This is a genomic window from Pantoea sp. F_5 (assembly GCF_008631595.1).
Taxonomy (GTDB): Bacteria; Pseudomonadota; Gammaproteobacteria; order Enterobacterales; family Enterobacteriaceae; genus Pantoea; species Pantoea gossypiicola.
Genome location: NZ_VWUO01000003.1, coordinates 345,896 through 403,566 on the forward strand (window position 1 = coordinate 345,896; position 57,671 = coordinate 403,566).

The 57,671-nt window shown below is 55.8% G+C and carries 48 protein-coding genes and 4 tRNA genes (1 of these 52 cut by a window edge); 45 read left to right on the forward strand and 7 right to left on the reverse strand.

Going from position 1 to position 57,671, the window contains the following annotated elements:
• Positions 1–559: the 3' portion of a 2-hydroxy-3-oxopropionate reductase gene (gene garR, locus F3I44_RS06305; protein ID WP_150014656.1), read on the forward strand. The gene continues 326 nt to the left of window position 1, outside the view; only the last 559 of its 885 coding nucleotides appear in the window; its start codon lies off the left edge, out of view; its stop codon occupies positions 557–559.
• A 73-nt stretch (positions 560–632) separates the two neighbouring features.
• Complete coding sequence (locus tag F3I44_RS06310; protein ID WP_150014654.1) at positions 633–1,772, forward strand: glycerate kinase; 1,140 nt, start codon at positions 633–635, stop codon at positions 1,770–1,772.
• Positions 1,773–1,943: 171 nt separating this feature from the next.
• Here F3I44_RS06310 and barA read toward each other — a convergent pair whose 3' ends face one another.
• On the reverse strand, positions 1,944–4,679 hold the full coding sequence (gene barA, locus F3I44_RS06315) for a two-component sensor histidine kinase BarA (protein ID WP_150014652.1): 2,736 nt from the start codon (positions 4,677–4,679) through the stop codon (positions 1,944–1,946).
• A gap of 93 nt (positions 4,680–4,772) precedes the next feature.
• On the opposite strand from barA, the gene rlmD reads away from it, so the two are divergent.
• The 6 genes from rlmD to queE all read left to right on the forward strand — a co-directional run bounded on the left by rlmD (position 4,773) and on the right by queE (position 13,356).
• Positions 4,773–6,089, forward strand: a complete 1,317-nt coding sequence (gene rlmD, locus F3I44_RS06320) for a 23S rRNA (uracil(1939)-C(5))-methyltransferase RlmD (protein WP_150014650.1) — start codon at positions 4,773–4,775, stop codon at positions 6,087–6,089.
• Positions 6,090–6,118: 29 nt separating this feature from the next.
• Positions 6,119–8,350 carry a GTP diphosphokinase gene (gene relA, locus F3I44_RS06325; RefSeq protein ID WP_150014648.1) on the forward strand — a complete coding sequence of 744 codons (2,232 nt, stop codon included), beginning with the start codon at positions 6,119–6,121 and terminating at the stop codon, positions 8,348–8,350.
• Positions 8,351–8,506: 156 nt separating this feature from the next.
• Positions 8,507–9,295 carry a nucleoside triphosphate pyrophosphohydrolase gene (gene mazG / locus F3I44_RS06330; protein WP_150014646.1) on the forward strand — a complete coding sequence of 263 codons (789 nt, stop codon included), beginning with the start codon at positions 8,507–8,509 and terminating at the stop codon, positions 9,293–9,295.
• A gap of 230 nt (positions 9,296–9,525) precedes the next feature.
• Positions 9,526–11,163: a glutamine hydrolyzing CTP synthase gene (gene pyrG, locus F3I44_RS06335; protein ID WP_013358881.1), complete on the forward strand. Its 1,638-nt coding sequence runs from the start codon at positions 9,526–9,528 to the stop codon at positions 11,161–11,163.
• Between the two features lie 76 nt (positions 11,164–11,239).
• Positions 11,240–12,535, forward strand: a complete 1,296-nt coding sequence (eno, locus tag F3I44_RS06340) for a phosphopyruvate hydratase (protein WP_013358880.1) — start codon at positions 11,240–11,242, stop codon at positions 12,533–12,535.
• 149 nt (positions 12,536–12,684) lie between these two features.
• The gene (gene queE / locus F3I44_RS06345; RefSeq protein ID WP_150014644.1) at positions 12,685–13,356 is read left to right on the forward strand and encodes a 7-carboxy-7-deazaguanine synthase QueE; all 672 of its coding nucleotides are present in this window, start codon (positions 12,685–12,687) and stop codon (positions 13,354–13,356) included.
• Positions 13,357–13,449: 93 nt separating this feature from the next.
• Here the strand turns inward: queE and queD are convergent, their stop codons facing one another.
• Complete coding sequence (gene queD, locus F3I44_RS06350) at positions 13,450–13,809, reverse strand: 6-carboxytetrahydropterin synthase QueD (RefSeq protein WP_013358878.1); 360 nt, start codon at positions 13,807–13,809, stop codon at positions 13,450–13,452.
• Between the two features lie 298 nt (positions 13,810–14,107).
• On the opposite strand from queD, the gene cysJ reads away from it, so the two are divergent.
• The 3 genes from cysJ to F3I44_RS06365 are packed head-to-tail and all read left to right on the forward strand — an operon-like array spanning position 14,108 to position 18,371.
• Positions 14,108–15,919 carry an NADPH-dependent assimilatory sulfite reductase flavoprotein subunit gene (gene cysJ / locus F3I44_RS06355; RefSeq protein ID WP_150014642.1) on the forward strand — a complete coding sequence of 604 codons (1,812 nt, stop codon included), beginning with the start codon at positions 14,108–14,110 and terminating at the stop codon, positions 15,917–15,919.
• Positions 15,919–17,640 (forward strand): assimilatory sulfite reductase (NADPH) hemoprotein subunit, encoded by a 1,722-nt coding sequence (gene cysI, locus F3I44_RS06360; protein ID WP_150014640.1) that lies wholly within the window; start codon positions 15,919–15,921, stop codon positions 17,638–17,640. The genes cysJ and cysI overlap by 1 nt, the downstream gene beginning before the upstream one ends.
• A complete protein-coding gene (locus F3I44_RS06365) occupies positions 17,637–18,371 on the forward strand; it encodes a phosphoadenylyl-sulfate reductase (protein WP_150014638.1) in 735 nt (244 codons plus the stop codon). Before cysI ends, F3I44_RS06365 begins: the two co-directional genes overlap by 4 nt.
• A gap of 59 nt (positions 18,372–18,430) precedes the next feature.
• Here the strand turns inward: F3I44_RS06365 and F3I44_RS06370 are convergent, their stop codons facing one another.
• Both F3I44_RS06370 and F3I44_RS06375 read right to left on the reverse strand, forming a co-directional pair.
• Positions 18,431–18,715, reverse strand: a complete 285-nt coding sequence (locus F3I44_RS06370) for a YciI family protein (protein ID WP_150014636.1) — start codon at positions 18,713–18,715, stop codon at positions 18,431–18,433.
• 9 nt (positions 18,716–18,724) lie between these two features.
• Positions 18,725–19,738 carry an aminopeptidase gene (locus F3I44_RS06375; RefSeq protein ID WP_150014634.1) on the reverse strand — a complete coding sequence of 338 codons (1,014 nt, stop codon included), beginning with the start codon at positions 19,736–19,738 and terminating at the stop codon, positions 18,725–18,727.
• Positions 19,739–20,103: 365 nt separating this feature from the next.
• Here F3I44_RS06375 and cysG point away from each other — a divergent pair, with 365 nt between their 5' ends.
• From cysG to rpoS, 13 genes are all read left to right on the forward strand, one after another.
• Complete coding sequence (cysG, locus tag F3I44_RS06380) at positions 20,104–21,519, forward strand: siroheme synthase CysG (protein WP_150014632.1); 1,416 nt, start codon at positions 20,104–20,106, stop codon at positions 21,517–21,519.
• 9 nt (positions 21,520–21,528) lie between these two features.
• The gene (gene cysD / locus F3I44_RS06385) at positions 21,529–22,437 is read left to right on the forward strand and encodes a sulfate adenylyltransferase subunit CysD (protein ID WP_150014629.1); all 909 of its coding nucleotides are present in this window, start codon (positions 21,529–21,531) and stop codon (positions 22,435–22,437) included.
• A gap of 11 nt (positions 22,438–22,448) precedes the next feature.
• On the forward strand, positions 22,449–23,876 hold the full coding sequence (gene cysN, locus F3I44_RS06390) for a sulfate adenylyltransferase subunit CysN (RefSeq protein WP_150014627.1): 1,428 nt from the start codon (positions 22,449–22,451) through the stop codon (positions 23,874–23,876).
• Complete coding sequence (gene cysC, locus F3I44_RS06395; protein ID WP_150014626.1) at positions 23,876–24,481, forward strand: adenylyl-sulfate kinase; 606 nt, start codon at positions 23,876–23,878, stop codon at positions 24,479–24,481. Before cysN ends, cysC begins: the two co-directional genes overlap by 1 nt.
• Before the next feature lie 52 nt (positions 24,482–24,533).
• The gene (locus F3I44_RS06400; protein ID WP_150014624.1) at positions 24,534–24,854 is read left to right on the forward strand and encodes a DUF3561 family protein; all 321 of its coding nucleotides are present in this window, start codon (positions 24,534–24,536) and stop codon (positions 24,852–24,854) included.
• A gap of 169 nt (positions 24,855–25,023) precedes the next feature.
• A complete protein-coding gene (ftsB, locus tag F3I44_RS06405) occupies positions 25,024–25,341 on the forward strand; it encodes a cell division protein FtsB (protein ID WP_003849108.1) in 318 nt (105 codons plus the stop codon).
• 3 nt (positions 25,342–25,344) lie between these two features.
• Positions 25,345–26,061, forward strand: a complete 717-nt coding sequence (gene ispD, locus F3I44_RS06410; RefSeq protein ID WP_150014622.1) for a 2-C-methyl-D-erythritol 4-phosphate cytidylyltransferase — start codon at positions 25,345–25,347, stop codon at positions 26,059–26,061.
• Positions 26,061–26,543 (forward strand): 2-C-methyl-D-erythritol 2,4-cyclodiphosphate synthase, encoded by a 483-nt coding sequence (gene ispF / locus F3I44_RS06415; RefSeq protein ID WP_008927107.1) that lies wholly within the window; start codon positions 26,061–26,063, stop codon positions 26,541–26,543. Before ispD ends, ispF begins: the two co-directional genes overlap by 1 nt.
• The gene (gene truD / locus F3I44_RS06420; protein ID WP_150014620.1) at positions 26,540–27,580 is read left to right on the forward strand and encodes a tRNA pseudouridine(13) synthase TruD; all 1,041 of its coding nucleotides are present in this window, start codon (positions 26,540–26,542) and stop codon (positions 27,578–27,580) included. The genes ispF and truD overlap by 4 nt, the downstream gene beginning before the upstream one ends.
• A 191-nt stretch (positions 27,581–27,771) precedes the next feature.
• Positions 27,772–28,533, forward strand: a complete 762-nt coding sequence (gene surE, locus F3I44_RS06425; RefSeq protein ID WP_150014618.1) for a 5'/3'-nucleotidase SurE — start codon at positions 27,772–27,774, stop codon at positions 28,531–28,533.
• Positions 28,527–29,153 carry a protein-L-isoaspartate(D-aspartate) O-methyltransferase gene (locus F3I44_RS06430; protein WP_150014616.1) on the forward strand — a complete coding sequence of 209 codons (627 nt, stop codon included), beginning with the start codon at positions 28,527–28,529 and terminating at the stop codon, positions 29,151–29,153. The genes surE and F3I44_RS06430 overlap by 7 nt, the downstream gene beginning before the upstream one ends.
• A gap of 162 nt (positions 29,154–29,315) precedes the next feature.
• Positions 29,316–30,416 (forward strand): murein hydrolase activator NlpD, encoded by a 1,101-nt coding sequence (gene nlpD / locus F3I44_RS06435; RefSeq protein WP_150014614.1) that lies wholly within the window; start codon positions 29,316–29,318, stop codon positions 30,414–30,416.
• A gap of 57 nt (positions 30,417–30,473) precedes the next feature.
• The gene (gene rpoS / locus F3I44_RS06440; RefSeq protein WP_150014612.1) at positions 30,474–31,466 is read left to right on the forward strand and encodes an RNA polymerase sigma factor RpoS; all 993 of its coding nucleotides are present in this window, start codon (positions 30,474–30,476) and stop codon (positions 31,464–31,466) included.
• A gap of 132 nt (positions 31,467–31,598) precedes the next feature.
• Here the strand turns inward: rpoS and mutS are convergent, their stop codons facing one another.
• A complete protein-coding gene (gene mutS / locus F3I44_RS06445; RefSeq protein WP_150014610.1) occupies positions 31,599–34,160 on the reverse strand; it encodes a DNA mismatch repair protein MutS in 2,562 nt (853 codons plus the stop codon).
• Between the two features lie 310 nt (positions 34,161–34,470).
• Positions 34,471–35,118, reverse strand: coding sequence for a two-component system response regulator NarL (narL, locus tag F3I44_RS06450; protein ID WP_150019351.1), 648 nt, complete (start codon positions 35,116–35,118; stop codon positions 34,471–34,473).
• Positions 35,119–35,429: 311 nt separating this feature from the next.
• Between narL and F3I44_RS06455 the strand changes: the two genes are divergently transcribed.
• The 7 genes from F3I44_RS06455 to F3I44_RS06485 all read left to right on the forward strand — a co-directional run bounded on the left by F3I44_RS06455 (position 35,430) and on the right by F3I44_RS06485 (position 45,272).
• Positions 35,430–36,821, forward strand: coding sequence for a NarK family nitrate/nitrite MFS transporter (locus F3I44_RS06455; protein WP_150019352.1), 1,392 nt, complete (start codon positions 35,430–35,432; stop codon positions 36,819–36,821).
• 101 nt (positions 36,822–36,922) lie between these two features.
• The gene (locus tag F3I44_RS06460) at positions 36,923–40,684 is read left to right on the forward strand and encodes a nitrate reductase subunit alpha (protein ID WP_150019353.1); all 3,762 of its coding nucleotides are present in this window, start codon (positions 36,923–36,925) and stop codon (positions 40,682–40,684) included.
• Positions 40,681–42,225, forward strand: a complete 1,545-nt coding sequence (gene narH, locus F3I44_RS06465; RefSeq protein WP_150019354.1) for a nitrate reductase subunit beta — start codon at positions 40,681–40,683, stop codon at positions 42,223–42,225. Before F3I44_RS06460 ends, narH begins: the two co-directional genes overlap by 4 nt.
• A complete protein-coding gene (gene narJ / locus F3I44_RS06470; RefSeq protein ID WP_150019355.1) occupies positions 42,222–42,950 on the forward strand; it encodes a nitrate reductase molybdenum cofactor assembly chaperone in 729 nt (242 codons plus the stop codon). The genes narH and narJ overlap by 4 nt, the downstream gene beginning before the upstream one ends.
• Complete coding sequence (gene narI, locus F3I44_RS06475; RefSeq protein ID WP_098052529.1) at positions 42,947–43,624, forward strand: respiratory nitrate reductase subunit gamma; 678 nt, start codon at positions 42,947–42,949, stop codon at positions 43,622–43,624. The genes narJ and narI overlap by 4 nt, the downstream gene beginning before the upstream one ends.
• A 149-nt stretch (positions 43,625–43,773) precedes the next feature.
• Positions 43,774–44,856, forward strand: coding sequence for a lytic murein transglycosylase B (gene mltB / locus F3I44_RS06480; RefSeq protein ID WP_150019356.1), 1,083 nt, complete (start codon positions 43,774–43,776; stop codon positions 44,854–44,856).
• A gap of 80 nt (positions 44,857–44,936) precedes the next feature.
• The gene (locus F3I44_RS06485; RefSeq protein WP_150014596.1) at positions 44,937–45,272 is read left to right on the forward strand and encodes a zinc ribbon domain-containing protein YjdM; all 336 of its coding nucleotides are present in this window, start codon (positions 44,937–44,939) and stop codon (positions 45,270–45,272) included.
• Between the two features lie 33 nt (positions 45,273–45,305).
• Here F3I44_RS06485 and F3I44_RS06490 read toward each other — a convergent pair whose 3' ends face one another.
• Complete coding sequence (locus F3I44_RS06490) at positions 45,306–46,193, reverse strand: dihydrodipicolinate synthase family protein (protein WP_150019357.1); 888 nt, start codon at positions 46,191–46,193, stop codon at positions 45,306–45,308.
• Between the two features lie 165 nt (positions 46,194–46,358).
• On the opposite strand from F3I44_RS06490, the gene tam reads away from it, so the two are divergent.
• The 14 genes from tam to luxS all read left to right on the forward strand — a co-directional run bounded on the left by tam (position 46,359) and on the right by luxS (position 57,658).
• Positions 46,359–47,171 (forward strand): trans-aconitate 2-methyltransferase, encoded by an 813-nt coding sequence (gene tam, locus F3I44_RS06495; protein WP_150014688.1) that lies wholly within the window; start codon positions 46,359–46,361, stop codon positions 47,169–47,171.
• Between the two features lie 68 nt (positions 47,172–47,239).
• The gene (pncC, locus tag F3I44_RS06500; protein ID WP_150014592.1) at positions 47,240–47,734 is read left to right on the forward strand and encodes a nicotinamide-nucleotide amidase; all 495 of its coding nucleotides are present in this window, start codon (positions 47,240–47,242) and stop codon (positions 47,732–47,734) included.
• Positions 47,735–47,829: 95 nt separating this feature from the next.
• Complete coding sequence (recA, locus tag F3I44_RS06505) at positions 47,830–48,900, forward strand: recombinase RecA (protein ID WP_150014590.1); 1,071 nt, start codon at positions 47,830–47,832, stop codon at positions 48,898–48,900.
• Between the two features lie 121 nt (positions 48,901–49,021).
• On the forward strand, positions 49,022–49,540 hold the full coding sequence (locus tag F3I44_RS06510) for a regulatory protein RecX (RefSeq protein WP_150014588.1): 519 nt from the start codon (positions 49,022–49,024) through the stop codon (positions 49,538–49,540).
• A gap of 133 nt (positions 49,541–49,673) precedes the next feature.
• Positions 49,674–52,301 carry an alanine--tRNA ligase gene (alaS, locus tag F3I44_RS06515; RefSeq protein WP_150014586.1) on the forward strand — a complete coding sequence of 876 codons (2,628 nt, stop codon included), beginning with the start codon at positions 49,674–49,676 and terminating at the stop codon, positions 52,299–52,301.
• A 248-nt stretch (positions 52,302–52,549) separates the two neighbouring features.
• Positions 52,550–52,735 carry a carbon storage regulator CsrA gene (gene csrA, locus F3I44_RS06520; RefSeq protein WP_008927091.1) on the forward strand — a complete coding sequence of 62 codons (186 nt, stop codon included), beginning with the start codon at positions 52,550–52,552 and terminating at the stop codon, positions 52,733–52,735.
• Positions 52,736–53,017: 282 nt separating this feature from the next.
• A tRNA-Ser gene (locus F3I44_RS06525) sits at positions 53,018–53,110 on the forward strand.
• 8 nt (positions 53,111–53,118) lie between these two features.
• Positions 53,119–53,195: transfer RNA gene (locus F3I44_RS06530), tRNA-Arg, on the forward strand.
• A 211-nt stretch (positions 53,196–53,406) separates the two neighbouring features.
• Positions 53,407–53,483 (forward strand) — tRNA-Arg (locus F3I44_RS06535).
• A gap of 219 nt (positions 53,484–53,702) precedes the next feature.
• Positions 53,703–53,779, forward strand: a tRNA-Arg gene (locus F3I44_RS06540).
• Positions 53,780–54,359: 580 nt separating this feature from the next.
• A complete protein-coding gene (gene yqaB / locus F3I44_RS06545) occupies positions 54,360–54,926 on the forward strand; it encodes a fructose-1-phosphate/6-phosphogluconate phosphatase (protein ID WP_150014584.1) in 567 nt (188 codons plus the stop codon).
• The gene (locus tag F3I44_RS06550) at positions 54,923–55,351 is read left to right on the forward strand and encodes a YqaA family protein (protein WP_010248498.1); all 429 of its coding nucleotides are present in this window, start codon (positions 54,923–54,925) and stop codon (positions 55,349–55,351) included. The genes yqaB and F3I44_RS06550 overlap by 4 nt, the downstream gene beginning before the upstream one ends.
• 31 nt (positions 55,352–55,382) lie before the next feature.
• A complete protein-coding gene (gene gshA / locus F3I44_RS06555; protein WP_150019358.1) occupies positions 55,383–56,990 on the forward strand; it encodes a glutamate--cysteine ligase in 1,608 nt (535 codons plus the stop codon).
• A gap of 152 nt (positions 56,991–57,142) precedes the next feature.
• The gene (gene luxS / locus F3I44_RS06560) at positions 57,143–57,658 is read left to right on the forward strand and encodes an S-ribosylhomocysteine lyase (protein WP_003849049.1); all 516 of its coding nucleotides are present in this window, start codon (positions 57,143–57,145) and stop codon (positions 57,656–57,658) included.
• Positions 57,659–57,671 lie beyond the last annotated feature (13 nt).

The window sequence follows — 57,671 nt, forward strand, 5'->3', positions numbered from 1 at the left end:
AGAAAAGCAGATAAAAATGCTGGATGCGCCGGTCAGCGGCGGCGAACCAAAAGCGATTGAAGGCACGCTCTCTGTGATGGTCGGCGGTGATAAAGCCGTGTTCGATTCCTGCTATGACATCATGAAATCCATGGCCGGATCGGTCGTCCATACCGGCGACATCGGTGCAGGTAACGTCACCAAGCTGGCAAACCAGGTGATTGTGGCGCTGAACATTGCGGCAATGTCCGAGGCGCTGTCGCTGGCGACTAAAGCGGGGGTAAATCCGGATCTGGTTTATCAGGCGATTCGCGGTGGGCTGGCGGGCAGCACAGTACTGGATGCCAAAGCGCCGATGGTGATGGATCGCAACTTCAGGCCAGGCTTTCGTATCGACCTGCATATCAAAGATCTGGCGAACGCGCTGGACACGTCGCACAGCATCGGCGCGCATCTGCCGCTGACGGCGGCGGTGATGGAGATGATGCAGGCGCTGCGCAACGATGGACAGGGTAACGCCGACCACAGCGCGCTGGCCTGCTATTATGAGAAGTTAGCGAAGGTTGAAATCGTCCGCTAAAACCCGGTGCCGGTCTCTCCAAACCGGACTGGTCAGGAGCCGTTTTAATTACTCAACTGCGCTCGGATTGCCTATGAAAATCGTAATCGCACCGGATTCATATAAAGAGAGTTTATCCGCCCTGGATGTGGCATCGGCGATTGAAGCGGGTTTCCGTGATATTTTTCCCGATGCGCATTACGTGAAAATACCGGTTGCCGACGGTGGCGAAGGCACGGTAGAAGCGATGGTGGCGGCGACGAAGGGAAAAATCGTCAGGCTGAAGGTGACCGGGCCGCTGGGCACGCAGGTCGACGCCTTTTATGGCTTGTCCGGCGATGAGTCCACTGCTTATATCGAAATGGCAGCGGCTAGCGGACTGGAGCGGGTGCCCGCTTCACAGCGTGACCCGTTGATCACGACCTCATTCGGCACCGGCGAGTTGATCAGACATGCGCTGGATAAGGGCGTCGGTCACATCATCATTGGTATTGGCGGTAGCGCCACCAACGACGGCGGTGCCGGGATGATGCAGGCGCTCGGTGCCCGATTGCTCGACACCCAGGGCAACGAGATTGGTCACGGTGGTGGCGCGCTCTCTCAGCTCGCCAGCATTGATATTGACGCCCTGGATGCCCGCATCCATCAGTGCCGCATTGAAGTGGCCTGTGACGTCACTAATCCGCTGACCGGCAAAGAGGGCGCATCGGCCATTTTCGGTCCGCAGAAAGGGGCGACCCCGGCGCTGGTGCAGCAGCTCGATCAGGCGCTGGCCCATTACGCCGCGATTATCCACCGCGATCTCGACATCGATGTGCTGCATATTCCCGGCGGCGGTGCAGCGGGCGGCATGGGCGCGGCGCTGCACGCCTTCTGTCAGGCGGAGCTGCGGCGCGGCATTGAGATTGTTACTGAGGCGCTGGGGCTGGCTGAAGAAGTCAAAGATGCGGACCTGGTGATTACCGGTGAAGGGCGTATCGACAGCCAGAGTATTAATGGCAAGGTGCCGATTGGGGTCGCCAGCGTGGCAAAGCGTTTTAACAAGCCGGTGATTGGCATCGCCGGAAGCCTGACGGCAGATGTCGGCGTGGTGCATCAGCATGGGATTGATGCGGTATTCAGCGTGCTTTACAGCGTCTGTACGCTGGATGAGGCACTCGCGAATGCCGGAAAGAATGTTGAGATGACGGCGCGTAATGTGGCCGCGACGCTAAAACTGGCCGGATTTCACTGACTGTTATGATATCCGGCCAGGCAATGCGAGCCTGATAGTCCTGACGGTGATGCTGGCGGTAAACATAGTTTTACGGCATCAGCCCTTTACCCCGGGGACAGGTGCGTCAGCGGAAGCTAAAGCTCCTGCCGGTTAGGGTTTGCGCGTATAGCTGGCGTGGCAACAGGCCGGTCAGACCTCCCCGAACCCCAACAGTCGCCGGGCTTCTCTGGCAACGTTCTCCATCTCATCCTGCAGCTCCAGTAGTTCCGGCTCCAGCGCGGCGATATCGCTGGCCTCCAGCAATCCTCGTTCCAGCTGATGACAAAGTTGCTTCATGCGCGGCACGCCGCTGTAGCTGGCACTGCCGTGCAGCTTGTGAATAATTTCACGCAGGGCGTTGACCTCATTGGTCGTCATAAACTGCGCCATCTTCGCATGCACTTCCGGTAAAAACTCCAGCAGCATTCGCAGCAGATCGCGCGCCAGCTCGGGTTTGTTTGCCGCCTGTCGCAGCGCCAGCTGCCAGTCCAGCGTCGGTAATATTGGCTGCAGTTCAGGCAGGGAGACCACCGGCGGCGGCGTATAGCGCGCCAGCAGCTGTCTCAGCTTGCTCTCATCAATCGGCTTGGCAAGATAGTCATTCATACCCGCCTTGATCAGCTGTTCACGCTCGCCATCAATGGCATGTGCGGTCACCGCCACAATCGGTGTATTTGCGTGATGCGGCAGCCCCCGGATAATTTCACTGGCGCGAATGCCATCAATCTCAGGCATCTGAATATCCATCAGAATCACATCCAGCGACTGCTGACGCGCTTCACGGATGGCGTGTTCTGCGCTGCTGCATAGCAGGATGTTCTGCACCTGCTCCTCCAGCAGCGCGCCAATCAGCTTGAGGTTGGCCGGGTTATCATCCACTGCCATCACCGTCAGCGGCAGTCGCGGTGACAGCGGCAGTTCGCTGACCTGGCGGGTATGGAGATCCAGTAACATCGGCAGAAGCCGCGTCAGAGAGATCGGCTTAGCGATGCAGCCGTCAATGCCGCGTACCTTTAGTTCATCAGCCAGCAACATCATCGGGCTGGGAAGGGCCATCAGCACGTTGTCTGCCCGATCAAGCAGCCCATTGATCAGGCGCTCATTAAGCAGTTCAGGCTGGCTGAAACCGACCGGCATCGCCATCAGCAGCAGCGGATAGTGAGACGCTTTTAGTCCCTCCAGCGTTTCGCTGTAGTCGATCTGCAATGGGGTAGCGCTCAGCATCTCCAGCGCGGCGCTGGCAACGTTAGCATCCGCTTCCACATAGGCAATGCGCGCATGGGACAGCGCATCCAGCACGCGAGGCATACCGGGCGCATTAGGATTGAGATCCAGCTGTACGCGAATCACAAAGGTCGACCCCTGATCCGGCTGGCTGCTGAAGGTGATTTCACCTCCCATCTCTCGCACCAGCTTCTGAGTGATGACCAGACCCAGCCCGGTGCCGCCATGGCGGCGCGTAATGCTGGCGTCAGCCTGACGAAACGCCTGGAACAGCTGTGTCTGCTGCTGCTCAGAGATGCCGATGCCGGTGTCCTCAACCTGAATCTCCAGCTCGACGCGTGACTGGGTAATCACCCGCTGTCCGACGCGCAGGCCGATGTAACCCTGCTCGGTAAACTTAATGGCGTTACCAATCAGGTTGATCAGAATCTGTTGCAGGCGCAGCGCATCGCCAATCACGTTATCCGGCACGCTGCTGTCACACACCACCGTCAGCTCCAGCCCCTTTTCATGTGCCGACGGTGCCAGCAGCACCAGGGTCTCATCCAGCGTGGCGCGCAGCGGGAAGGGGATCGCCTCCAGCATCAGCTTGCCCGCTTCCAGCTTCGAAAAATCGAGCACGTCGTTGATAATACTAAGCAGGTTATTGGCTGAGCGTTCAATGGTTTGCATATAGTCGCGTTGGGTGGTGCGCAGCTGGGTTTTCAGCATCTGTCGGGTAAAGCCCAGTACGCCATTGAGCGGCGTTCGCAGCTCATGCGACATATTGGCCAGAAACTCAGATTTAATACGCGCCGCCTCCTGCGCGCGTTTCTTCGCCAGATCCAGTTCAACATTCTGAATTTCCAGCTGCTCCAGCGTCTCTCTTAAATCCCAGGTTGCCTGGTCGATATTGTGCTGCATCTCTTCGTGATAGGCGGTCAGCGACATCGCCATCGCGTTAATGCCGTTTTTCAGAATGTTGAGTTCACCCAGCATGTAGCCCTCAACGCGGCTGTCGAGCTGGCCGCGACGGATACGGTCAACGGTGGTAACCATATTGCGGATCGGGCCGGTGACATCGCGCATCAGACGATAAGCAAACAGCATGGCAAGACAAAGGCAGAAGAGCAGCATCAGCGTGGCAACAAACACCTCTTTGTACTGCTGCAGGCGCACCGACTGCATATCAAGTTCAATCGCAACATAGCCCAGCGGATTGCCCGCTGGCTTGGCATCTTCATCCGGTAATTCATCCACATCGTAACGCTCGGAGGTAATCGGCGTACGCAGAATTAATAGGCTGCCGTGGCGCTCCATTGAGACATCGTCAGGCAGGGCGCGGATATCATCCTGTTGCAGCAGGCTGAGATTTTGCTTGTGGTTAGAGGTGACATAGAGCTGATTGTGATTGTCAAACACCGAGATGGCCCGGACGATGCTGGAATGGCGGCGATGCAGCAGGCTGACCAGTTCACGCATGGCATCCCGGTTGTGCCACGTCATGCTGTATTCGCTGGAGATCGCCAGGGGTTCGATGATGTTAGCCCCGGCATCGATCACCTGGCGCTGTAGCTCATTGTAGCGATGCACCACAAAAAATGAGCTGAGCAGCAGGCCAACCATCAGCGTGGGTGCCAGAATTAAAATCATCATTCGCGCCCGCAGGCTGTATTTGGTCATAATAGTCGCCTGGCTACTCCGGCATTAACGTCCCTGTGCATGCTGTCGACAAAACGATGCAGGCCGTTTTCGATAAAGAGAATGAATAACACTATGGCGCAATTCTACGTTGCAAAACAGCGCGTGACGACGCAACAACGGATCACGGTCACCATTGAGGAGCTCGATCCGTTCGGTCAGGGGGTGGCGCGCCACAAGGGCAAAACCCTTTTTGTCACAGGTGCTCTGCCGGGTGAACAGGCGGAGGTCGTGCTGACAGAGGATAAACGTCAATTTGCCCGTGCGAAAGTGACACGACTGATTAGCCGCAGCCCGGAGCGCGTCACGCCGCGCTGTCCGCATTACGATCGCTGCGGCGGCTGCCAGCAGCAGCATGCCGATGTGGCGCTGCAACAGCAGAGCAAATCCCAGGCGCTGAGCCGGATGCTGAGCCAGGCCGCAGTACAGAACGTGGCCATAGATGAGGTGATCGCCGGTCAGTCCTGGGGCTACCGCCGTCGTGCCCGTCTGGGTCTGCAATGGCAAAATAAAGCGCAACGCTTACAGATGGGTTTCCGCCAGGAAGCCAGCAACGATCTGGTCGATATTCAGCACTGCCCCGTTTTAGTGCCCGAACTTGAAGCGTTACTGGTTCCGCTGCACCAATGCCTCAATGCGTTGCGCGCCGTCAGGCGTCTCGGACATGTGGAACTGGTGCTGGCGGATAACGGCCCGCTGATGATCCTGCGCCATCTTGATGCGCTGCATCCGGACGATCGTGAAAAACTGGAACAGTTTTCGCATAAGCATCAGCTGATGCTGTTCCTGGATGCGGGTGAAGAAGCATTGACCGCGTTAAGCGAGTGGATGCCGTTTTATCAATCTCACCAGCTTAAGCTAACCTTCAGTCCACAGGATTTTATTCAGGTTAACGATGGTGTTAATCAGCAGATGGTTGCGAAGGCGATCGCCTGGCTCGATCTGCAACCGGAAGACCGGGTTCTGGATCTGTTTTGCGGCATGGGAAACTTCACACTTCCTATAGGAATCTTCGTACAAAATGTGGTTGGTGTGGAGGGGATTGCAGCATTAGTGCGGCAGGCAGCGTATAATGCTGATTTGAATAATCTTAAAAATGTCAGTTTCTTTCAGCATAATCTGGAAGAAGAGGTGTCGCGCCAGCCGTGGGCGGCACAGGGATTTAACAAGGTATTACTCGATCCGGCACGCGCCGGGGCTGCGGGCGTCATGGCGCATGTGATTAAACTTGCACCAGAACGCGTGGTCTATGTTTCGTGTAATCCCACAACACTCGCCCGCGACAGCCAGACATTGCTGTCGGCAGGCTACCAATTGGAAAGGGTCGCGATGCTGGATATGTTCCCACATACCCGTCATCTCGAATCCATGGTGCTGTTCAGAAAAACATAAGCGATGAATGTCGTTGTGCAGGAGAGGTTATGGTTGCGGTCAGAAGTGCGCATTTAAATACTGAGGGGGATTTCGCCCTCGACCAGTGGATCGCCAGTCTCGGTATTGCCAACCCGCAATCCTGTCAACGCGTTGCTGAGACCTGGCGCTACTGCGAAGCGCAGACGCAGGGCCATCCCGATCAGTCGCTGCTCCTGTGGCGCGGTATCGAGATGGTGGAAATCCTCTCGATGCTCAGCATGGATATTGAAAGCCTCTGTGCGGCGCTGATTTTCCCGCTGGCTAACGATGAAGTGGTGAGTGAAGAGGAGCTGGAAACCGCCGTCGGTAAAGGCATCGTTTCGCTGGTACACGGCGTGCGCGATATGGACGCCATCCGGCAGCTGAAAGCGATCCACAACGACTCTATGGCCTCTGAACAGGTCGATAACGTCCGCCGCATGCTGCTGGCGATGGTGGAAGATTTCCGCTGCGTGGTGCTCAAGCTGGCCGAACGCATCATGAACCTGCGCGAAATGAAAGATGCGCCGGAAGATGAGCGGGTGCTGGCCGCCAAAGAGAGCACCAACATCTATGCGCCCCTGGCCAACCGTCTCGGTATCGGTCAGCTCAAATGGGAGCTGGAAGATTACTGCTTCCGCTATCTGCATCCCGACGAATACAAGCATATCGCCCGGTTACTGCATGAGCGGCGTATCGACCGCGAGCAGTATATCGACAACTTCGTCAGCAACCTGCGCAAAGAGATGGCTAAAGAGGGCGTGCGCGCCGAGGTCTACGGTCGTCCGAAACATATCTACAGCATCTGGCGTAAGATGCAGAAAAAGTCGCTGGCCTTTGATGAACTGTTTGACGTGCGGGCGGTGCGCATCGTGGCCGATCGCCTGCAGGATTGCTACGGCGCGCTGGGCACGGTGCATACGCTCTATCGCCATCTGCCCAGCGAGTTTGATGACTACGTCGCTAACCCGAAACCCAACGGCTATCAGTCGATTCATACCGTGGTGTTAGGCCCGCAGGGCAAAACGGTGGAAATCCAGATCCGTACCCGCCAGATGCATGAAGATGCCGAGCTGGGCGTGGCGGCGCACTGGAAATATAAAGAGGGACCAACCTCCAGCAGCGCGCGCGGCGCAGCGGGTCATGAAGAGCGTATCGCCTGGCTGCGTAAGCTGATTAGCTGGCAGGAAGAGATGGCCGACTCCGGCGAGCTGCTGGAAGAGGTCCGCAGTCAGGTGTTCGATGACCGGGTCTACGTCTTTACGCCGAAAGGTGACGTGGTGGATCTGCCGGCCGGTTCGACGCCGCTCGACTTCGCCTACCATATCCACAGTGATATCGGTCACCGCTGCATCGGTGCAAAAATCGGTGGCCGCATCGTGCCGTTCACCTATCAGCTGCAGATGGGCGATCAGGTTGAAGTGATCACCCAGAAACAGCCGAACCCGAGCCGCGACTGGCTCAACCCTAATCTGGGCTATATCACCACCAGCCGTGGACGCTCGAAGATCCACAACTGGTTCCGCAAGCAGGATCGCGACAAGAACATTATCGCCGGACGGCAGATTCTGGATAACGAACTGAATCAGCTCGATATCAGCCTGCGCGAAGCGGAAAAACTGCTGCTGCCGCGCTACAACGTGACCTCACTGGAAGAGCTGCTGGCGGCGATTGGCGGCGGTGATATTCGTCTTAACCAGATGGTGAACTTCCTGCAGGCGAAGCTCAACAAGCCGAGTGCGGAAGAGGAAGATCGCGAAGCGCTGCGCCAGCTGACCCAGAAATCCTACTCGCAGCCCGCGCGCAAAGAGAGTGGACGCGTGGTCGTCGAGGGCGTGGGCAATCTGATGCACCACATTGCCCGCTGCTGTCAGCCGATTCCGGGCGATGACATTGTGGGCTTCATTACCCAGGGGCGCGGCATCTCAATTCACCGCGCCGACTGCGACCAGCTCTCTGAACTGATTTCACATGCGCCGGAACGTATCGTCGATGCCGTGTGGGGCGAGAGCTACTCCAGTGGATACTCACTGGTGGTGCGCGTCACCGCCAACGATCGCAGCGGTTTGCTGCGTGACATCACCACCATTCTCGCCAACGAAAAAGTGAATGTACTGGGTGTCTCAAGCCGCAGCGACACGAAAAAGCAGCTGGCGACTATCGACATGGATATTGAGATCTACAACCATCAGGTACTGGGACGTGTTCTGGCGCGCCTGAACCAGGTCTCTGATATCATTGACGCCCGCCGCCTGCACTGATTGTCAGTCAGGCCCAGCGGCAACCGGCAGCGTGCGGTTGCGCGGGCGCAATCTGCACCCCAGGGCGCTGACGGACGTGCGTTACTGCATCCGTCAGCGCCTGCCATGCGCCTCTCTGTTTCCTGTCATCTGACCATCAATCAAGGATCCACCCGAATGAACGCTATTGAGCGCCTGCTTGGCATCATGAAAACCCTGCGCGATCCCCAGCATGGCTGCCCGTGGGATCGTGAACAGACCTTCACCTCTATCGCGCCCTATACGCTGGAAGAGACCTATGAAGTGCTGGACGCCATTCAGCGCGAAGATTTTGACGATCTGCGCGGTGAACTGGGCGATCTGCTGTTTCAGGTGGTGTTTTATGCGCAGATGGCCAGCGAACAGGAGCGCTTTAATTTTGAGGATATCTGTCACGCCATCAGTGACAAGCTGGAGCGCCGTCATCCGCACATTTTTGGCGATGCCAGGGCAGAAACCAGCAGCGACGTGCTGAAAAACTGGGAAGCGATTAAAACCGCCGAGCGGGCTGATAAAGCGCAGCATTCGGCGCTGGACGATATCCCTAAAGCATTGCCCGCACTGATGCGCGCCCATAAGATTCAGAAACGCTGTCACAATGTGGGATTTGACTGGACCACGCTGGGGCCGGTAGTGGCAAAAGTGCATGAAGAGATTGATGAAGTGATGCACGAAGCGCAGCAAAGCGTGGTGGACAGCGAAAAGCTGGAAGAGGAAATTGGTGACCTGCTGTTCGCCACCGTTAACCTGTCGCGTCATCTTGGCAGCAAAGCGGAAACGGCGCTGCAAAAGGCGAATGATAAGTTCGAGCGCCGGTTTCGCGAAGTCGAAGCGATCATCGCAGCACAGGGATTAAGCATGCCGGGTGCCACGCTGGAGCAGATGGAAGCGGCCTGGCAGCAGGTAAAACAGGGCGAAAAAAGCTGATTATTCCAGCGCTGTGCATAAAATCGCCACATGTGCTTACTCGTTTCAGCGCGGCAATAACTTTGTGACGCACATCAACATTTCATGGGCAGCTATCGGCTATGTTATGACGCAGCAATGCGTTGGAGGATGGCTGTGATTCATCAATTGTGGCTGATAGCGGTTTCCAGTATACTGTTTTCCCGTCCTGGTTATTCCACCGTCTTTAAACCTAAACTCTCAGGTTCAGCATGACAACGAATTATATTTTTGTGACCGGCGGGGTCGTTTCCTCTCTGGGTAAAGGCATTGCCGCCGCCTCCCTCGCAGCCATTCTCGAAGCTCGTGGTCTGAACGTGACCATCATGAAGCTGGACCCGTATATCAACGTAGATCCAGGCACCATGAGCCCGACCCAGCACGGCGAAGTTTTCGTCACTGATGACGGCGCTGAAACCGATCTGGATCTGGGTCACTACGAGCGTTTCATCCGCACCAAAATGTCGCGTCGTAACAACTTCACCACAGGCCGTATCTACTCAGAAGTCCTGCGCAAAGAGCGCCGTGGCGACTATCTGGGCGCAACCATTCAGGTTATCCCGCACATCACCAACGCCATCAAAGAGCGCATTATTGAAGGCGGTGAAGGTCATGATGTGGTGCTGGTCGAAATCGGCGGCACGGTAGGGGATATCGAATCGCTGCCGTTCCTGGAAGCGATTCGCCAGATGGCCGTGGATGTGGGTCGCGAACACACCATGTATATGCACCTGACGCTGGTCCCGTACATGGCGGCGGCGGGTGAAGTGAAAACCAAGCCGACTCAGCACTCCGTAAAAGAGCTGCTGTCGATTGGTATCCAGCCAGATGTGCTGATTTGCCGTTCTGACCGTGCCGTACCGGCCAACGAACGTGCCAAAATCGCCCTGTTCTGTAACGTCCCTGAAAAAGCGGTTATCTCGCTGAAAGACGTTGACTCCATCTATAAGATTCCTGGCATGCTCAAGTCGCAGGGCCTGGATGACTATATCTGCAAGCGCTTCAACCTGAATGCACCGGAAGCCAACCTGGCCGAGTGGGAGCAGGTAATCTACGAAGAAGCCAATCCGGGTGGTGAAGTCACCATCGGTATGGTGGGCAAGTATGTTGAGCTGCCGGATGCCTACAAGTCCGTCATCGAAGCGCTGAAACATGGCGGCCTGAAAAATCGCGTCACCGTGAACATCAAACTGATCGATTCGCAGGATGTAGAATCCCGCGGAGTCGAATTACTGAAAGATCTGGATGCGATTCTGATCCCGGGCGGCTTCGGCTACCGTGGTGTGGAAGGCAAGCTGATGACCGCGCAGTACGCACGTGAAAACAACGTGCCGTACCTCGGCATCTGCCTGGGCATGCAGGTTGCGCTGATGGAGTTTGCGCGCAATGTCGCCGGGATGCCGGGCGCCAACTCCACCGAATTTGTGCCAGACTGTAAATACCCGGTGGTGGCGTTAATCACCGAATGGCGCGACGAAGAAGGCAACGTCGAAGTCCGCAGCGAGCAGAGCGATCTGGGCGGCACCATGCGTCTGGGCAGCCAGCAGTGTCAGTTAACGCCGGGCAGCCAGGTTCGCCAGCTCTACGGCTCTGACACCATCGTTGAGCGCCATCGCCACCGCTATGAAGTGAACAATATGCTGTTAAAGCAGATTGAAGCAGCCGGTCTGCGCGTAGCAGGTCGCTCTGGTGATGATCAACTGGTTGAGATTATCGAGATCCCGAACCATCCGTGGTTTGTGGCCTGCCAGTTCCACCCTGAGTTTACCTCGACCCCACGCGACGGCCATCCGTTGTTTGCCGGCTTTGTTAAAGCCGCGCATGAGCATCAGAAGCGTTTAGCGAAGTAAGTTTCACAGACAACGCGCGAACTTTTCGCGCGTTGTCTGTCTTAGGATTGACTAACTTGTACTGAGGAAAATCGTAATGTCCAAAATCGTAAAAGTCATCGGTCGCGAAATTATCGACTCACGTGGTAACCCGACTGTTGAAGCTGAAGTGCATCTGGAAGGCGGTTTTGTAGGCCTGGCCGCTGCGCCATCAGGTGCCTCTACCGGTTCACGCGAAGCGCTGGAACTGCGTGACGGTGACAAATCACGTTTCCTGGGCAAAGGCGTAACCAAAGCCGTTGCTGCAGTAAATGGTCCGATTGCTGAAGCGGTAAAAGGCAAAGACGCGAAAGATCAGGCGAACATCGATAAGATCATGATCGACCTGGACGGTACTGAGAACAAATCTAACTTCGGTGCTAACGCCATTCTGGCTGTGTCACTGGCAGCAGCTAAAGCAGCTGCAGCTTCTAAAGGTCAGGCGCTGTATGAGCACATCGCTGAGCTGAACGGCACCCCAGGCAAATACTCTATGCCACTGCCTATGATGAACATCATCAACGGTGGCGAACATGCCGACAATAACGTCGACATCCAGGAATTCATGATCCAGCCGGTTGGCGCTTCTAACGTTAAAGAAGCTATCCGTATGGGTTCTGAAGTATTCCACAACCTGGCAAAAGTGCTGAAAAGCAAAGGCATGAGCACGGCAGTCGGTGACGAAGGCGGCTACGCGCCTAACCTGGGTTCCAACGCCGAAGCGCTGGCGGTTATCGCTGAAGCGGTAAAAGCAGCAGGCTACGAGCTGGGCAAAGACATCACCCTGGCGATGGACTGTGCGGCATCTGAGTTCTACAAAGATGGCAAATATGTTCTGGCCGGTGAAGGCGGTAAAGCGTTCACTTCTGAAGAGTTCACCCACTTCCTGGAAGATCTGACTAAACAGTATCCGATCGTCTCTATCGAAGATGGCCTGGACGAATCTGACTGGGACGGCTTTGCTTACCAGACCAAAGTGCTGGGCGATAAAATCCAGCTGGTGGGCGACGACCTGTTCGTAACCAACACCAAAATCCTGAAAGAAGGTATCGATAAAGGTATCGCTAACTCCATTCTGATCAAATTCAACCAGATCGGTTCTCTGACCGAAACCCTGGCTGCGATCAAAATGGCGAAAGATGCGGGCTACACTGCCGTGATCTCTCACCGTTCAGGCGAAACTGAAGATGCCACCATCGCTGACCTGGCGGTAGGTACTGCAGCGGGCCAGATCAAAACGGGTTCAATGAGCCGTTCTGACCGTGTTGCTAAGTACAACCAGCTGATCCGTATCGAAGAAGCGCTGGGTTCTAAAGCGCCATTCAACGGTCTGAAAGAAGTTAAAGGTCAGTAATGACCCTGTGCTGATGGCGCGTTAAGCGGCATCGCATACGCTGAAAGCCCCGCCTTGTGCGGGGCTTTTGCTTTTTCGTGTCGCGCAGCTGTTGTTGTGCGGTACACGCTGGCATAATCAGCGCCCCGATTTATCCAGGCGAGTAAAAAATGTTCTACCCGATTAACGAAATGTTCCAGACGCTGCAGGGCGAAGGTTATTACACCGGCGTGCCTGCCATTTTCATCCGCCTGCAGGGCTGCCCGGTGGGCTGTAGCTGGTGCGATACCAAACACACCTGGGAAAAGCGGGCAGATCGCGAAACGTCGCTGGGCGATATTTTGATCAAAACGGTGGAGAGCGACGCCTGGGGCGATGCCGATGCAGCGACCCTGCTTCGTACCATCGAACAGCAGTGCTGGACGGCGCGTCATGTGGTGATCACCGGTGGCGAACCGGCGATTTACGACCTGCGTCCGTTAACCACGATTCTGGAACAGCACGGTTTCCAGTGTCAGATTGAGACCAGCGGCACTCACGAGATCCACTGCTCCGAACAGACCTGGGTCACTGTTTCGCCGAAGGTCAACATGCGCGGCGGCTACGATGTGCTGCCCCAGGCGCTGAGCCGGGCCGATGAAATTAAACATCCGGTGGCGCGTCAGCGTGATGTGGACGCACTGGATGGGCTGCTGGCGGGGATTAATGACACCAAAAGCCGAATCATCGCTCTGCAGCCTATCAGCCGCAAAGACGATGCTACCCGACTCTGCATTGAGACCTGCATTGCCCGCAACTGGCGTCTGTCGATGCAGACCCATAAATATCTCAATATCGCCTGATAAAGAGTGTGCTGAGCGGTTAACCACAGGGAAGGGGCTTGATGCGGGATGGAAGCGAAACAGCGTCGGATCGAAAGGCTCGATCCGACAGGCTTAGCCGCGGTAAACGCAGCCTGCGGTGCAGGTTTCTTTGATCATGACCGCGCTTAACAGCGGCAGTTGCGGCTTCATCTGATCCCAGATCCATTTTGCCAGCACTTCGCTGGTGGGATTTTCCAGGCCAGGAATATCATTCAGATAGTAGTGGTCCAGCCGATTGTACAGAGGCTTAAACGCCGCTTTCAGTTCAGCAAAATCCATAACCCAGCCGGTATGCGCATCCACTTCGCCGGTAATCTCCAGACGAACCAGGAACGAATGACCGTGCAGACGGCCACATTTGTGTCCGGCCGGCACATTCGGAAGATGGTGCGCGGCTTCGAACTGGAACTCTTTAAACAAGGTGGTAGACATAGTGGTTCTCAGACATTAAAAAACCGCTGAATTCTACCTGATTACCGCTTTTTTCGCACCCGCGCCGCACAAAGCGATACTTTCACATCCGATTGCCGGATCGTGTCCAGCTAATTAACTGATAAATCACCCGTTTACTTACCAGTTTTAACGATTACCTCTACCAGAAAAACCACTTAGTCATTTTGGTTATTTGATATGTCGAAGGCGTATTTAATCGTTAATATACAGCCCGGTAACCTACGCACTCTTCCGCCACTTTACGGTCCGGACTTCTGATACTGGAATTTTTAACGCGATGACGACTCAGGCACCTGGTTCACTGCTTCCGCTCTCCCCGGAACAACTCGCCCGCTTACAGGCGGCGACGACAGATTATTCCCCGACTCAACTGGCGTGGCTGTCAGGCTATTTCTGGGGCCGGGTAGAGCAGACGCCGGGTAGCGCCGTCGCCAGCAGCGCACCGTCCGCGCCCGCCGCTGAAACGCCGGTTATTACCTTGCTTTCCGCTTCCCAGACCGGCAACGCCCGTCGTCTGGCTGAGCAGCTGCGGGATGACCTGCTGGCTGCGAAGCTGAACGTAAACCTGGTGAATGCTGGTGATTACAAGTTTAAGCAGATTGGCCAGGAAAAAATGCTGGTGGTCGTCACCTCTACTCAGGGCGAAGGTGAGCCGCCGGAAGAGGCGGTTGCGCTGCATAAATTCCTGATGTCGAAGAAGGCACCGAAAATGGAGGGTGCGGCCTTTGCGGTGTTTGGCCTGGGCGACACCTCTTATGAATTCTTCAGTCAGGCGGGCAAAGATTTTGACAGCCGTCTGGCAGAGCTGGGTGGCGAGCGTCTGCTGGATCGCGTTGATGCGGATGTCGAGTATGCAGAGCAGGCCTCCGCCTGGCGTACCGCGCTGACCGACATTCTGAAACAGCGCGTGCCGACCGAATCCCCGGCGCAGGCTGCGGCGACAGCGGCAGGCAGCGTTAATGAAGTGACCACCATTCCCTACAGCAAAGAGTCTCCACTCAGCGCCAGTCTGGCGGTGAATCAGAAAATTACCGGACGTGACTCAGATAAAGATGTGCGCCATATCGAAATTGATCTGGGCGACTCCGGTCTGCGCTACCAGCCTGGCGATGCGCTGGGCGTCTGGTATGAAAATGACGCGGCGCTGGTCAGTGAACTGCTGGAGCTGGTCTGGCTGAAAGGCGATGAGCCGGTAGAGATTCAGGGCAAAACCCTGCCGCTGGCGGAGGCGCTGCAAAAGCATTTCGAGCTGACGGTGAATACCGCGCAGATCGTCGCGCAGTATGCCCAGCTGTCACGTAATGCGGAGCTGCTGGCGCTGGTGGATGATAAAGCCCGGCTGCAGCACTATGCGCAGCACTATCCGATTGTGGATATGGTGCGTCTGGCTCCGGCTGAACTCACGGCAGAACAGCTGACCGGCCTGCTGCGACCGCTGACGCCGCGACTCTACTCTATCGCCTCTTCGCAGGCCGAAACCGATACCGAAGTGCACATCACTGTGGGTGCAGTGCGCTTCGATATTGAAGGTCGCCAGCGCGGCGGCGGTGCATCGACCTGGCTGGCCGATCGCCTCGAAGAAGAGGGCGAAGTCCGCGTCTTCATCGAGCACAACGATAATTTCCGCCTGCCGACTAATCCGGATGCGCCGGTGATCATGATTGGCCCGGGCACCGGCATCGCGCCGTTCCGCGCCTTTATGCAGCAGCGCGACAACGACGGTGCCAGCGGCAAAAACTGGCTATTCTTTGGTAATCCGCACTTCACCGACGATTTCCTCTATCAGGTGGAGTGGCAGAAATATGTGAAGGATGGCCTGCTGACGAATATCGACCTTGCCTGGTCACGCGATCAGGCAGAGAAGATTTACGTACAGGATAAGATCCGCGCGAAAGGGGCCGAAGTCTGGCGCTGGATTGAAGAGGGCGCGCATCTTTATGTCTGTGGCGACGCAAATCGTATGGCAAAAGACGTCGAGCAGGCATTGCTGGATGTGGTGGTCGAACACGGCGGAATGGATCGTGAAACGGCCGACGAATTTTTAAGTGAGCTGCGCATTGAGCGCCGTTATCAGCGAGACGTTTACTAATGAGCGATAAACACCCTGGACCGCTGGTTGTAGAAGGCAAATTAACCGACGCTGAGCGCCTGAAGAAGCAGAGTAACTATCTGCGCGGCACTATCAAAGAAGATCTGGAAGAGGGTCTGACTGGCGGCTTTACTGGCGACAACTTCCTGCTGATCCGTTTTCACGGCATGTACCAGCAGGACGATCGCGACATTCGTGCCGAACGTGCGGAGCAGAAGCTGGAACCGCGGCACGCCATGATGCTGCGCTGCCGACTGCCGGGCGGCATCATTACGCCGACGCAGTGGCTGGCCATCGACAAATTTGCTACCGATAAAACCCTTTATGGCAGCATCCGTCTGACCAACCGTCAGACCTTCCAGTTTCATGGCATTCTGAAGAAGAACGTCAAGCCGACGCATCAGATGCTGCATGAAGTGGGACTGGATGCGCTGGCGACCGCCAACGACGTCAACCGTAACGTGCTCTGTACGTCGAACCCGGTTGAGTCGGAACTGCATCAGGAAGCGTATGAGTGGGCGAAGAAGCTCTCCGAGCATCTGTTGCCGCGCACCCGTGCCTATGCAGAAATCTGGTGGGATAAAGAAAAAGTCGCGACAACAGATGAAGAGCCGATCCTCGGTGAAACCTATCTGCCGCGTAAATTCAAAACTACCGTGGTGATCCCGCCGCATAACGATGTGGATCTGCACGCCAACGATCTGAACTTTGTCGCCGTCGCCGAGAACGGCAAGCTGGTGGGCTTCAACCTGCTGGTGGGTGGTGGCCTGTCGATCGAGCACGGCAACAAAGCGACTTACGCACGCACCGCCAGCGAGTTTGGCTACTTCCCGGTAGATAAGATCCTCGACGTGGCTGAAGCGGTCGTCACCACCCAGCGTGACTGGGGTAACCGAACCGACCGTAAAAATGCCAAAACCAAGTACACCCTGGAACGCGTTGGCGTCGAAACCTTTAAAGCGGAAGTGGAAAAACGAGCCGGTGTGACCTTTGAGCCGATCCGCCCGTATGAATTTACCACCCGTGGCGATCGCATTGGCTGGATTAAAGGCATCGACAATAAATGGCACCTGACGCTGTTTATCGAGAATGGTCGCCTGCTTGACTATCCGGGCCGTCCGCTGAAGAGCGGCATTGCCGAAATTGCGAAAATCCATCAGGGTGACTTCCGCCTGACGGCCAACCAGAACCTGATTGTGGCGGGCGTGCCGGAAAGCGAAAAAGCGCAGATTGAAGCGATCGCCCGCGAACATGGTCTGATGGATCATGTGACGCCACAGCGCGAAAACTCCATGGCCTGCGTTGCGTTCCCGACCTGTCCGCTGGCGATGGCAGAAGCCGAACGCTTCCTGCCCGCGTTTGTGACCAAAGTCGAGGGCATCATGCATGCTCACGGCGTCGGTGATGAGCACATAGTGTTACGCGTTACCGGTTGTCCGAACGGTTGTGGTCGTGCCATGCTGGCAGAGCTGGGTCTGGTGGGTAAAGCGCCAGGCCGCTATAACCTGCATCTGGGCGGAAACCGCACCGGAACGCGTATTCCCCGCATGTACCGTGAGAACATTAACGAAAGCGAAATTCTCGCCACCATTGATGAGCTGGTGGGACGCTGGGCCACCGAGCGCCAGGCGGCAGAAGGCTTTGGTGACTTCACCATCCGCGCGGGCATTGTCGCGCCGGTGCTGGACCCGGCACGTGACTTCTGGGAGGAGGCAAAATGAGTCATCCTGACCTCGCAGCACTGAATGAGATGTCCAAAGTCCAGCGCGCTATGGCGCTGGCGGCGACCAATGCGCAGCTGGAGAAGGCGTCAGCAGAAGAGCGGGTCAGCTGGGCGCTGGAGAATTTACCGGGAGCCTATGTGCTCTCCTCCAGCTTCGGTATTCAGGCCGCGGTGTCGCTGCACCTGGTGACGCGTCAGCAGCCCGATATTCCGGTGATCCTGACCGACACCGGCTATCTCTTCCCGGAGACCTATCGTTTTATTGATGAGCTGGCGGACCAGCTCAATCTCAACCTCAAAGTGTTCCGCGCCGAAACCTCACCGGCCTGGCAGGAAGCGCGCTACGGCAAGCTGTGGGAGCAGGGCGTCGAGGGGATTGAGAAATATAACGAGATCAATAAAGTCGAGCCGATGAACCGGGCTATCGAAACCCTGGGTGCCCAGACCTGGTTTGCCGGCCTGCGCCGCGATCAGTCCGGCAGCCGGGCGAATCTGCCGGTGCTGGGCGTGCAGCGTGGCGTCTTTAAGCTGCTGCCGATTATTGACTGGGATAACCGCCAGATTCATCAGTACCTGGAACAGCACAAGCTGAAGTACCATCCGCTGTGGGATGAAGGCTATCTTTCAGTAGGTGATACCCATACCACCCGCAAATGGGAGCCGGGTATGGCAGAAGAAGAGACGCGCTTTTTCGGTCTCAAGCGCGAGTGTGGTCTGCACGAAGGCTGATGCCGTGCTTCTCTCCCCCGCGAGGGGGAGAGAATGTCTTCGCGCAGTCAGTCAGGCAGCTAAACGCCTTTTAATCCGGCAAACGCCTCCGCTTCGCGCGTCACATTCACCTTCGTCACCTCATACTCTGCCACGGCGACAAACGGATCTTCCGCTAATATCGCATCCAGCTTTTCACGTTCCATCTCCCTGACCAGCAACATGCCGCCCGTACGTGGATCTTTACGTCCCGCGGCAATAAAAAAGCCCGCATCAAAATAGCGATCCAGCCAGTCGATATGGCCTGCCAGCAGCACTTCAACCTCTTCTACCGGACGAACATAATTCAGAAAAATGACGTACATGTCAGATCCTCATACTTTAGGATTGGTCAGTTCGCTGATTAGCGGCAGCAGCACGCGAACGCTGTCGCGGGTTCGCAGCGCTATCTGGCCCGGCAGCCAGCGGTCGAGATAGTTCAGATTATCCAGGTCAGTCTGATGACGGGTCATGCCATCTGGAAAGTGGTGGCTGCGATGACGCTGTAATGCGCCATCTTTATTTCCCAGCGTCCAGTTGCTGGCGGTGACATCCAGCAGCGGAAAGCCTGCCCTGTCGAAGGCATTCAGACCGTTGAAGTCTTTACGATTCAGCTGGTGGCTGACAGCGGGAATGCCCAGCTGACGGGCCAGTAGCAGAGCGCGGTCGCTGGTCTGCTTGCGCACCGCACGGGGCGTGTTCATGCCGCTGTTGAAATAGAGATGATCGCCGGTGATCAGGCTGTTCAGATCGATAACCAGCAGCGTGTTCTTCTTCTCGCGCGTGCTCATCCGCTCAACATAATCATCCATGCCATGCAGGTCCGCTTCTCCGGCGCTCAGCGCCACAAAGCGAATGCCATAGTGCAGCGGTTTGTGACTCAGCTGCTGTGCCAGCTCCAGCATCACGCCAAGACCCGACGCATTATCGTCGACGCCCTGCAGACGTAAGCCGCCCAGATTATGATGGACCTGGCTACTGTTCTGTGGCGTCCAGGTATCCAGATGCGCCACGATCAGGATCTCCTGCGGCACGCTGCCTGCACGAGCGGCAATTACCGAGGTGGCCGTGAGCTTATGCCAGCGCTGCGTGCCGTCATCTTCCTGCCACTTATAGCCGGTGTTGAACTGGCGGGTATCGGTTTTATACCCCAGCGCGGTAAATTGCTGTTGCAGATAGTCAGCGGCCATCAGCTCAGCCGGACTACCACTCATGCGGCCAGGAAAATAAGTGGCGATGTGCCGGACCTGCTGTTCGGCAAACTGACCCGCTGGCGCGGCCAGGGCCAGCGGGGAAATGAGTGCGCTCAACAAAACTGTCGCAACCCTCAGGCGGAGGGAACAAAACATAGTGCATCCTTTTTTTCATTATCCGGGAGCCAACAGGCATGCGGGCCGGGCCTGCTCATGCCGCGCGCATTATACCCCTTTTGTTCTGCGAGCTGGGTAGCGGAATCGGGCGCTGCTCTGAGCGAAAGCACCCACGCACATTTATCGCTGGCACTTATCTGCTTTTACAGTGGCGTAAGTAAATGTGAATGTGTGAGCCTGTTCACGAAAAAGCCATTACATTTCATCTGCTAAGATCAAATTGTTCTGTGCTTTGCGGTGTCGTTATTCCATTCGGTAACTACTCATTCCAATTCGTAATTTCATCTGGATAAACTCAGCGACGTATAGTCGCGTTAATACAAAGTTAAATCATCAGGGTTAACGTGGACTATTTGCCTCTTTTTGCCGATCTCTCTGGCCGCCCGGTTCTGGTTGTCGGCGGTGGAGATATTGCGGCGCGAAAAATTGAACTGCTGCGTCGCGCGCACGCACGCGTTCAGATCGCCTCGCGTGAACTCTGCCCGGAACTGCAGGCACTGCTGGATAAGCAGGAGCTGGAGTGGGTGGCGACCGCGTTTGACCCGGCCCAGCTGGATGGTGTTTTCCTGGTGATTGCTGCCACGGACGATAATCATCTCAACGCCCAGGTTTTTGAAGCTGCTAACGCGCGGCATAAGCTGGTTAACGTGGTCGACGACCAGCCAAAATGTACCTTTATCTTCCCGTCGATTGTTGACCGTTCACCACTGGTGGTGGCGATCTCCTCCAGCGGCACCGCACCGGTGCTGGCACGCATGCTGCGCGAAAAAATCGAAACGTTGCTGCCCGCCAGTCTTGGTCAGATGGCGGAGGTCGCCGGACTCTGGCGCGATAAAGTTAAACAGCGCTTCAGCCGCATGTCCGATCGTCGTCGTTTCTGGGAGCGGGCCTTCGACGGTCTGTTCGCCAGTCAGATGTCAGCCGGTAACGTCGAAGAGGCGAAGCGCACGCTGGATCGTGAACTGCTGGAAGAGCCAACCCGTCAGGGCGAGATCTTTCTGGTAGGTGCCGGGCCGGGCGACAGCGGCCTGCTGACGCTACGTGGCCTGCAGGTCATGCAGTTAGCCGATGTAGTGCTCTACGACCATCTGGTCAGCGAAGAGGTGCTGGACCTGGTGCGTCGCGACGCCGACCGCATCTGCGTCGGTAAACGCGCCAGCGCGCATACGTTACCCCAGGAAGAGATTAATCAGTTGCTGGTTTCACTGGCCCTGAAAGGTAAGCGCGTTGTCCGCCTCAAGGGTGGCGATCCCTTTATCTTTGGCCGCGGCGGCGAAGAGCTGCAGGCGGCACAGCAGGCGGGCGTGCCGTTCCAGGTAGTGCCGGGCGTCACCGCGGCTGCCGGTGCGACGGCCTATGCCGGTATTCCGCTGACCCACCGCGATTACGCGCAGAGCGTGATGTTTATTACCGGTCACTGCCGTCCCGATGGCGATGATATCGACTGGCCATCGCTGGCGCGTGCGCGTCAGACGCTGGCGATCTACATGGGCACGGTTAAAGCGGCTGCTATCAGCGCGGCGCTGATTCAGCACGGTCGCGCACCATCAACGCCCGTGGCGGTGATCAGTCGCGGCACCCGTCAGGATCAACAGGTGCTCACCGGCACCTTAGAACAACTTGAGGCGCTGGCCGCCTCGGCACCTACTCCGGCGCTGCTGGTGATCGGAGAGGTGGTTAATCTGCACGGGCAACTCGCCTGGTTTAAACATTCAGCACAGCAGGGGACTCGCGAGTCCGCCGTTGTCAATCTGGCTTGAGGGAAAATCATGGACCAAAAACGACTCACTCATCTGCGTCAGCTGGAGGCGGAGAGTATCCACATCATTCGCGAAGTGGCGGCGGAGTTCAGCAACCCGGTGATGATGTATTCCATCGGCAAAGACTCCTCGGTGATGCTGCATCTGGCGCGTAAAGCCTTTTATCCGGGCACGCTGCCGTTCCCGCTGCTGCATGTGGATACCGGCTGGAAATTCCGTGAAATGTACGAATTTCGCGACCGCACCGTGAAAGCGATGGGCGCAGAGTTGCTGGTTCACCGCAACCCGGAAGGCGTGGCGATGGGGATTAACCCGTTTGTCCACGGCAGTGCCAAACACACTGACATCATGAAGACGGAAGGGCTGAAGCAGGCGCTGAACAAATATGGTTTTGACGCGGCCTTTGGCGGCGCACGTCGCGATGAAGAGAAGTCACGCGCCAAAGAGCGTATCTACTCCTTCCGTGACCGCTTCCACCGCTGGGACCCGAAAAACCAGCGTCCTGAGCTGTGGCACAATTACAACGGCCAGATTAATAAGGGCGAGAGCATCCGCGTCTTCCCGCTATCGAACTGGACCGAACTGGATATCTGGCAGTACATCTTCCTGGAAAACATTGAGATCGTGCCGCTCTATCTCGCCGCACCGCGTCCGGTGCTGGAGCGTGATGGCATGCTGATGATGATCGATGACGATCGCATCAACCTGCAGCCGGGTGAAGAGATCACCCAGCGGATGGTCCGTTTCCGTACGCTCGGCTGCTGGCCGCTGACCGGGGCGGTAGAGTCCGAAGCGCAGACGCTGCCAGCGATCATCGAAGAGATGCTGGTCTCCACTACCAGCGAGCGTCAGGGCCGCATGATCGATCGCGATCAGTCCGGTTCGATGGAACTGAAAAAACGCCAGGGTTATTTCTAAGGAGACGCCAGATGAATACCGTAATTGCACAACAGATTGCCGACCAGGGCGGCGTTGAAGCCTGGCTGACCGCTCAACAGCATAAGAGCCTGCTGCGTTTTCTGACCTGCGGCAGCGTCGACGACGGAAAAAGTACCCTGATTGGGCGTCTGCTGCACGACACCCGTCAGATCTATGAAGATCAGCTTTCCTCACTGCACAATGACAGCAAACGTCACGGTACCCAGGGCGAGAAGCTTGATCTGGCGCTGCTGGTGGATGGCCTGCAGGCTGAGCGTGAGCAGGGCATTACCATCGATGTTGCCTACCGCTACTTCTCGACCGAAAAGCGTAAGTTTATTATCGCCGATACGCCGGGACATGAGCAGTACACCCGCAACATGGCAACCGGCGCGTCAACCTGCGATCTGGCGATCCTGCTGATCGATGCACGTAAAGGCGTACTGGATCAGACCCGCCGTCACAGCTTTATCTCGACGCTGCTGGGCATCAAACACCTGGTAGTGGCGATCAACAAGATGGACCTGGTGGCGTACGATCAGGCACGCTTTGAGCAGATTAAACAGGATTACCTCGACTTTGCTGCCCAGTTGCCGGAAGACCTTGATATCCGCTTTGTGCCAATGTCAGCGCTGGAAGGAGATAACGTCGCCTCTGCCAGTCAGACTATGCCGTGGTACAGCGGCCCGACGCTGCTGGATGTGCTGGAAACCGTGGAGCTGAAGCGCGTAGTTGATCATCAGCCGATGCGTTTCCCGGTGCAGTATGTGAACCGTCCGAATCTGGATTTCCGTGGCTATGCCGGTACGCTGGCGTCGGGCAGCGTGCAGGTAGGCCTGCGCGTAAAAGTGCTGCCGTCTGGCGTGGAGTCGACCATTGCCCGCATTGTGACTTTTGATGGCGATCTGCAGGAAGCGGGTGCAGGCGAAGCGATTACGCTGGTGCTGCAGGATGAAATTGATATCAGCCGTGGCGATCTGCTGGTGGATGCCAGCGACGCGCTGGCTGCGGTGCAGTCTGCCAGCGTTGATGTGGTCTGGATGGCGGAACAGCCACTGCAGGCCGGTCAGAGCTATGACCTGAAAATCGCCGGTAAGAAAACGCGTGGTCGCGTTGAGAAGGTGCTGCATCAGGTTGAGATCAACTCGCTGGAGACGCGTCAGGTCGATTCGCTGCCGCTGAACGGTATTGGTCGCATTGAGATCACCTTTGATGAACCGATGGTGCTCGACAGCTATCAGCAGAATCCGGTGACCGGCGGCATGATCTTTATCGATCGCCTGAGCAACGTCACTGTAGGTGCCGGCATGATCCATCAGCCAAATCATGATGTGCCGGTTAACAGCGGTGAGTTCAGCGCGTTTGAGCTGGAACTGAATGCGCTGGTGCGCCGTCACTTCCCGCACTGGAATGCGCGCGACCTGCTGGGCGGTCAATAATGGCGCAGCACGATGATAACGTGGTGTGGCATGACCATCCGGTAACTCGTGCTTCTCGCGAGCAGCAGCACGGCCATCAGGGCGTGGTGCTGTGGTTCACCGGGCTGTCGGGCTCGGGGAAATCGACTGTTGCCGGTGCGCTGGAGCAGGCGCTGCACCGCATCGGTGTCAGCACCTATCTGCTGGATGGGGATAATGTGCGTCACGGCCTGTGCCGTGACCTCGGTTTCAGCGATGACGACCGTAAAGAGAATATCCGTCGGGTCGGCGAAGTGGCGAAACTGATGGTGGATGCCGGATTAGTGGTACTCACCGCCTTTATTTCACCGCATCGCGCCGAGCGGCAGATGGTGCGCGATCTGCTGGAACCGGGACAGTTTATCGAGGTGTTTGTCGATACGCCGTTAGCGGTGTGTGAGGCGCGCGATCCGAAAGGGTTATATCGCAAAGCCCGTGCCGGAGAACTGCGAAACTTCACCGGTATCGACAGCGTTTATGAAGCTCCGGAGAGCCCGGAAATTCAGCTGGATGGCGAACAATTGGTTACAAAACTGGCCGCCCAATTGTTAGACCTGCTGCGTGACCGCGATATCATCAGATCCTGAAGAGACAGCGGCGGATCGTCTGATCTGCCGCCCTCGCGCCAACAGGATGCCTATGCAGAACATTACCCCCATGCTCGCCCGTAAAGATGACTCAGCCCCGGATGAGCCACGCTCATTGTTGCCGGGCGGCGTTATCGGTTTTCTTGCTTACTGGTGTGCGCTGGCGATCCCGTTCCTGCTGTTCGGCTCTAACACGCTGTTTTTCTTTCTCTATACCTGGCCATTTTTTCTGGCGCTGTTGCCTGTCGCCGTGGTTACGGGGATTGCACTGAATACGCTGCTGAGCGGACAGTGGCTCTGGGCCGCGCTCGCCACGGTGATTATGGTGGTCACGCTTTTCTGGTTAATGTTCTCCTTTCTCTCCGGCTGGTAAGCCATCACTGCGCCCGTGCTGATGTGCAAACGCATCGGCAGGTTACAAATCTTTTCCCGCCAGATTCGGTACTGATTACCTGGACGCACAGCAAAGCGCGCCATTTTCGCGGCTGGTGTGGAGTCCTGTGCAAAGTTATGGGATGATTGTGCCGTTTTTAGGGGGCGGGATGGGAAAACTGACGTTACTGTTATTGGTGCTGCTCGGCTGGCTGCAATATTCATTGTGGCTGGGGAAAAATGGCATCCATGACTATACGCGCGTCAATGATGATGTCGCGGTACAACAGGCAAACAATGCCAAACTTAAATCGCGAAACGATCAGCTTTTTGCCGAAATTGACGATCTCAATGGCGGCTCGGAAGCGATCGAGGAGCGTGCGCGCAATGAACTGGGCATGATTAAACCCGGTGAGACCTTCTATCGTCTGGTGCCTGACCAGAACAAACGCAACGCGCAACAATCAGCGCAAAACCTACAACGATAAAACATGAACACTCTGGCCTCCCTTGCGGATGTGATTGCCGTGGTGCCCGCTGCCGGGATCGGCAGCCGCATGCAGGCAACCTGTCCAAAGCAGTATCTGACGATTGGTCAGCACACCCTTCTGGAACACAGCATTGCACGTCTGTTTTCCCATCCCGCTATCAGACAGGTGATTGTTGCCCTCAGCCCCGATGATGAGCACTTTGCTTCCCTGCCGCTGGCACGCGATCCGCGCGTAGTCAGGGTCACAGGCGGAGAGACCCGTGCCGAATCGGTGCTGGCCGGACTCCAGGCCGCACAGGGTTCCGCCTGGGTGCTGGTCCATGACGCTGCGCGTCCCTGTCTGCATCCCGACGATCTCCAGCAACTGCTCAACGTGCGCGAACAGAGCCACGTGGGTGGAATTCTGGCCGCGCCCGTGCGCGACACGATGAAGCGGGGCGAGCCGGGCAAAGCGGCAGTGGCCCATACTGTAGAACGTGACGATCTCTGGCACGCCTTAACGCCGCAATTTTTCCCGCATGCGCTGCTCACCGCCTGCCTGACGCGGGCGCTGACCGAGGGCGCAACCATAACGGATGAGGCCTCGGCGCTGGAGTATTGCGGCTACCATCCGCTGTTAGTCAGCGGACGCAGTGATAACATTAAAGTCACCCGGCCAGAAGATCTGGCGCTGGCGGCTTTTTATCTGAGTCAGATTCAATTAAAGGAGAGCGCATGATGCGTATCGGTCACGGTTTTGACGTTCACGCCTTTGGCGGAGAAGGTCCGTTAGTGATTGGCGGTGTGCGAATCCCGTTTGAACACGGTTTTATCGCCCATTCGGATGGCGATGTGGCGCTGCATGCGCTGACTGACGCGCTGCTGGGCGCAGTGGCGATGGGCGATATCGGCAAACTGTTTCCCGACACCGATCCGGCCTTTAAAGGGGCGGACAGCCGCGGCCTGCTGCGCGAGGCCTGGCGTCGTATCGAAGCCAAAGGTTATCGTATAGGTAATGTCGACGTCACGATTATTGCTCAGGCACCGAAAATGCTGCCGCACGTGCCACAGATGCGTATTAACATCGCAGAAGATTTAGGCTGCCATATGGATGCGGTCAACGTCAAAGCGACCACCACCGAGAAGCTCGGCTTTACCGGGCGCGGCGAAGGCATCGCCTGTGAAGCGGTCGCGTTAGTCCTGAAAGCTGACAGCCAATGACGCTGAGTTACCTGCACGGCACGCCCACAGCCGTCGGCGTGATCAAAGCCAATCCGGAAGATTTCGTGGTGGTGGAAGACCTCGGGTATAGCGCGGATGGGGAAGGTGAGCATCTGCTGGTGCGTATCCGTAAAGTCGGCGCGAATACCCGCTTTGTGGCGGAGGCGCTGGCTAAGTATCTTGGTATTCATCAGCGCGACATGAGCTATGCCGGGATGAAAGATCGCCATGCGGTCACGGAGCAGACCCTCTGTTTTCGTCTGCCAGGCAATGCGATGCCCGATCTGCGCGGTTTTTCGCTTGAGGGCGTCGACATTCTGCAGGTGGTGCGCCACAAGCGTAAGCTGCGCATCGGCGCACTGGCGGGGAATGCGTTCCGGCTGGTTATCCGCCAGATCAGCGATCGTGATGCGGTTGAAAAGCGTCTGGCGCAGATTCGCGATGCGGGCGCGCCCAACTATTTTGGTGAACAGCGTTTTGGTCGCGGCGGCAATAACCTGGTGATGGCGGAGAAGTGGGCGCGCAATGAGATTATTATTCGCGACCGCAACAAGCGCAGCCTGATGCTCTCTGCCGCACGCAGTGCGCTGTTTAATCAGGTGACCAGTACGCGTCTGCAACAGCAGGGCAGCCTGACGCAGGTTCTCAATGGTGATGCTTTACAGCTGACTGGCCGTGGCAGCTGGTTTGTCGCCCAGCCTGATGAACTCGCCGAGTCACAGCGCCGGGTTGAACAGCATGAGCTGCGCATTACCGCGCCGCTGCCGGGACGCGGCGAGCCTGGTCCGCAGGCTGACGCGCTGGCCTTTGAACAGCAGGCGCTGGCGGATGCGTCGCTGCTGCTGGGGTTGATCGAACGTGAGAAGATCGATGCTGCCCGCCGCGCCATGCTGGTGGTGCCGCGCGATATGCAGTGGAGCTGGTGGGATGATGTCACGCTGGAACTGGCATTCTGGCTGCCTGCGGGTAGCTTTGCCACCAGCGTCGTCCGCGAGCTGCTGACTCAAACGGATTCGCCCGATCAGCCTGATGAGTAATCTTCGCTGCAACATGACCCGACTTGTGGGTAATGTTGCGGCAAACCCCCACCGTCGTGTGATTTACGCCTACCACTTCCTTGCGTGCCTCGCTAGAATGCAAAAATCGCTGTCCATTCATCACCTGTTGCCATGCCGTTCAAACAGGTTCAGTCACGGCGACCAGTCGAATAAAAAAAGGTCAGAACGAAATGCGGATATTGCTCAGCAACGATGACGGCATTCATGCGCCAGGCATTCAGACTCTGGCAAACGCTCTGCGGCAGATTGCTGACGTGCAGGTTGTGGCTCCCGATCGTAACCGAAGCGGTGCCTCCAACTCCTTAACGCTGGAAACGCCTCTGCGTACTTTCACCCATGAAAACGGCGATATCGCGGTTCAGATGGGCACCCCGACCGACTGCGTCTATCTTGGGGTGAATGCGCTGATGCAGCCGCGTCCTGATATTGTGGTGTCAGGCATCAATGCCGGTCCCAATCTGGGCGATGATGTCATCTACTCCGGCACGGTGGCGGCGGCGATGGAAGGGCGACATCTGGGTTTACCGGCGATAGCGGTTTCACTTAACGGCCATCAGCACTACGCCACCGCGGCAGCGGTGACCTGCGCTATCCTCAGGGCGCTGACGCATGAACCGCTGCGTACCGGCCGTATTCTTAACATCAATGTCCCCGATCTGCCGCTGGCCGAACTTAAAGGCATCCGCGTGACGCGTTGTGGTAGTCGCCATCCGGCGGATCAGGTGATTGCGCAGCAGGATCCGCGGGGCAATACCCTCTACTGGATTGGCCCGCCGGGCGAAAAACTGGATGCGGGCCCGGATACGGACTTTGCCGCCGTGGATCAGGGTTACGTTTCTGTGACCGCACTGCATGTCGATTTAACGGCGCACAGCGCGCAGAACGTGCTCAGTGACTGGCTGGCGAAAGCTGAGGTGAACCTGGCATGGTGAATCGGCGTATTGAGACATTGCTGTCACAACTGCGTCAGCAGGGCATTGATGATGAGAACCTGCTGACAGCCATCAGCGAGGTGCCACGCGAACGGTTTATCGACGAGGCGTTTGAGCATAAAGCCTGGGACAATGTGGCCTTGCCTATCGGCTCCGGTCAGACGATCTCACAGCCTTATATGGTCGCGCGGATGACCGCGTTACTCGGCCTGAATCCGCATTCGCGTGTACTGGAGATTGGTACGGGTTCCGGGTATCAGACAGCGATTCTTGCCCATCTGGTAGACCATGTTTATTCAGTGGAACGCATCAAAGGGCTGCAATGGCAGGCCAAACGTCGTCTGAAACAGCTGGATCTGCATAATGTCTCCACCCGCCATGGCGATGGCTGGCAGGGCTGGCCTTCTCGCGGTCCGTTCGATGCCATTATTGTTACCGCCGCTCCACCGGAAATTCCGATTGCGCTGATAGCACAACTGGCAGAAGGCGGCATTATGGTGCTGCCGGTTGGTGAAGATCAGCAGGTACTGAAGCGCCTGCGTCGCCAGGGCGCAGAAGTTACGGAAGAGATTATTGAACCGGTGCGTTTTGTTCCGCTGGTGCAGGGCGATCTCGCCTGATGCTCTTCGTATTTCTTCACAACTGTTTCATGGCACCACCTGGTTGATATTGTTACTATCCAGTTTATTCAACGAAAACACAGATTTTATCGCGCTGCGCAGAGCATTCTGCTGGCCGGTACAGTGAAACAGATAGATCAGCGTTGCCATCACGGGGGATTAATGAGCACGGGAAGCACACTTTTTCAGTTACGCCGTCTGGCGGCACTTTCACTGGTAGGATTCTGGCTGGCAGGCTGCAGCTCCGGCGACAACTCACAGGCACCCATCAGTCGCGTTGGCGATGATGGCGGCATGATGAACAGCCAGGCTGGGGCAGGCCCGGTTTCGGGTGGTGTGCCTGCCGCGCCGTCTCAGGGACAAATGTTAAGCAGAAATTCAGCATCTGTCCCCAGCAATGGCGGAATGATTAGTACCAACAGTAATGTTGAGACGCAAAACGGCCGGATAGTGTACAATCGCAGTTACCAGAATATTCCTAAGGGTAGCTACTCCGGTGAAACGTATACCGTTAAGCGCGGAGACACCTTATTTTACATTGCCTGGATTACCGGCAATGATTTCCGTGATTTAGCCCAGCGCAACAACGTTGCCGCGCCATACAACCTGAATGTGGGCCAGACTTTACAGATTGGTAACGGGGCGGGGCAGCCGATTACCGGTGGCAATCCCATTACCGTTGCTGATGCAACGCAGGGCGGCGTTCCGGCGGCACCACAAATTAAATCGCCTGCTGTTGCACAGCAACCTGTTATTACGTATTCTGATGATTCAGGTAATTCGGGCGGCAGCAAATTGTTGCCTTCGAAAGGAGCAAATGTTGCAACGACAACAGCTCCAGTCGTGACCGCCCCCCCAACGGTGAGCAGTACCACCAACAGTTCAACGCCGGTCGGAAGCTGGCGCTGGCCGACCGATGGGAAGATTATCGATAACTTCTCTGCCGCCGAAGGTGGCAATAAAGGGATCGATATCGCCGGAACGCGCGGACAATCTGTGGTTGCCACTGCTTCAGGACGCGTGGTTTACGCAGGTAACGCACTCCGGGGGTACGGTAATTTAATCATCATTAAACACAACGATGATTACCTGAGCGCCTACGCCCACAACGATACAATGCTGGTTCGGGAACAACAGGAAGTTAAGGCGGGGCAGAAGATCGCTACCATGGGTAGCACCGGAACCAGTTCAGTCAGATTACACTTTGAAATTCGTTACAAGGGGAAATCCGTAAACCCGTTGCGTTATTTACCGCAGCGATAATCCGGCAGAACAACATTGTTTTATGTTCTGCCCTGGAATCACGGGTAGGAGCCGCTTATGAGCCAGAATACGCTGAAAGTAAACGAGTTACATGAGAACGCGGAATTCGATGAGAACGGAGCTGAAATTTTTGACGAGAAGGCACTCGTTGAAAACGAAGCCAGTGATAGCGACGTAGCGGAAGAAGAGTTGCTATCACAGGGTGCGACGCAGCGTGTATTAGATGCGACGCAGCTCTATCTTGGGGAGATTGGCTATTCTCCGTTGTTAACGGCAGAGGAAGAAGTTTTCTTTGCTCGCCGTGCATTGCGGGGTGATATCCCTTCCCGTCGCCGCATGATCGAAAGTAACTTACGCCTGGTAGTGAAAATCGCCCGTCGTTACAGCAATCGCGGTCTGGCACTGCTGGACCTGATTGAAGAAGGTAACCTCGGCCTGATTCGTGCCGTTGAGAAATTTGACCCCGAGCGCGGGTTCCGTTTTTCAACCTACGCTACCTGGTGGATTCGTCAGACCATTGAACGGGCGATCATGAATCAAACCCGTACCATTCGTCTGCCGATTCACATTGTGAAAGAACTGAATGTTTATCTGCGAACTGCGCGTGAACTTTCCCACAAGCTCGACCATGAGCCGAGTGCGGAAGAGATCGCCGATCAGCTTGATAAACCTGTTGAGGACGTAAGCCGTATGTTACGTCTCAACGAACGCATTACCTCAGTTGATACGCCATTGGGCGGTGATTCTGAAAAAGCGCTGCTGGATATTCTGGCCGATGAGAAAGACAACGGCCCTGAAGACACCACGCAGGACGATGATATGAAACAAAGCATCGTCAAATGGCTGTTCGAACTGAACGCCAAGCAGCGTGAAGTGCTGGCACGTCGTTTCGGCCTGTTAGGCTATGAAGCGGCAACGCTTGAGGATGTGGGTCGTGAAATCGGCTTAACTCGTGAGCGTGTACGTCAGATTCAGGTTGAAGGTTTGCGCCGTCTGCGAGAAATCCTGCAGGGTCAGGGCCTCAGCATTGAAGCACTGTTTCGTGAATAATCGTCTGTAAGGTAGTCTGAGTGCGAATGCAAAAAGCGGTGGTGAAAACCACCGTTTTTTTATGCCTGTAGAAAAGTGATTTACAGAAGAATGCCAGCGCCGCACCATGCGTTCACACGATGCGGCGTGCTATCACACCAGTGATTTAAGCCGATAAATCCAGTCGAGCGCCTGACGCGGTGTCAGCGTATCCGGATCCAGCGCCTCAAGCGCTTCTACCGCTGGCGAGGTCTCTTCAACCAGCAGTGGCAGCTGAGAACCATCTACCGTTGATGATGCCGAGTGATTTGAAACGGTTTCCAGCTCTTTCAGCTTGTTGCGCGCCCGTCTGATGACCTCTTTAGGCACGCCCGCCAGCGCGGCTACGGCCAGCCCATAACTTTTGCTCGCTGCACCTTCCTGAACGCTGTGCATAAAGGCAATGGTGTCACCATGCTCAACTGCATCCAGATGGACGTTGACCACGCCTTCCATTTTTTCCGGCAATGTTGTCAGCTCGAAGTAGTGGGTGGCAAACAGCGTCATCGCTTTGATGCGGTTTGCCAGGTTTTCGGCGCATGCCCAGGCCAGCGATAAACCGTCGTAGGTCGAGGTACCGCGTCCAATCTCATCCATCAACACCAGACTGTTTTCAGTGGCGTTATGCAGGATGTTTGCGGTCTCGGTCATCTCAACCATAAAGGTTGAGCGCCCGGAGGCGAGATCGTCAGCGGCACCGACGCGGGTAAAGATACGATCCAACGGGCCAATCAGCGTCTCGTCGGCAGGAACAAAACTGCCAATCCATGCCATCAGCGCAATCAGCGCCGCCTGCCGCATATAGGTACTTTTACCGCCCATATTGGGACCGGTAATGATCAGCATTCTGCGCTGAGGTGCCAGTGATAGCGGGTTAGCAATGAATGGCTCCTTCAGAACCTGTTCAACCACCGGATGGCGACCGCCGCTGATTTTGATTCCGGCTTTATCCTGCAACACAGGACGGCAATAGTTCAGGGTCCAGGCGCGTTCTGCCAGGTTGCTTAACACATCCAGCTCAGCCAGCGCAGCGGCACTGAGTTGCAGCGCCTCAAGGTGCGGCAGCAGCTGATCGAACAGCGCCTCATACAGGCTCTTCTCCAGCGACAGCGCTTTGCCCTTGGAGGTAAGGACTTTGTCTTCGTACTCTTTCAGTTCCGGGATGATGTAGCGCTCAGCATTTTTCAGCGTCTGACGGCGGACATAGTGCATCGGGACCTGATGGCTCTGGCCACGGCTCACCTGAATGTAATAGCCATGCACACCGTTAAAGCCGACCTTCAGCGTATCGAGTCCCAGCTTCTCCCGTTCACGGATCTCCAGCCGGTCAAGGTAGTCGGTTGCGCCGTCGGCCAGCGCGCGCCACTCATCCAGCTCGGCGTTGTAACCGGGCGCAATCACGCCGCCGTCGCGGATTAGCACTGGCGGGGAGTCGATGATCGCCTGCTCCAGCAGCTCACGCAGCGCGGTGAACTCGCCCATTTGGGTGCGCAGCTTCTGTAGCTGTGGTGCTTCAACACCGGCCAGCAACTGATTGAGTTCCGGCAGTTGCTGAAATGCGTGGCGCATGCGGGCCAGATCGCGCGGACGCGCGGTGCGCAGTGCCAGACGCGCCAGGATTCGCTCCAGATCGCCGACCTGACGCAGCACCGGTTGCAGAGCATCGCTGAGATTCTGCAGCTCAGCAATCGACTCCTGACGCTGGTTAATGATGCGCACATCACGCAGCGGCATATGCAGCCAGCGCTTCAGCATCCGGCTGCCCATCGGGGTGACGGTTTTATCCAGCACGGCCGCTAAGGTGTTGTCAGTACCGCCGGCCAGGTTCTGGGTAATCTCCAGATTGCGGCGGGTGGCGGCATCCATGATGATGCTGTCCTGCTGCCGCTCCATGCTCAGCGAGCGGATGTGGGGCAGCGTGGTGCGCTGGGTATCTTTGACATATTGCAGCAGGCAGCCCGCCGCACTCAGTCCGAGGTGCGCGTTCTCTACGCCGAAGCCATTGAGGTCGCGAGTGCCGAACTGCAGGTTCAGCTGCTGGCGCGCGGTGTCAATCTCAAACTCCCACAGCGGACGACGGCGCAGGCCACGACGCTGATCGATCAGCGACATCGCCTGAAAATCTTCGGGGTAGAGCAGCTCAGCGGGATTGGTGCGCTGCAACTCTGCCGCCATGGTTTCGGCATCAGCCGGTTCGCTTAAGCGAAAACGGCCTGAGCTGATATCCAGCGTGGCGTAGCCAAAACCGCGCGAACTTTGCACAATCGCCGCCAGCAGATTGTCATGCCGCTCCTGCAACAGCGCCTCATCACTGATGGTGCCGGGCGTTACAATGCGAACCACTTTGCGCTCGACCGGTCCTTTGCTCAGCGCCGGATCGCCTATCTGCTCGCAGATGGCAACGGATTCGCCCAGCTGAACCAGCTTAGCCAGATAGCCTTCAACCGCATGATAGGGTACACCCGCCATCGGGATCGGTTCGCCCGCGGACGCTCCGCGTTTGGTAAGTGAAATCTCCAGCAGCTGCGAGGCGCGCTTTGCGTCGTCATAAAACAGCTCGTAGAAGTCACCCATCCGGTAAAACAGCAGAATATCAGGATGCTCCGCCTTGAGGCGCAGGTACTGCTGCATCATGGGGGTATGGGAAGGAAAGTCCTTTTCGGTTGGCTCTTGCATAAGGTTTTAACTCATCTTTAATGCGGTAAATTTCTGGCGGTCAACGCCCATGAAACCGAAAGGATTCGCGTCGGCGCGCAGGATAACCAGATGATAACGAATAGGACAGGGCATATGCCAGCCTGATAAACGCCCTGATCCTGACCGGGTGTAACCTGACAGGCATCCTGGCAAATGTGGCGACGGCTGGCGACAGAAAAGTGGCATTTTTCATGACGCTGGCGCGGTGCTGCGAGGCGGCTCGCGATTTCTGCGTCAGTTTATGGCGTACGGGGGGCGGCGCTACAGCGCACAGCAGAAGGGAAAATGCTCAGTGCAGCCCGTTCTGCAGCGTCCATACGGCGGCTTCGAGCCGGGATTTGAGGTTCATTTTTTTCAGCAGATATTTGACGTGAACCTTGACCGTGCTTTCGCTGATGTCCAGTTTGCGGGCAATCGCTTTGTTGGTCATTCCATCGCTGATCAGTTGCAGGATGTCGCGTTCACGCCGGGTCAGCTGGCTGATATCGCGCGTCTGTGCAGGCTGCGAATCGCGCAACCTCGCAACCAGAATCGGGGTTAACACTTCGCTCAGTACGATCTGTCCGGCGGCGGCCTGATGCAGCGCTTTCAGCAAGGCTTCCGGTTCCATATCTTTCAACAGATAGCCATCCGCGCCGCGCTTCAGCGCGCTGATCACATCCTCTTCATTATCGGAAACGCTGAACACGACTACCCGGCCAGAAAGGGCGATTTCGCGCAGCTGGGTCAGGGTATCCAGCCCGTTCAGACCCGGCATATTGAGATCCAGAAGGATCAGGTCGGGATCGTGCTGTTGTGCCAGTGCCAGACCCTCAATGCCGTTACCCGCTTCGGCCACCACCTGCAATCGTTCATCCAGCGCAATCAGCTGCTTCAGACCGTTGCGCAGCATAGGGTGGTCATCGATTAATAAGAGCGTAAATTTCTCTGCCGTCACAATTTTTCCTGTCCTGTACACCAGCCCTGTGCGGGCGACGGTGCCTATCTTACCGGTGAAGCGGGGTCGCTATATACCCCTAAAGGACTACTCCTTTATTTCCATTCAGATGCCCTTTTGCTGAAGGCGTTCGCAGCTGCAATTAAACCGCATGATTTATAAGGGTTATCTGCACTCAGTCAACTACTTAACCGGGATGAGCTGAGATTGCCACGCCTTTGTAACCTGCATTGCCGTTGATTTGTATCAAGCAAGCCACCAGGCCGGATGCGCAGGATATGCACAATTATTATTCTGCTGATGAGAGATTTATGACCCAATCTGCCCCATTGCAAACCCCGACGCGCGGCGCGTTAATCCAGGACTGGCAACCTGAAAACGAGGCGTTCTGGCAGACGCGCGGCAAGCGTATCGCCAGCCGTAATCTGTGGATTTCTGTTTTTTGCCTGCTGCTGGGCTTCTGCGTCTGGATGCTGTTCAGCACCGTCGCGGTGAATCTGAATAAAGTCGGCTTTAACTTCACTACGGAGCAGCTCTTTTTACTGACTGCGCTGCCGTCGGTGTCCGGGGCGCTGCTGCGTGTGCCTTACTCTTTTGTTATTCCCATCTTTGGTGGCCGCCGCTGGACCGCCTTCAGCACCGGTATCCTGATTATCCCCTGCCTGTGGCTCGGCTTTGCGGTACAGGACAGTCAGACCTCATTCGCCACGTTTATGGTGATCTCTCTGCTGTGCGGATTTGGTGGCGCTAATTTTGCTTCGAGCATGGGCAATATCAGCTTCTTCTTCCCTAAAGCCCATCAGGGCGGCGCGCTGGGTATCAACGGCGGCCTTGGTAATCTTGGCGTCAGCGTGATGCAGTTTGTCGCACCGCTGGCAATCTCCTGTGCCATTTTTGGCTTTGCCGATGTGGGTCATACCACCGTCACCGGCGACAATATCTGGCTGGAAAATGCGTCCTGGATCTGGGTGCCACTCCTGGCGATCGGCACGCTCGCGGCCTGGTTCGGCATGAATGATCTCGTGGCGGCAAAATCCTCGCTGCGTGAGCAGTTGCCGGTGCTGAAACGTCCGCATTTGTGGATTATGGCACTGCTCTATCTGGCGACCTTCGGTTCCTTTATCGGATTTTCTGCTGGCTTCGCCATGCTGACGAAAACGCAATTTCCGGATGTTGTGATCATGCATTACGCCTTTTTCGGCCCGCTGATTGGTGCGCTGGCCCGTTCAGCAGGCGGCATCGTTTCTGACCGCCTCGGCGGTACCCGCGTCACGCTGGTCAACTACATCCTGATGGCGCTGTTTGCCGCGCTGCTGTTCCTCACGCTGCCGGGAGACGGACATGATGGCTCGTTCATCGCCTTCTTCACCGTGTTTATGGGCCTGTTCCTGACCGCCGGTCTGGGCAGTGGCTCCACCTACCAGATGATTGCGGTGATCTTCCGCAAGCTGACGCTGGAACGTATCAAAGCTGAAGGTGGTGACGATGCGCATGCGCAGCGTGAAGCGGCAACTGAAACCTCGGCTGCGCTGGGCTTTATCTCTGCCATTGGTGCACTGGGCGGCTTCTTTATTCCACAGACCTTTGGCCTGTCGCTCGCCATGACCGGTTCACCCGCTGGCGCGATGAAAATCTTCCTGGTCTTCTATCTCTGCTGCATCGCCGTGACCTGGCTGGTTTACGGACGAAAAGCCCGCGCCTGATAACGACAAAGCCGGTGTGGCGCACCGGCATCATTTTACTTTCTGTGTCGCGACAGATGCAGAGTCAGCAATGTCATACAAAGCCTTCAGGAGTATTCCGGATGAGCAAGTTTCTTGATCGATTTCGTTATTTTAAACAGCTGGCCGAGCCCTTTTCCGGTCAGCATGGCCAGACCTTAAACAGTAACCGCGACTGGGAAGATGGCTACCGCAGCCGCTGGCAGCACGATAAAATCGTGCGCTCCACCCACGGTGTTAACTGTACCGGTTCCTGCAGCTGGAAAATCTACGTGAAAAACGGCCTGGTCACCTGGGAGACCCAGCAGACCGACTATCCGCGTACCCGTCCCGATCTGCCCAACCATGAGCCGCGCGGCTGCCCACGCGGAGCGAGCTACTCCTGGTATCTCTACAGCGCTAACCGCCTGAAATATCCGCTGATGCGCAAGAAGCTGATTCAGCTGTGGCGCGACGCGAAAGCACAGCACAGCGATCCGGTGGATGCCTGGGCATCCATTATCAGCAATCCGGAAAAGGCTAAAAGCTACAAGCAGGCGCGCGGACGCGGTGGCTTTGTCCGCTCCAGCTGGCAGGAAGTGAACGAGATGATCGCTGCTGCGAACATCTGCACCGCGAAGACCTACGGCCCTGATCGCATTATGGGATTCTCGCCGATTCCGGCAATGTCGATGGTCTCCTACGCCGCCGGCGCTCGTTATCTGTCACTGATCGGCGGAACCTGCCTGAGCTTCTATGACTGGTATTGCGATCTGCCGCCTGCGTCACCGATGACCTGGGGCGAGCAGACCGACGTGCCGGAATCGGCCGACTGGTACAACTCTTCTTACATTATTGCCTGGGGCTCGAACGTGCCGCAGACCCGTACCCCGGATGCGCACTTCTTCACGGAGGTCCGCTATAAAGGGACGAAAACCGTGGCCATTACCCCGGACTATGCCGAAGTCGCGAAGCTGTGCGACCAGTGGCTGAGTCCGAAGCAGGGTACCGACAGCGCAATGGCGCTGGCGATGGGCCATGTGATGCTAAAAGAGTTTCACCTTGATCGCGAAGTCGGCTATTTCCGTGACTACGTGCGCCGCTATACCGATATGCCGATGCTGGTGCTGCTGGAGCCACGTGAGGGCGGCTACTATGCCGCAGGCCGTCAGCTACGCGCCAGCGATCTGGTGGATGGCCTGGGTCAGGAGAATAACCCGGAGTGGAAAACCGTGGCGCTGGATCAGGCGACCGGTGAACTGATTGCGCCGCAGGGTTCAATCGGCTTCCGCTGGGGTGAAAAAGGCAAATGGAATCTGGAGCAGCGTGACGGCCTGTCGCAAAAAGAAGTGGAGCTGCAGCTCAGCCTGCTCGGCAGCCACGATGAGGTCGTTGAAGTCGGCTTCCCTTACTTTGGCGGCATCACCCGCGAGCATTTTAAAAGCGTCGCGCTGGATGAGATTCTGCTGCACAAGCTGCCGGTGAAACGCCTGCAGCTGGCGGATGGCAGTGAAGCGCTGGTCACCAGCGTCTACGATCTGACCCTGGCGAACTACGGTCTGGATCGCGGTCTGGATGATGCCAACTGCGCGCAAAGCTACGACGAGATCAAAGCCTATAGTCCGGCGTGGGCTGAGCAGATTACCGGCGTCTCCAGGCAGAACATCATCCGCATTGCCCGTGAGTTTGCCGAAAACGCCGAAAAAACCCGCGGCCGTTCGATGATCATCGTCGGTGCGGGCATGAACCACTGGTATCACATGGATATGAACTACCGTGGTCTGATGAACATGCTGATTTTCTGCGGCTGCGTCGGTCAGAGCGGCGGGGGCTGGGCGCACTATGTCGGTCAGGAGAAACTCCGTCCGCAGACTGGCTGGACCCCGCTGGCCTTTGGCCTCGACTGGCAGCGTCCGCCGCGTCAGATGAACAGCACCTCTTTCTTTTACAACCACGCCAGTCAGTGGCGCTATGAAACCCTGGCGACCAGCGAACTGCTGTCACCGCTGGCAGATAAAAGTCGCTACAGCGGCAGCCTGATCGACCTTAACGTGCGTTCCGAACGCATGGGCTGGCTGCCTTCCGCGCCGCAGCTTAACGTCAACCCGCTGCACATCGCGGAACAGGCGAAAGCCGCCGGTCAGTCACCGCTGGATTACACCGTGGAAAGCCTGAAGCAGGGCGCTATTCGGTTCGCCGCTGAACAGCCCGACGACCCGCAGAACTTCCCGCGTAACCTGTTTGTCTGGCGTTCCAATCTGCTCGGCTCCTCAGGCAAAGGGCATGAGTACATGCTGAAATATCTGTTGGGTACAGAAAACGGCATTCAGGGTAAAGATTTAGGTCAGCAGGGCCGCGTGAAGCCGGAAGAAGTGGAGTGGCTGGATCAGGGTGCTGAAGGCAAGCTGGATTTGGTGGTCACACTCGACTTCCGTATGTCGAGCACCTGTCTCTACTCTGACGTCGTGCTGCCAACCGCCACCTGGTATGAAAAAGACGATATGAATACTTCGGATATGCATCCGTTTATTCATCCGCTCTCGGCCGCTGTTGATCCTGCCTGGGATTCAAAAAGCGACTGGGAGATCTATAAAGGCATCGCCAAAGCCTTCTCCGAACTCTGCCCTGGCCATTTAGGTGTTGAAACGGATGTGGTGACACTGCCGGTGTTGCATGACTCACCCGCAGAACTGGCGCAGCCGTTTGAGGCGAAAGACTGGAAAAAAGGCGAGTGTGACCTGATTCCGGGCAAAACTGCGCCACACATTATGGTGGTAGAGCGCGACTATCCGGCGACCTGGGAGCGCTTTACCTCGCTGGGACCGCTACTGGATACCCAGGGTAACGGCGGCAAAGGCATCAGCTGGAACACCAGCAAAGAGGTCGATTTCCTCAAGCAGCTTAACTATGTCAAAGCGGATGGCCCGGCAGCGGGACGGCCAAATATTGACACGGCGATCGATGCAGCCGAAGTGATCCTGGCACTGGCACCAGAAACCAATGGTCAGGTGGCGGTGAAAGCCTGGCAGGCGCTGGGCGCAATTACCGGCCGTGACCACACGCATCTGGCACTGAACAAAGAAGATGAGAAGATTCGCTTCCGCGATATTCAGGCGCAGCCGCGCAAAATTATCTCCAGCCCGACCTGGTCAGGTCTGGAAGATGAACATGTCTCCTACAACGCCTGCTACACCAACGTTCATGAGCTGATCCCGTGGCGTACCCTGAGCGGTCGTCAGCAGCTCTATCAGGACCATGAATGGATGCGCGCCTTCGGTGAGAGCCTGATGGTCTATCGTCCGCCTATCGATACCCGTGCGGCGAAGCCGTTGCTGAACAGCAAACCCAACGGTAACCCGGAGAAGGCGCTTAACTTCCTGACGCCCCATCAGAAGTGGGGCATTCACTCCACCTACAGCGACAACCTGCTGATGCTGACGCTGTCACGCGGCGGCCCGATTGTCTGGATGAGTGAAGATGACGCCCGTGAGCTGGGCATTGTGGATAACGACTGGATAGAAGCGTTCAACGCCAATGGTGCACTGACCGCGCGTGCGGTCGTGAGCCAGCGCATCCCGGCCGGTATGACCATGATGTACCACGCCCAGGAACGCATCGTGAATATTCCCGGCTCGGAGATCACCAGCCAGCGCGGCGGCATCCATAACTCCGTGACGCGAACCTGCCCGAAACCGACCCATATGATTGGCGGTTATGCCCAGCTCTCATGGGGCTTTAACTACTACGGCACCGTCGGCTCAAACCGCGATGAGTTCGTGGTGGTCAGAAAAATGAATAACGTTAACTGGTTAGATGGGGAAGGCAACGATGCCTGCCAGGGCAGCCAGCAGGAGGTAAAACCATGAAAATTCGTTCACAGGTCGGCATGGTGCTGAACCTCGACAAATGTATCGGCTGCCACACCTGTTCGGTGACCTGTAAAAACGTCTGGACCAGCCGCGAGGGCATGGAGTACGCCTGGTTTAACAACGTCGAAAGCAAACCTGGCGTCGGCTATCCGCACGCCTGGGAAGATCAGAAGAAGTGGAAGGGCGGCTGGATCCGTAAGATCAACGGCAAACTGGAGCCGCGCATGGGCAATCGCGTCGGCCTGCTGTCGAAGATCTTCGCCAACCCGGATGTGCCTGCACTGGATGATTACTATGAGCCGTTCGATTTTGATTATCAGCATCTGCACAACGCCCCTGCCGGTAAACATCAGCCGATTGCACGTCCGCGCTCGCTGATCACCGGTCAGCGGATCAAAAAGATCGAAAACGGCCCGAACTGGGAAGAGATCCTGGGCGGCGAATTTGCCAAACGCTCACAGGATAAGAACTTCGATAATATCCAGAAGGAGATTTACGGCCAGTTTGAACACACCTTCATGATGTACCTGCCACGCCTGTGTGAGCACTGCCTTAACCCGGCGTGCGTGGCAACCTGCCCCAGTGGCGCAATCTACAAGCGCGGCGAAGATGGCATTGTGCTGATCGACCAGGATAAATGTCGCGGCTGGCGGATGTGCCTCACTGGCTGTCCATACAAGAAGATCTACTTCAACTGGAAAAGCGGCAAATCAGAAAAATGCATTTTCTGTTATCCACGTATTGAAGCGGGCCAGCCCACCGTCTGCTCGGAAACCTGTGTCGGCCGGATCCGCTATCTCGGCGTGCTGCTCTATGACGCTGACCGCATTGAACAGGCGGCCGCAGCGGAAAACGAACAAGATCTCTATCAGAGCCAGCTGGAAATCTTCCTTGATCCCCACGATCCCGTGGTGATCGCCCAGGCGCTGAAAGATGGTGTCGCACAGAGCGTGATCGATGCCGCGCAACGTTCACCGGTTTATAAAATGGCGATGGAGTGGAAGCTGGCGCTGCCGCTTCACCCTGAATACCGCACGCTGCCGATGGTCTGGTATGTGCCGCCACTGTCACCGATTCAGTCGGCGGTGGATGGCGGGGCGCTGGCACATACCGGCGTGCTGCCGGATGTGGAAAGCCTGCGTATTCCGGTTGAGTACCTGGCGAACCTGCTGACCGCAGGCGACACCGCGCCGGTGCTGCTGGCACTGAAACGCATGCTGGCGATGCGCCATTACAAGCGCGCAGAAAGCGTGGACGGTGAGCATGATATCCGGGCGCTGGAGCAGGTCGGTCTGACCGAAGCGCAGGCGCAGGAGATGTACCGCTATCTGGCGATCGCCAACTATGAAGATCGCTTTGTGGTGCCTTCAAGTCATCGAGAACTGGCGCGTGAAGCCTTCCCCGAAAGCAAAGGCTGTGGCTTCAGCTTTGGCGATGGCTGCCATGGCAGCGACAGCAAATTTAACCTGTTTAACAGCCGCCGTATCGATGCCATTGACGTCAGCAGGAAAACCAGCCGCCCGGAGGATGCCTCATGATCACGCTGCGTGTTGTGTCGCGCCTGCTGGACTACCCGGACGAGGCGCTGTTTACCCACTATCCCGACCTGATTGCGGCGCAGGAAGAGGCCAGCGAACTCAACCTGCAGCAGAGTACACGGCTGGTGAGCTTTATCAATCAGCTCTGCACCCGGCCCATGCTGGACGTGCAGGCTGACTACTGCGAACTGTTTGATCGCGGCCGCGCCACCTCGCTGCTGCTGTTTGAACATGTGCACGGTGAGTCCCGCGATCGCGGTCAGGCGATGGTTGATCTGCTGGAACAGTACCGGGCTGACGGTCTGGAACTGGACAGCAAAGAGTTGCCCGATTATCTGCCGCTCTACCTCGAATATCTCGCCTGTAAAAGCGATCAGGCCGCGCGTCAGGGACTGGTGGACATCGTGCCAATCCTGGCCTTGCTGGCCGCGCGACTGGAAGCGCGACAGAGTCCTTATGCTGACCTGTTCACAGTGTTACTGACGCTGTCCGGCAGCGCAGTCGATCCTGCGGCCCTTAAGCCCCAGGTGGCGCAGGAAGCGCGCGACGATACTCCGGCCGCACTCGATGCGGTCTGGGAAGAGGAGCAGATTAAATTTCTCGGCGAACAGGGCTGTGCCTCAGCGCAGCAGGCGATGCATCAGCGTCGCTTCGCCGATGCGGTCGCGCCGCAGTATCTGGATATCACCGCGGCGACGGCGCGCACCACAGGAGAATCAGCATGAATTTCATTAACACTTTCTTCTTCGATATTTATCCCTACCTGGCCGGAACAGTTTTCCTGGTCGGGAGCTGGCTGCGCTATGACTACGGGCAGTACAGCTGGCGGGCCGGTTCCAGTCAGATGCTGGACAAAAAAGGGATGCGACTCGCCTCTAACCTGTTCCACATCGGCATCATCGGGATCTTCTTCGGTCATATCGTCGGGATGCTGACCCCGCACTGGATGTATGAATCCTTCCTGCCGATCGACGTGAAGCAGAAGCTGGCGATGATAGCCGGTGGCCTGTTTGGTGCGATGACGCTGGCGGGTGGGGCGCTGCTGCTGAAGCGCCGTCTGACCAATCCTCGGGTGCGGGCGACCAGCAGCGTCGGCGACATTCTGATCCTGACGCTGCTGGTAGCGCAGGCTACGCTGGGTCTGCTGACCATTCCGTTCTCTGCTCAGCATATGGACGGCAGTGAGATGATGAAGCTGGTGGGCTGGGCGCAGGCGGTAGTGACCTTCCACGGTGGTGCATCGCAGCATCTTGAGGGCGTCGCGTTTATCTATCGCGTGCACATGGTACTGGGCATGACGCTGTTCCTGCTGTTCCCGTTCTGTCGTCTGGTGCATATCTGGAGCGCACCGGTTGAATATCTGACCCGCCGTTATCAGCTGGTGAGAAACCGCCGCTAACCCCGGAATGGCTGCGGGGGAAATATCGCCCCGCAGCCCTTTTAACCGACGGCGGCGTTGACGTTTTTTTAAGATTCCGGACTGTATGTCAACGCGCTGAACGACTACTATTACCGCATCTGAATTTACCCCTCGTTTATGGATAACCGATGCGTCTCAAGTTAGCCCTCCTTGCGTTCATCCCGCTTCTGGCCTCCTGCAGCAGCAAACCTGACGTTCCGTCCCAGCAAAAGATGCTGGCTGCGCCGCAGGGCGGTTTTTTACTGCAGCCGTCGCACAGCGGGCAGGCGATGTTCGGCGACTTTGCCGGTAATCCGGCCGCAGAGCAGTTTATTGATAAGATGGTTGAGAAGCATGACTTCGACCGTGAGCAACTGCACAACATCATCGGTCAGGCTAAGCGACTGGATTATGTGTTGCGGCTGATGGATCGTCAGGCACCGAGCTATACGCCCGCGCCGGGACCTAACGGGGCCTGGATCCGCTATCGCAACAAGTTCATTACGCCGGATAATGTGCAAAATGGCGTGGCGTTCTGGAACCAGTATCAGGATGCGCTGCAACGCGCGCAGCAGGTCTATGGCGTGCCGCCGGAAATCATTGTCGGCATTATTGGCGTGGAAACCCGCTGGGGTCGCGTGATGGGGAAAACGCGGATTCTGGATGCGCTTGCAACCTTATCGTTTAACTATCCGCGCCGTGCTGCGTACTTCAGCAGCGAGCTGGAAACCTTCCTGCTGATGTCGCGTAAAGAGCAGGATGACCCGCTGGCGCTGAAAGGCTCTTTCGCCGGGGCGATGGGCTATGGTCAGTTTATGCCTTCCTCTTACAATGATTACGCGGTTGATTTCAACGGCGACGGCCATGCAAACCTGTGGGATCCGGTGGATGCGATCGGCAGCGTGGCGCACTACTTCCAGAAACACGGCTGGCGCAGCGGCGAAAATGTGGCAGTCCCGGCCAGCGGTCAGGCACCGATGCTGGAAGATGGCTTTAAAACCCGTTACAGCGTGAGCATGCTGGCGGCGTCAGGTCTGTCACCACAGGGGTCGCTGGACGGCAACGATGAGGTCAGTCTGCTGCGCCTCGACTTAGGCACCAGCTACCAGTACTGGTACGGCTTACCCAATTTCTATGTCATTACCCGCTACAACCACAGTACTCATTATGCGATGGCGGTGTGGCAACTGGGTGAGGCGGTGAGCAAGGCACGGCAGGGGGGCCTGTTATAAAGGCTATCCTTGTTAACTGTAAGGTTATATGATGACGCCCTTTTTCAGGCCACACAGCCACTGATATCTCTGGAGTCGTTATGTCTTTACCTGCCTGCCCAGCCTGTCACGCCGATTACACCTGGCAAGATGGCGAAAACTTCAACTGCCCTTCCTGTGGTCATATCTGGACCGAAGGAGAGGGTGACAGCAGCAATGCGTCACCGGAAGTGCGTGATGCCAACGGCAATCTGCTGGCAGATGGCGACAGCGTCACGGTGATCAAAGATCTCAAGGTGAAGGGCAGCTCCTCATCGCTGAAGATCGGTACCAAAGTGAAAAGCATTCGCCTGGTTGAAGGGGACCACAACATCGACTGTAAAATCGACGGTTTTGGCCCGATGAAATTAAAATCTGAGTTCGTGAAAAAGAACTGAGATCCGGGGCGCAGGGATGCGCCTGTCTTTCTTCTAGCTGAACAGCCGATCAATTGCGGCGCACTGTTCCGCGTTCAGAGCACCACCGTAATTTCGCGAGTTACTGCTCATTGAGTCATAACGTCGCGCCACGGCCGTTTTAATTGTCGTCACGAAATCATCTCCGATACTGTAAATCGCCATCAGCCGGCCGATCTGCTGCTGCAGACGCGTCAGCTCAGGCAGATTGCCTGTCCGCCATGCCGCCATCATCTCGGCAAAGTACTCCGGCACAATATTATTCAGGCCTGAAATTACCCCGGCACCACCCGCCAGCAGATTGGGAAGCAGGTATTCGTCATACCCCGATAGCACGGCGAAATCACTACGTACTTTGCGGGTCTCTTCAATCATTGCCCGGTTATGCGACACGCAATCCACCGTATCTTTGATACCGATAAAGTTGGGCAGCTTTGCCGCCAGAGCAGCAATCAGCGTGGGCGTCAGATCGCAGCCGGTGCGAGCCGGGAAGTTGTAGGCAAACCATTTCCCGCCCAGCTGTGCGTCAAGCGCTTCGAAGTAGTGCATCAGCTGCTCTTGTGTCTGGCCGTAATAGTAGGGCGGCAGCACCATCACCGCATCAAAATCGTTTTTCCACGCGGCTTCGGCCAGCGCCAGCATATCCGGGACACAGGTCGCCGAGACGTTCGCGACCATCTTCAGCGGCGACAGGGGCCTGGCTTCCTGAATCAGCTGTAAACGCTCCTGCTGCGTCAGTGAGGCAAACTCGCCAATGCTGCCCATCACCAGCAGGGTATCGATGCCGGACTCATTAAGGCGGGAGAAGTGTCGCCCGAGCGCGTCGATATCAAGGCCGCCCTGTGCACTGAAAGGGGTGACAGAAGGGCACCAGACACCGGCAAAGGCCGATTTTTCACGCATAGCTGACTCCTGAAGTAAATGTTAAAAATGAAACACTGTTTTAACTTAATGACTCCAGCCAGTCTCTGCCAGCGCCAGATGAAGAATTGAGCAACGGGTCGCACTTTTTTGTCTTTCATCCGTCTCAGTAAGCGAATGCTTCTGACAACTGAGCGAGAGGTGATGATGAAAGAGTGGGATCCCGTGCTGTATCGCAAATTTGAAGCGGAACGAACCCGTCCAGCCCGCGAGCTGCTGGCGCGCATCAGCCTGGGACAGGTTGAACAGGTGACCGATCTGGGCTGCGGACCCGGTAACAGCACCGAGCTGCTCGCCGATGCCTGGCCGCTGGCGCAGATCACCGGGCTCGACAGTTCAGCGACGATGCTAACTCAGGCCCGTGAACGTCTGCCGCACTGCCGTTTTGTCCAGGCAGATATCCGCACATGGCAGGCGGATGCGCCGCAGCAGGTGATTTATGCCAACGCATCTCTGCAATGGCTGGATAATCACGCCACGCTATTTGCTCATCTGGTTAGCCTGCTGGCACCCGGGGGCGTGCTGGCGATCCAGATGCCTGATAACCTCAATGAGCCGTCGCACCAGCTGATGCGCGAGGTGGCGGCTACCGATCGCTGGTCGTTACGCATGAGTGCCAGTGCCGCTGAACGTACACAGCTGCTTTCTACAGGCGAATATTATGATCTGCTGACCCAGGCCGGCTGTGAGGTGGATATCTGGCGAACCACCTATTATCACGTGATGGCCGATGCACAGGCGATTATCCGCTGGTTACAGGCGACCGGTCTGAGGCCTTTCCTGGCGATGCTAAATGAGTCTGAACAGATGTCTTTTCTGTCTGATTATCATCAGCGCTTACTTACCGCTTATCCGGCTCAGGCCGATGGTCAGATTCTGCTCGCCTTTCCGCGGCTTTTTATGGTTGCAGTGAAAAAAGGTGATGGCGCTGGAAAGCAGGCTGCAAAAACAGGGCAATAATGATAATAGCCCTTGAAAAAGTGGTTTTTCTGCACCACCTTCAACCCACGACCAAAGGGAGAGTTGTAATGGACGATCAGCAATTGCAGGCGTTAAGCGCGCAGATAGGTGAGAAGCTGAAGCAGCGTAATGCCACCGTAACCTGTGCGGAATCCTGTACGGGCGGCTGGATTGCCAAAGTCTTTACCGATATCAGCGGCAGTTCCGCCTGGTTCGAACGTGGTTTTGTGACCTACAGTAATGAGGCGAAACAGCAGCTGGTGGATGTTAAGTCTGACTCGCTGGCGCAGTATGGCGCGGTGAGTGATGCGGTGGTGCGTGAGATGGCGCTGGGTGCCCGCAAGGCAGCCCAGGCTGACTACGCGATCTCCGTCAGCGGCATTGCCGGCCCGGATGGCGGCAGTGAAGAAAAACCGGTCGGCACGGTGTGGTTTGGCTTTGCCGGGCCGCAGGATAACGTATTGACTTTTCAGCAGCATTTTAGCGGTGATCGTGATGCCGTCCGCCGCCAGTCGGTGGCATGGGCCCTGCAGAAACTGTATGGCGAATTTCTGACAAATTAAACTTGATACTGTATGACTATACAGTATAATTGTCGGCAACAGAAAGAGTGCAGGCACCTTGAGTGCGTGTTTACCCGGCTTGATTAGGAGTTGAAATGGCGATTGATGAAAACAAACAGAAGGCTTTAGCTGCCGCGCTGGGCCAGATTGAGAAGCAATTTGGTAAAGGCTCCATCATGCGCTTGGGTGAAGACCGCTCAATGGATGTGGAAACCATCTCTACCGGTTCGCTCTCGCTGGATATCGCATTAGGCGCAGGCGGTCTGCCAATGGGCCGTATCGTTGAGATCTACGGACCAGAGTCTTCCGGTAAAACCACGCTGACCCTGCAGGTTATCGCATCTGCACAGCGTAAAGGCAAAACCTGTGCCTTTATCGATGCTGAGCATGCGCTTGATCCGGTTTACGCCAAGAAACTGGGCGTAGATATCGAAAACCTGCTCTGTTCTCAGCCCGACACGGGTGAGCAGGCGCTGGAAATCTGTGATGCGCTGGCGCGCTCTGGTGCTGTTGATGTTATCATCGTCGACTCCGTTGCGGCGCTGACGCCGAAAGCGGAAATTGAAGGTGAAATCGGTGACTCACATATGGGCCTCGCGGCACGTATGATGAGCCAGGCGATGCGTAAACTGGCCGGTAACCTGAAGCAGTCCAATACGCTGCTGATCTTCATCAACCAGATTCGTATGAAAATTGGCGTGATGTTTGGTAACCCGGAAACCACTACCGGTGGTAACGCGCTGAAGTTCTATGCGTCTGTCCGTCTTGATATTCGCCGTATCGGTGCCATCAAAGAGGGCGATAACGTGGTGGGTAGTGAGACCCGCGTTAAGGTAGTGAAAAACAAAATTGCCGCGCCATTTAAACAGGCTGAATTCCAGATCATGTACGGTGAAGGTATCAATACCTTTGGTGAGCTGGTCGACCTGGGCGTGAAGCACAAGCTGATTGAAAAAGCGGGTGCATGGTACAGCTACAATGGCGACAAGATTGGTCAGGGTAAATCGAATGCCGGCAACTTCCTGAAAGAGAATGCTGCTGTAGCAAACGAAATTGATCTGAAGTTGCGTGAGATGTTGCTCAATGGCGCGGATGAGACACTCGCAGCAGCCGACAAGACTGCTGAGAAAGAAGACGCGGCAAGTGAAGCGAACGAAGACTTCTGATTTCTGATGCGGGAGGGGCAAAAGCCTCTCCCGCTGTTTTATCCCCCCTGATACTTTTCCTGCCTTCCCTCTGTCCTGTTCTGTCGCCATAATCTCCCTCTGTTTTTAGAAGGTGCGCAGTATGACTGAATCCTCTCAGCCCCAACCCAATGTTGTCTCTTATTCTCGTCTGCTTGACCGTGCGATGCGCATTCTGGGTCAGCGTGACCACAGCCGTGCTGAGTTATCCCGTAAGCTGCAACAGTCAGCTCAGCGTGCCGCATGGGCGCAGAAAAAAGAGCCTGAAATTATCACTGAAGCGCTGCTGGAGCAGGTACTGGACTGGTGTCAGGAAAGCGGCTGGTTAAACGACGAGCGTTTCACCGATCGGTTTATTCAGAGCCGAAGCCGTAAAGGTTTTGGGTCGCAGCGCGTACGGCTTGAACTGGCTCAGAAAGGCATCGATCGTGAAGCCATTGATATTGCGATGGAAGAGACAGAGGTTGACTGGGCAGCCTGCGCCGCACAGCTGGCTGAACGAAAATTCGGACATCCGCTGCCCACAGAGTGGAAAGAGAAGGCGAAAGTACTACGCTATCTGCAGTCGAAGGGCTTTCAGACCGACGATATCCAGTCCATTTTCAGAAATTTTGATGACTAAAAGCCGATGTAATTTTACTTCCCAACGAAGAAAATTTATCTTATTCCCACTTTTTGTTCCGCTAATCAGGCACCACGAGAATGTGGCCGCGCCGATCAGAGGGAACGTTCGTTAGCGTGATTCCAGGACATATATGAGCAAGAGCACTGCTGAGATCCGTCAAGCGTTTCTCGACTTTTTTCATAGCAAGGGACATGAGGTTGTAACCAGCAGCTCCCTCGTACCGAATAACGATCCAACCTTGTTGTTTACTAACGCCGGGATGAACCAGTTTAAAGATGTGTTCCTCGGTCAGGACAAACGTGATTATACACGTGCGACCACGTCACAGCGCTGCGTTCGCGCAGGCGGTAAACACAACGATCTTGAAAACGTCGGCTACACCGCACGTCACCACACCTTCTTTGAAATGCTGGGTAACTTCAGCTTTGGTGACTACTTCAAGAAAGAGGCGATTGGTTTTGCCTGGGAACTGCTGACGAGCGAACAGTGGTTCAGCCTGCCGAAAGAGCGTCTGTGGGTGACGGTCTATGAAACCGATGATGAAGCCTACAATATCTGGGCGGATGAAATCGGCGTGCCACGCGAGCGCATTATCCGCATCGGCGACAACAAGGGCAGCGCGTACGCGTCAGATAACTTCTGGCAGATGGGCGATACCGGTCCTTGTGGTCCGTGCAGTGAAATTTTCTACGATCATGGCGATCACATCTGGGGTGGCCCTCCGGGCAGCCCGGAAGAAGATGGTGACCGTTATATTGAGATCTGGAACATCGTCTTTATGCAATTCAACCGTCAGGCTGATGGCACTATGCTGCCGCTGCCAAAACCGTCGGTTGATACCGGAATGGGCCTTGAGCGTATTTCTGCCGTTCTGCAACACGTCAACTCCAACTATGAAATCGACCTGTTCCAGAAACTGATTCAGGCTGTGGCACAGGTTACCGGCGCAACCGATCTGAGTAATAAATCGCTGCGTGTGATTGCCGACCATATTCGCTCCTGTGCTTTCCTGATTGCCGATGGCGTGATTCCGTCAAATGAGAACCGTGGTTACGTGCTGCGTCGTATCATTCGTCGTGCCGTACGTCATGGCAACATGCTGGGTGCCAAAGAGGCTTTCTTCTATAAGCTGGTTGCGCCACTGGTTGAGGTTATGGGGGCTGCGGGCGAAGAGTTACAGCGTCAGCAGGCTCAGGTTGAGCAGGTGCTGAAAAGCGAAGAGGATCAGTTTGCCAGAACGCTGGAGCGCGGACTGGCCCTGTTAGACGAAGAGCTGGAAAAACTGCAGGGCGACACGCTCAATGGCGAAATCGTCTTCCGTCTTTACGATACCTTTGGCTTCCCGGCTGATTTAACGGCTGACGTCTGCCGCGAACGCAACCTGAGAATTGATGAGGCGGGCTTTGAGCAGGCGATGGAACAGCAGCGTCAGCGCGCACGTGAAGCAAGTGGCTTCGCCGCTGATTACAGCAACGTGATTCGCATTGATGCCGCCTCTTCCTTCAAAGGCTACGACCAGCTTGATCTGACCGCCACGGTGAAAGCGCTCTACGTTGCGGGTGAGGCGGTTGATGAAGTGACCGCAGGTCAGGATGCTGTAGTCGTGCTGGATGAAACCCCATTCTATGGCGAATCCGGTGGTCAGGTAGGCGATACCGGTCTGCTGAAAGGGAAGAATGCTGAATTTAGCGTCCAGGATACACAAAAATATGGTCAGGCAATCGGTCATGTCGGTAAGCTGACCGCAGGGCAGTTGCGTATCGGAGATCGCCTTGAGGCCCAGGTTGATGCGGCACGTCGTGCGCGCATCCGTCTTAACCACTCTGCGACCCACTTATTGCATGCCGCATTGCGTCAGGTTTTAGGTGAGCATGTGGCGCAGAAAGGCTCGCTGGTTAATGACAAATACCTGCGTTTCGACTTCTCGCATTTTGAAGCGATGAAACCACAGGAGATTCGTCAGGTCGAAGATATTGTCAATGCGCAGATTCGTCGCAACCTGCCGGTTGAAACTGAAGTGATGGATCTTGATGCGGCGAAGTCTAAGGGTGCAATGGCACTGTTTGGCGAGAAATATGATCAGCGCGTACGCGTTCTGACCATGGGTGATTTCTCTGTTGAGCTGTGCGGGGGTACGCATGCTGCGCGCACGGGTGATATCGGCCTGTTCCGTATTCAGGCTGAGTCAGGAACGGCGGCAGGCATCCGTCGTATCGAAGCCATTACCGGTGAAGGGGCGCTGGCACAGGTCAATGCGCAGAGCAGCCAGCTGCAGGATCTTGCGCAACTGGTTAAAGCGAACAGCAGCAACCTCAACGAGAAAGTGCGTGGTCTGGTCGATCATGTACGCGCTCTGGAGAAGGAGTTGCAGCAACTGCGCGATCAGCAGGCCGCGCAGGAGAGTGCCTCACTGAGCAGCAATGCCATCGACGTTAAGGGAGTGAAACTGCTGGTCAGTGAGCTCAACAACGTCGAGCCTAAAATGTTGCGTACCATGGTTGATGATCTTAAGAATCAGCTGGGATCGGCGATTATTGTGCTGGCGACAGTTGCTGAAGGTAAGGTGTCACTGATTGCGGGTGTGACCAAAGATCTGACTGACCGTGTTAAAGCGGGTGAGTTGATTGCCGGTCTGGCACAGCAGGTTGGCGGGAAGGGCGGTGGCCGTCCTGATATGGCACAAGCGGGTGGTACTGATGCTGAAGCGCTGAAAAGCGCTCTGGCAGGGGTTGAGAGCTGGGTTAACAGCCGCCTGTAACACATAGAACAAGGCATTGTAAAAAGCGTCAGAACTCCGGTTCCGGCGCTTTTTAATACGATGCTAAAACAGCAAATGACAAAGTCAGGTTGATGTAGTGTATTTCGGCTAAACTAACTATCAGCAGAATGTATTGGCGCATCGATGTGCATTGGTGTATTTCTCATAGTCAATGTGCAGCGTTAAATGATGGATAATGCCGGGAGCCTGTACAAGCCCGACTCTTTTAATCTTTCAAGGAGCAAAGAATGCTTATTCTAACTCGTCGAGTTGGTGAAACCCTCATGATCGGTGATGAGGTAACTGTAACGGTGCTGGGTGTTAAGGGTAACCAGGTTCGTATAGGGGTTAACGCGCCGAAAGAAGTGTCTGTGCATCGCGAAGAGATCTATCAACGCATCCAGGCTGAAAAAACGCAACAAACCAGCGTTTAACGGATTCAGCGTCTCGCACCTGTGCGAGGCGCTACCGCTTTCTGTAAAAATCCCTCCTTTTCTTTTCAGCTTTCTCTTCCCTGTTTCGTTAACGACATCACCTTTCATTGTTGATAATTCACTCTTTTTGTCGCCATTTCGTCCTAATTGTGTGTGATTTGCTCAATCAAACAAAGTTTCGGAAAAATTGTTTGACTTAAAAGTCCGGGAAAGTAATATGTGCGCCACGCAGTGCCGATGAGCAGAAACAAGTTCAGACGCACGGTTCGAAAGAAAGCGTAAGGTGAGGTGGCCGAGAGGCTGAAGGCGCTCCCCTGCTAAGGGAGTATACGGTCAAAAGCTGTATCGAGGGTTCGAATCCCTCCCTCACCGCCATTTTCGATGCATCCATAGCTCAGCTGGATAGAGTACTCGGCTACGAACCGAGCGGTCGGAGGTTCGAATCCTCCTGGATGCACCATATTTTCGAATATGGAGATGTGCCTCGGTGTGACATGACGCATTAGCGTTCAGGCCGCACTAAGGAGGATAACGTTGCATTAGCAACGGCCCGAAGGGCGAAGCGCAAGCTGAGTAATCCTCCTGGATGCACCATCGAAAAACAAAGTGAATTAGCAATTCCTTTCATGGTGAGTAGTTAGCACCCTGCGTTGTACAAGAATTAGATTTATGCATCCATAGCTCAGCTGGATAGAGTACTCGGCTACGAACCGAGCGGTCGGAGGTTCGAATCCTCCTGGATGCACCATATTCTGCAATATGGTTAGTGCCTCAGTGTGTCATGACGTAATTAGCGTTCAGGCCGCACTAAGGAGGATAACGTTGCTTTAGCAACGGCCCGTAGGGCGAAGCGCAAGCTGAGTAATCCTCCTGGATGCACCATTCTTTGTAACATCCTCAGGTTGGTTTCTGTAATTCCATTAAAAGTTGTACCTCAAAAGACAGACCCCAAAAGATAGATCCCAATGCATCCATAGCTCAGCTGGATAGAGTACTCGGCTACGAACCGAGCGGTCGGAGGTTCGAATCCTCCTGGATGCACCATATTCTCCAATATGGTCAGTGCCTCAGTGTGTCATGACGTGATTAGCGTTCAGGCCGCACTAAGGAGGATAACGTTGCTTTAGCAACGGCCCACAGGGCGAAGCGCAAGCTGAGTAATCCTCCTGGATGCACCATCTTTGTTCTCTCATAAACCCTCAATGTATCATCGCTAAGAACTCACTAAACTCCTTACTGCCGCATCAGTAACCGCCTGTGCCCCAAAGCTAAAAACGTTTCAGGAACTCCCCCAGCAGTTTCCCTCAGGCTTTACCCATACTGTTTTTCTGCTTAACCCGCCTCACTGATTCATCATTCTGACTTAAGCGAATTACAGCGCCTGTCTCACGCGTCAGCACTCTCTGTTTTGCTGCCCACGCCCGTCCCCCGCAGCCTGTCAGCCAAAAGAATGTAAAAAATTCGCTTAAAATTCGCACTGTTATCACTGGCCGCGCACGATCACCTTTATCTGAAAACAAAAATTGTTAATGCTTTCAAAGCATTTGCTGTTCATCCCCCCTGGCGACAACCTGTCCACATTAGGCTAAAGTAATGTCTCATTTGGTGGATGTCCGGAGTGACAATGTACGATCAATATGACGCCCTGATTTTCGATATGGACGGCACGATTCTTGATACTGAGCCGACACATCGAAAAGCGTGGCGTCAGGTACTGGCGCGTTATGGATTAACGCTGGATGAAGCTCGTATTATCGACTTCAATGGCGCTCCCGCCTGGCGGCTTGCGCAGTTCATCATTGAAACCAATCAGTCGTCACACGACCCTCATCTTCTTGCCGCAGAAAAAACCGCTGCTGTGGAAGCGATGCTGCTGGAAAACGTTAAGCCGCTGCCTTTAATGGAGGTGGTAAAAGCGTATCACGGGCGTCGTCCGATGGCGGTGGGTACCGGAAGCGAACACAACATGGCAGAGGCGTTACTGACGCAGCTGGGCGTGCGTGAGCTCTTTTCTGCAGTTGTCGGCGCTGACGACGTTCAGCGTCATAAGCCTGAGCCTGAAACCTTCTTACGCTGCGCTGAGCTGATGGGTGTCGCGCCGGCACGTTGTGTGGTGTTCGAGGATGCTGACTTTGGCGTTCAGGCTGCGAAGGCGGCAGGCATGGACGTGGTGGATGTCCGCTTACTGTGAGTGACGTTCTTACCTATGCCTCGATGTTCGGCAGCAGTTTTCTGAGTGCGACGCTCCTGCCGGGAAGTTCTGAAGCATTGCTGATAGCACTATTAATAGCAAAAAAGACATCAGTTTACGGGTTGCTTTTGGCCGCATCCCTGGGAAACACCCTGGGCGGCTTAACCAACATTCTTATTGGTCGCTTGCTGCCGCTAAAACGTCAGGGGCGATGGCATGACACAGCAATGACGTGGTTGCACCGACTGGGACCTGCAGCACTGTTATTCAGCTGGCTGCCGGTGATAGGTGATCTGCTCTGCGTTCTCGCAGGCTGGTTGCGTTTCGCCTGGCTACCCGCGATGCTGTTTCTCGCCGTCGGCAAAACACTGCGTTATATCGTTATCGCGACTGCCACATTACAGGGTATGCAATGGTGGCATTGATTCGCACAGATTCGAGGCTACGGTTAACATTATGCTGAACAAAAATAAATTATTATCACAGCGGGGGGGTAATGTGATCCCGGACGTATCTAAAGCGCTCTCCTGGCTGGAAGCGCATCCTAATGCCCTGAAAGGTATTGGCCGTGGCATCGAGCGTGAAACGCTGCGTGTACAGGAAAATGGCAATCTGGCAAAAACCGGCCACCCGGAATCTCTGGGCTCGGCGCTGAAACATGACTGGATCACCACTGATTTTGCCGAAACATTGCTGGAATTTATTACGCCAGTGGATCACAGCATCGATCATATGCTGGCCTTCCTGCGCGATATTCACCGTCATGTCGCCCGTGAACTGGGTGATGAACGCATGTGGCCTTTCAGTATGCCGTGTGAGATTGACGACGCGAATAATATTGAGCTGGCGCAATACGGCACCTCCAATATCGGCAAGATGAAGACCCTCTACCGCGAAGGCCTGAAAAACCGTTACGGCGCGTTGATGCAGACTATCTCTGGCATTCACTACAACTTCTCGCTGCCGCTCTCATTCTGGCAGGAGTGGGCTGACGTGAAAGATCAGGAAAGTGGCAAAGAGACGATTTCGGCGGGCTATCTGCGGCTGATCCGCAACTATTATCGCTTTGGCTGGGTAATCCCGTATCTGTTTGGCGCATCGCCGGCTATCAGCTCAAGCTTCCTGCAGGGGCGTGAGAGCGCGCTGCCGTTCGAAACCAATGACAAAGATACTATGTGGCTGCCGTACGCCACCTCGCTGCGTCTGAGCGATTTAGGCTATACCAATAAATCGCAGAGCGCTCTGGGCATCACGTTTAACTCGCTGGAAGGGTATGTCACTGCGCTGAAGAAAGCCATCAGGACGCCGTCAGAAGAGTATGCGGCGATGGGGACCAAAGATGCCGACGGTAACTGGCTGCAGCTCAACACCAATGTGCTGCAGATTGAGAACGAGCTCTATGCGCCCATCCGGCCTAAGCGTGTGACGCGTTCGGGTGAAGCACCTTCAGATGCGCTGCTGCGTGGCGGCATTGAATACATTGAAGTGCGTTCGCTGGATATCAACCCGTTCTCTGCCATCGGCGTTGACGAGAATCAGGTTCGCTTCCTCGATCTGTTCCTGATCTGGTGTACCCTGGCGGATGCGCCGGAAATGAGTGCCGATGAGCTGCAATGCACCCGTAAAAACTGGAACCGGGTGGTGCTGGAAGGGCGTAAGCCGGATCAAAAAATTGCAGTAGGATGCGGAGAAGCTGAACATTCGCTGGTGGAAGTAGGCAAGACCCTGTTTGCCGATCTGCGTCGGGTTGCTGAAGTTTTAGACAGTCATAATCAGGACAGCACGGAATATCAGCAGGTTTGCGATCAACTGGTAGCATCGTTCGACGATCCTGAGCTAACCTACTCGGCGCGTATCCTTCAGGCAATGAAGGACAATGGTGTCACCGGAACAGGGGTGGCGCTGGCTGAACAGTATCGCCATCTGCTCTGCGAAGAGCCGCTGGAAGTGCTGACAGAAGACGATTTCACGCGTCAGGCGCAGGCGTCTGTTGCTGCACAGCAGCAGCTGGAAGCGAATGATAAGCTGGATTTTGAAGCGTATCTGGCGAGCCGGGAAGGGTAGAAAAGAAAAAGGCCACATCAATGTGGCCAAATTAACATCTCTGTTGTCAGGGATGATGATGATAACAAATGCGCGTCTTTCATATATTCAGACGTTGGGCGAACAGAAAAGTTTCATCGTTTTAAAAAAATTCTCAGAACAGGAGGTGACGTATGCCACTACTGGACAGTTTTACCGTTGATCACACCATCATGGGCGCACCGGCAGTACGCGTTGCTAAAACCATGAAGACTCCGCATGGCGATACGATTACCGTCTTTGACCTGCGTTTTTGCCGCCCGAACATTGATATCCTCACTGAGCGTGGCATTCATACGCTTGAGCATCTCTTTGCCGGATTCATGCGTGACCACCTGAATGGTGACGGTGTGGAAATCGTCGATATCTCGCCAATGGGTTGCCGTACCGGCTTCTACATGAGCCTGATTGGTACGCCAGACGAGCAGCGCGTTGCGAAAGCGTGGAAAGGGGCGATGGAAGATGTTCTGAAAGTGAAAGATCAGAACCAGATCCCTGAGCTGAATGAATACCAGTGTGGCAGCTACAAGCTGCACTCACTGGATGAAGCGCAGCAGATTGCCCGCAATGTGCTGGCGCATGAGATCGGCGTTAACCGCAACGACGATCTGAAGCTGCCTGCTGAAAAGCTGAAAGAACTGCACATCTAGCCAGAGCTTCTCT

What these genes read in the sequence shown, in the direction of transcription:
- F3I44_RS06310 (WP_150014654.1), top strand. Translation starts at nt 633, where the DNA reads ATGAAAATCGTAATCGCACCGGATTCATATAAAGAGAGTTTATCCGCC.
- barA (WP_150014652.1), bottom strand. Translation starts at nt 4,679, where the DNA reads ATGACCAAATACAGCCTGCGGGCGCGAATGATGATTTTAATTCTGGCA.
- rlmD (WP_150014650.1), top strand. Translation starts at nt 4,773, where the DNA reads ATGGCGCAATTCTACGTTGCAAAACAGCGCGTGACGACGCAACAACGG.
- relA (WP_150014648.1), top strand. Translation starts at nt 6,119, where the DNA reads ATGGTTGCGGTCAGAAGTGCGCATTTAAATACTGAGGGGGATTTCGCC.
- mazG (WP_150014646.1), top strand. Translation starts at nt 8,507, where the DNA reads ATGAACGCTATTGAGCGCCTGCTTGGCATCATGAAAACCCTGCGCGAT.
- pyrG (WP_013358881.1), top strand. Translation starts at nt 9,526, where the DNA reads ATGACAACGAATTATATTTTTGTGACCGGCGGGGTCGTTTCCTCTCTG.
- eno (WP_013358880.1), top strand. Translation starts at nt 11,240, where the DNA reads ATGTCCAAAATCGTAAAAGTCATCGGTCGCGAAATTATCGACTCACGT.
- queE (WP_150014644.1), top strand. Translation starts at nt 12,685, where the DNA reads ATGTTCTACCCGATTAACGAAATGTTCCAGACGCTGCAGGGCGAAGGT.
- queD (WP_013358878.1), bottom strand. Translation starts at nt 13,809, where the DNA reads ATGTCTACCACCTTGTTTAAAGAGTTCCAGTTCGAAGCCGCGCACCAT.
- cysJ (WP_150014642.1), top strand. Translation starts at nt 14,108, where the DNA reads ATGACGACTCAGGCACCTGGTTCACTGCTTCCGCTCTCCCCGGAACAA.
- cysI (WP_150014640.1), top strand. Translation starts at nt 15,919, where the DNA reads ATGAGCGATAAACACCCTGGACCGCTGGTTGTAGAAGGCAAATTAACC.
- F3I44_RS06365 (WP_150014638.1), top strand. Translation starts at nt 17,637, where the DNA reads ATGAGTCATCCTGACCTCGCAGCACTGAATGAGATGTCCAAAGTCCAG.
- F3I44_RS06370 (WP_150014636.1), bottom strand. Translation starts at nt 18,715, where the DNA reads ATGTACGTCATTTTTCTGAATTATGTTCGTCCGGTAGAAGAGGTTGAA.
- F3I44_RS06375 (WP_150014634.1), bottom strand. Translation starts at nt 19,738, where the DNA reads ATGTTTTGTTCCCTCCGCCTGAGGGTTGCGACAGTTTTGTTGAGCGCA.
- cysD (WP_150014629.1), top strand. Translation starts at nt 21,529, where the DNA reads ATGGACCAAAAACGACTCACTCATCTGCGTCAGCTGGAGGCGGAGAGT.
- cysN (WP_150014627.1), top strand. Translation starts at nt 22,449, where the DNA reads ATGAATACCGTAATTGCACAACAGATTGCCGACCAGGGCGGCGTTGAA.
- cysC (WP_150014626.1), top strand. Translation starts at nt 23,876, where the DNA reads ATGGCGCAGCACGATGATAACGTGGTGTGGCATGACCATCCGGTAACT.
- F3I44_RS06400 (WP_150014624.1), top strand. Translation starts at nt 24,534, where the DNA reads ATGCAGAACATTACCCCCATGCTCGCCCGTAAAGATGACTCAGCCCCG.
- ftsB (WP_003849108.1), top strand. Translation starts at nt 25,024, where the DNA reads ATGGGAAAACTGACGTTACTGTTATTGGTGCTGCTCGGCTGGCTGCAA.
- ispD (WP_150014622.1), top strand. Translation starts at nt 25,345, where the DNA reads ATGAACACTCTGGCCTCCCTTGCGGATGTGATTGCCGTGGTGCCCGCT.
- ispF (WP_008927107.1), top strand. Translation starts at nt 26,061, where the DNA reads ATGCGTATCGGTCACGGTTTTGACGTTCACGCCTTTGGCGGAGAAGGT.
- truD (WP_150014620.1), top strand. Translation starts at nt 26,540, where the DNA reads ATGACGCTGAGTTACCTGCACGGCACGCCCACAGCCGTCGGCGTGATC.
- surE (WP_150014618.1), top strand. Translation starts at nt 27,772, where the DNA reads ATGCGGATATTGCTCAGCAACGATGACGGCATTCATGCGCCAGGCATT.
- F3I44_RS06430 (WP_150014616.1), top strand. Translation starts at nt 28,527, where the DNA reads ATGGTGAATCGGCGTATTGAGACATTGCTGTCACAACTGCGTCAGCAG.
- nlpD (WP_150014614.1), top strand. Translation starts at nt 29,316, where the DNA reads ATGAGCACGGGAAGCACACTTTTTCAGTTACGCCGTCTGGCGGCACTT.
- rpoS (WP_150014612.1), top strand. Translation starts at nt 30,474, where the DNA reads ATGAGCCAGAATACGCTGAAAGTAAACGAGTTACATGAGAACGCGGAA.
- mutS (WP_150014610.1), bottom strand. Translation starts at nt 34,160, where the DNA reads ATGCAAGAGCCAACCGAAAAGGACTTTCCTTCCCATACCCCCATGATG.
- F3I44_RS06455 (WP_150019352.1), top strand. Translation starts at nt 35,430, where the DNA reads ATGACCCAATCTGCCCCATTGCAAACCCCGACGCGCGGCGCGTTAATC.
- F3I44_RS06460 (WP_150019353.1), top strand. Translation starts at nt 36,923, where the DNA reads ATGAGCAAGTTTCTTGATCGATTTCGTTATTTTAAACAGCTGGCCGAG.
- narH (WP_150019354.1), top strand. Translation starts at nt 40,681, where the DNA reads ATGAAAATTCGTTCACAGGTCGGCATGGTGCTGAACCTCGACAAATGT.
- narJ (WP_150019355.1), top strand. Translation starts at nt 42,222, where the DNA reads ATGATCACGCTGCGTGTTGTGTCGCGCCTGCTGGACTACCCGGACGAG.
- narI (WP_098052529.1), top strand. Translation starts at nt 42,947, where the DNA reads ATGAATTTCATTAACACTTTCTTCTTCGATATTTATCCCTACCTGGCC.
- mltB (WP_150019356.1), top strand. Translation starts at nt 43,774, where the DNA reads ATGCGTCTCAAGTTAGCCCTCCTTGCGTTCATCCCGCTTCTGGCCTCC.
- F3I44_RS06485 (WP_150014596.1), top strand. Translation starts at nt 44,937, where the DNA reads ATGTCTTTACCTGCCTGCCCAGCCTGTCACGCCGATTACACCTGGCAA.
- F3I44_RS06490 (WP_150019357.1), bottom strand. Translation starts at nt 46,193, where the DNA reads ATGCGTGAAAAATCGGCCTTTGCCGGTGTCTGGTGCCCTTCTGTCACC.
- tam (WP_150014688.1), top strand. Translation starts at nt 46,359, where the DNA reads ATGAAAGAGTGGGATCCCGTGCTGTATCGCAAATTTGAAGCGGAACGA.
- pncC (WP_150014592.1), top strand. Translation starts at nt 47,240, where the DNA reads ATGGACGATCAGCAATTGCAGGCGTTAAGCGCGCAGATAGGTGAGAAG.
- recA (WP_150014590.1), top strand. Translation starts at nt 47,830, where the DNA reads ATGGCGATTGATGAAAACAAACAGAAGGCTTTAGCTGCCGCGCTGGGC.
- F3I44_RS06510 (WP_150014588.1), top strand. Translation starts at nt 49,022, where the DNA reads ATGACTGAATCCTCTCAGCCCCAACCCAATGTTGTCTCTTATTCTCGT.
- alaS (WP_150014586.1), top strand. Translation starts at nt 49,674, where the DNA reads ATGAGCAAGAGCACTGCTGAGATCCGTCAAGCGTTTCTCGACTTTTTT.
- csrA (WP_008927091.1), top strand. Translation starts at nt 52,550, where the DNA reads ATGCTTATTCTAACTCGTCGAGTTGGTGAAACCCTCATGATCGGTGAT.
- yqaB (WP_150014584.1), top strand. Translation starts at nt 54,360, where the DNA reads ATGTACGATCAATATGACGCCCTGATTTTCGATATGGACGGCACGATT.
- gshA (WP_150019358.1), top strand. Translation starts at nt 55,383, where the DNA reads ATGCTGAACAAAAATAAATTATTATCACAGCGGGGGGGTAATGTGATC.
- luxS (WP_003849049.1), top strand. Translation starts at nt 57,143, where the DNA reads ATGCCACTACTGGACAGTTTTACCGTTGATCACACCATCATGGGCGCA.